General features: G+C 67.4%; 42 protein-coding genes, 1 tRNA gene and 1 pseudogene. 15 read left to right on the top strand and 29 right to left on the bottom strand.

Features of this window, described 5'->3' with window-relative positions:
* Positions 1-38 precede the first annotated feature (38 nt).
* A complete protein-coding gene (locus A5782_RS14125) occupies positions 39-1,169 on the bottom strand; it encodes a hypothetical protein (RefSeq protein WP_067100856.1) in 1,131 nt (376 codons plus the stop codon).
* Entirely contained in the window at positions 1,166-1,618 is a 453-nt protein-coding gene (locus A5782_RS25545) for a DUF2742 domain-containing protein (RefSeq protein ID WP_197694225.1), read from the bottom strand. Before A5782_RS25545 ends, A5782_RS14125 begins: the two co-directional genes overlap by 4 nt.
* Before the next feature lie 402 nt (positions 1,619-2,020).
* Here A5782_RS25545 and A5782_RS14115 point away from each other — a divergent pair, with 402 nt between their 5' ends.
* Together A5782_RS14115 and A5782_RS14110 are read left to right on the top strand one after the other, a co-directional pair.
* A complete protein-coding gene (locus A5782_RS14115) occupies positions 2,021-2,584 on the top strand; it encodes a helix-turn-helix domain-containing protein (protein ID WP_067100853.1) in 564 nt (187 codons plus the stop codon).
* On the top strand, positions 2,577-3,755 hold the full coding sequence (locus A5782_RS14110) for a tyrosine-type recombinase/integrase (RefSeq protein ID WP_067100850.1): 1,179 nt from the start codon (positions 2,577-2,579) through the stop codon (positions 3,753-3,755). The genes A5782_RS14115 and A5782_RS14110 overlap by 8 nt, the downstream gene beginning before the upstream one ends.
* Before the next feature lie 77 nt (positions 3,756-3,832).
* On the opposite strand, the gene A5782_RS14105 is transcribed toward A5782_RS14110, so the two are convergent.
* Both A5782_RS14105 and A5782_RS14100 read right to left on the bottom strand, forming a co-directional pair.
* Positions 3,833-3,908, bottom strand: a tRNA-Thr gene (locus A5782_RS14105).
* Positions 3,909-3,967: 59 nt separating this feature from the next.
* The gene (locus tag A5782_RS14100; RefSeq protein WP_067100847.1) at positions 3,968-5,185 is read right to left on the bottom strand and encodes a DNA polymerase III subunit delta'; all 1,218 of its coding nucleotides are present in this window, start codon (positions 5,183-5,185) and stop codon (positions 3,968-3,970) included.
* Positions 5,186-5,339: 154 nt separating this feature from the next.
* Here A5782_RS14100 and A5782_RS14095 point away from each other — a divergent pair, with 154 nt between their 5' ends.
* Positions 5,340-6,968, top strand: a complete 1,629-nt coding sequence (locus A5782_RS14095) for an adenylate/guanylate cyclase domain-containing protein (RefSeq protein WP_067100844.1) — start codon at positions 5,340-5,342, stop codon at positions 6,966-6,968.
* A gap of 14 nt (positions 6,969-6,982) precedes the next feature.
* Here A5782_RS14095 and topA read toward each other — a convergent pair whose 3' ends face one another.
* The 3 genes from topA to cspA form a co-directional block, all read right to left on the bottom strand.
* Positions 6,983-9,805, bottom strand: coding sequence for a type I DNA topoisomerase (gene topA / locus A5782_RS14090; RefSeq protein WP_067100842.1), 2,823 nt, complete (start codon positions 9,803-9,805; stop codon positions 6,983-6,985).
* Positions 9,806-10,019: 214 nt separating this feature from the next.
* The gene (locus A5782_RS14085; RefSeq protein WP_067100838.1) at positions 10,020-10,619 is read right to left on the bottom strand and encodes a hypothetical protein; all 600 of its coding nucleotides are present in this window, start codon (positions 10,617-10,619) and stop codon (positions 10,020-10,022) included.
* Positions 10,620-10,786: 167 nt separating this feature from the next.
* Positions 10,787-10,990, bottom strand: coding sequence for a cold shock protein CspA (cspA, locus tag A5782_RS14080; protein WP_007166602.1), 204 nt, complete (start codon positions 10,988-10,990; stop codon positions 10,787-10,789).
* A 295-nt stretch (positions 10,991-11,285) separates the two neighbouring features.
* On the opposite strand from cspA, the gene A5782_RS14075 reads away from it, so the two are divergent.
* On the top strand, positions 11,286-13,625 hold the full coding sequence (locus A5782_RS14075; protein ID WP_067100835.1) for a DEAD/DEAH box helicase: 2,340 nt from the start codon (positions 11,286-11,288) through the stop codon (positions 13,623-13,625).
* Between the two features lie 202 nt (positions 13,626-13,827).
* A complete protein-coding gene (locus tag A5782_RS14070; protein ID WP_067100830.1) occupies positions 13,828-14,865 on the top strand; it encodes a PAS domain-containing protein in 1,038 nt (345 codons plus the stop codon).
* On the opposite strand, the gene A5782_RS14065 is transcribed toward A5782_RS14070, so the two are convergent.
* From A5782_RS14065 to ssd, 7 genes and pseudogenes are all read right to left on the bottom strand, one after another.
* Positions 14,862-15,236, bottom strand: a complete 375-nt coding sequence (locus A5782_RS14065) for an Rv3654c family TadE-like protein (protein WP_082942923.1) — start codon at positions 15,234-15,236, stop codon at positions 14,862-14,864. The two genes, A5782_RS14070 and A5782_RS14065, sit on opposite strands and share 4 nt — an antisense overlap.
* Positions 15,205-15,486 (bottom strand): annotated as a pseudogene (locus A5782_RS14060) (TadE family type IV pilus minor pilin); the annotation flags it as partial. The pseudogene A5782_RS14060 and the gene A5782_RS14065, both read right to left, overlap by 32 nt.
* Before the next feature lie 26 nt (positions 15,487-15,512).
* Positions 15,513-15,713, bottom strand: a complete 201-nt coding sequence (locus A5782_RS14055) for a DUF4244 domain-containing protein (RefSeq protein WP_067100827.1) — start codon at positions 15,711-15,713, stop codon at positions 15,513-15,515.
* A gap of 18 nt (positions 15,714-15,731) precedes the next feature.
* On the bottom strand, positions 15,732-16,301 hold the full coding sequence (locus A5782_RS14050; protein WP_067100866.1) for a type II secretion system F family protein: 570 nt from the start codon (positions 16,299-16,301) through the stop codon (positions 15,732-15,734).
* A gap of 26 nt (positions 16,302-16,327) precedes the next feature.
* Positions 16,328-17,125, bottom strand: a complete 798-nt coding sequence (locus tag A5782_RS14045) for a type II secretion system F family protein (RefSeq protein WP_067100822.1) — start codon at positions 17,123-17,125, stop codon at positions 16,328-16,330.
* Complete coding sequence (locus A5782_RS14040; protein WP_067100819.1) at positions 17,122-18,297, bottom strand: TadA family conjugal transfer-associated ATPase; 1,176 nt, start codon at positions 18,295-18,297, stop codon at positions 17,122-17,124. The genes A5782_RS14045 and A5782_RS14040 overlap by 4 nt, the downstream gene beginning before the upstream one ends.
* Positions 18,294-19,358 (bottom strand): septum site-determining protein Ssd, encoded by a 1,065-nt coding sequence (ssd, locus tag A5782_RS14035; protein WP_156623942.1) that lies wholly within the window; start codon positions 19,356-19,358, stop codon positions 18,294-18,296. Before ssd ends, A5782_RS14040 begins: the two co-directional genes overlap by 4 nt.
* Positions 19,359-19,846: 488 nt before the next feature.
* Between ssd and A5782_RS14030 the strand changes: the two genes are divergently transcribed.
* On the top strand, positions 19,847-20,704 hold the full coding sequence (locus A5782_RS14030; RefSeq protein WP_067100863.1) for an HAD-IB family hydrolase: 858 nt from the start codon (positions 19,847-19,849) through the stop codon (positions 20,702-20,704).
* 461 nt (positions 20,705-21,165) lie between these two features.
* Here the strand turns inward: A5782_RS14030 and A5782_RS14025 are convergent, their stop codons facing one another.
* Genes A5782_RS14025 through A5782_RS14005 form a run of 5 tightly spaced genes read right to left on the bottom strand, consistent with a single transcriptional unit; the run spans position 21,166 to position 26,971 of the window.
* Complete coding sequence (locus A5782_RS14025; RefSeq protein WP_067100812.1) at positions 21,166-21,924, bottom strand: oxidoreductase; 759 nt, start codon at positions 21,922-21,924, stop codon at positions 21,166-21,168.
* Positions 21,925-21,950: 26 nt separating this feature from the next.
* Positions 21,951-23,561 carry an ABC transporter ATP-binding protein gene (locus A5782_RS14020; protein WP_067100809.1) on the bottom strand — a complete coding sequence of 537 codons (1,611 nt, stop codon included), beginning with the start codon at positions 23,559-23,561 and terminating at the stop codon, positions 21,951-21,953.
* On the bottom strand, positions 23,558-24,421 hold the full coding sequence (locus tag A5782_RS14015) for an ABC transporter permease (protein ID WP_067100806.1): 864 nt from the start codon (positions 24,419-24,421) through the stop codon (positions 23,558-23,560). Before A5782_RS14015 ends, A5782_RS14020 begins: the two co-directional genes overlap by 4 nt.
* On the bottom strand, positions 24,414-25,340 hold the full coding sequence (locus A5782_RS14010; protein ID WP_067100803.1) for an ABC transporter permease: 927 nt from the start codon (positions 25,338-25,340) through the stop codon (positions 24,414-24,416). The genes A5782_RS14015 and A5782_RS14010 overlap by 8 nt, the downstream gene beginning before the upstream one ends.
* Before the next feature lie 2 nt (positions 25,341-25,342).
* Positions 25,343-26,971, bottom strand: a complete 1,629-nt coding sequence (locus A5782_RS14005) for an ABC transporter substrate-binding protein (RefSeq protein WP_197694224.1) — start codon at positions 26,969-26,971, stop codon at positions 25,343-25,345.
* A gap of 83 nt (positions 26,972-27,054) precedes the next feature.
* Here A5782_RS14005 and A5782_RS14000 point away from each other — a divergent pair, with 83 nt between their 5' ends.
* The gene (locus A5782_RS14000; protein WP_156623941.1) at positions 27,055-27,846 is read left to right on the top strand and encodes a hypothetical protein; all 792 of its coding nucleotides are present in this window, start codon (positions 27,055-27,057) and stop codon (positions 27,844-27,846) included.
* A gap of 6 nt (positions 27,847-27,852) precedes the next feature.
* On the opposite strand, the gene A5782_RS13995 is transcribed toward A5782_RS14000, so the two are convergent.
* Complete coding sequence (locus tag A5782_RS13995) at positions 27,853-28,395, bottom strand: DUF4232 domain-containing protein (RefSeq protein ID WP_082942922.1); 543 nt, start codon at positions 28,393-28,395, stop codon at positions 27,853-27,855.
* A 154-nt stretch (positions 28,396-28,549) separates the two neighbouring features.
* On the opposite strand from A5782_RS13995, the gene acs reads away from it, so the two are divergent.
* Positions 28,550-30,502, top strand: a complete 1,953-nt coding sequence (gene acs, locus A5782_RS13990; RefSeq protein ID WP_067100789.1) for an acetate--CoA ligase — start codon at positions 28,550-28,552, stop codon at positions 30,500-30,502.
* Between the two features lie 10 nt (positions 30,503-30,512).
* On the opposite strand, the gene A5782_RS13985 is transcribed toward acs, so the two are convergent.
* Positions 30,513-31,211: a S1 family peptidase gene (locus tag A5782_RS13985; protein ID WP_156623940.1), complete on the bottom strand. Its 699-nt coding sequence runs from the start codon at positions 31,209-31,211 to the stop codon at positions 30,513-30,515.
* A gap of 250 nt (positions 31,212-31,461) precedes the next feature.
* On the opposite strand from A5782_RS13985, the gene A5782_RS13980 reads away from it, so the two are divergent.
* Together A5782_RS13980 and A5782_RS13975 are read left to right on the top strand one after the other, a co-directional pair.
* Positions 31,462-32,004 carry a phage holin family protein gene (locus A5782_RS13980; protein ID WP_067100783.1) on the top strand — a complete coding sequence of 181 codons (543 nt, stop codon included), beginning with the start codon at positions 31,462-31,464 and terminating at the stop codon, positions 32,002-32,004.
* Positions 32,005-32,976 carry an alpha/beta fold hydrolase gene (locus tag A5782_RS13975; protein ID WP_067100778.1) on the top strand — a complete coding sequence of 324 codons (972 nt, stop codon included), beginning with the start codon at positions 32,005-32,007 and terminating at the stop codon, positions 32,974-32,976. It abuts the gene before it with no gap.
* Between the two features lie 10 nt (positions 32,977-32,986).
* Here the strand turns inward: A5782_RS13975 and marP are convergent, their stop codons facing one another.
* From marP to nth, 4 genes are read right to left on the bottom strand one after another with little or no spacing between them, the layout of a single operon-like run.
* On the bottom strand, positions 32,987-34,180 hold the full coding sequence (gene marP / locus A5782_RS13970; protein ID WP_156623939.1) for an acid resistance serine protease MarP: 1,194 nt from the start codon (positions 34,178-34,180) through the stop codon (positions 32,987-32,989).
* An 11-nt stretch (positions 34,181-34,191) separates the two neighbouring features.
* Positions 34,192-35,010: a CoA pyrophosphatase gene (locus A5782_RS13965; protein ID WP_067100772.1), complete on the bottom strand. Its 819-nt coding sequence runs from the start codon at positions 35,008-35,010 to the stop codon at positions 34,192-34,194.
* Positions 35,011-35,039: 29 nt separating this feature from the next.
* Positions 35,040-35,708: a TlpA disulfide reductase family protein gene (locus A5782_RS13960; protein WP_067100768.1), complete on the bottom strand. Its 669-nt coding sequence runs from the start codon at positions 35,706-35,708 to the stop codon at positions 35,040-35,042.
* A 32-nt stretch (positions 35,709-35,740) separates the two neighbouring features.
* Positions 35,741-36,421 carry an endonuclease III gene (nth, locus tag A5782_RS13955; protein WP_067100764.1) on the bottom strand — a complete coding sequence of 227 codons (681 nt, stop codon included), beginning with the start codon at positions 36,419-36,421 and terminating at the stop codon, positions 35,741-35,743.
* A gap of 173 nt (positions 36,422-36,594) precedes the next feature.
* On the opposite strand from nth, the gene A5782_RS13950 reads away from it, so the two are divergent.
* Complete coding sequence (locus A5782_RS13950) at positions 36,595-36,990, top strand: hypothetical protein (protein ID WP_231986681.1); 396 nt, start codon at positions 36,595-36,597, stop codon at positions 36,988-36,990.
* A 104-nt stretch (positions 36,991-37,094) separates the two neighbouring features.
* Positions 37,095-37,769, top strand: coding sequence for a cAMP-activated global transcriptional regulator CRP (gene crp, locus A5782_RS13945; protein ID WP_036465140.1), 675 nt, complete (start codon positions 37,095-37,097; stop codon positions 37,767-37,769).
* Positions 37,770-37,878: 109 nt separating this feature from the next.
* On the opposite strand, the gene A5782_RS13940 is transcribed toward crp, so the two are convergent.
* The 3 genes from A5782_RS13940 to A5782_RS26195 are packed head-to-tail and all read right to left on the bottom strand — an operon-like array spanning position 37,879 to position 39,318.
* Positions 37,879-38,682 (bottom strand): MBL fold metallo-hydrolase, encoded by an 804-nt coding sequence (locus tag A5782_RS13940; RefSeq protein WP_067100757.1) that lies wholly within the window; start codon positions 38,680-38,682, stop codon positions 37,879-37,881.
* Positions 38,683-38,687: 5 nt separating this feature from the next.
* Complete coding sequence (locus A5782_RS13935) at positions 38,688-39,143, bottom strand: RidA family protein (RefSeq protein ID WP_067100752.1); 456 nt, start codon at positions 39,141-39,143, stop codon at positions 38,688-38,690.
* Positions 39,144-39,156: 13 nt separating this feature from the next.
* The gene (locus A5782_RS26195) at positions 39,157-39,318 is read right to left on the bottom strand and encodes a DUF4177 domain-containing protein (protein WP_156623938.1); all 162 of its coding nucleotides are present in this window, start codon (positions 39,316-39,318) and stop codon (positions 39,157-39,159) included.
* Between the two features lie 70 nt (positions 39,319-39,388).
* Between A5782_RS26195 and A5782_RS13930 the strand changes: the two genes are divergently transcribed.
* Together A5782_RS13930 and A5782_RS13925 are read left to right on the top strand one after the other, a co-directional pair.
* Positions 39,389-40,408 carry an ArsA-related P-loop ATPase gene (locus tag A5782_RS13930; RefSeq protein ID WP_067100748.1) on the top strand — a complete coding sequence of 340 codons (1,020 nt, stop codon included), beginning with the start codon at positions 39,389-39,391 and terminating at the stop codon, positions 40,406-40,408.
* Positions 40,405-41,562, top strand: a complete 1,158-nt coding sequence (locus A5782_RS13925; protein WP_067100744.1) for an ArsA family ATPase — start codon at positions 40,405-40,407, stop codon at positions 41,560-41,562. Before A5782_RS13930 ends, A5782_RS13925 begins: the two co-directional genes overlap by 4 nt.
* A 179-nt stretch (positions 41,563-41,741) precedes the next feature.
* On the opposite strand, the gene A5782_RS13920 is transcribed toward A5782_RS13925, so the two are convergent.
* Positions 41,742-42,092, bottom strand: a complete 351-nt coding sequence (locus A5782_RS13920) for a WhiB family transcriptional regulator (protein ID WP_067100741.1) — start codon at positions 42,090-42,092, stop codon at positions 41,742-41,744.
* 352 nt (positions 42,093-42,444) lie between these two features.
* On the opposite strand from A5782_RS13920, the gene ponA2 reads away from it, so the two are divergent.
* The coding region (gene ponA2, locus A5782_RS13915) for a transglycosylase/D,D-transpeptidase PonA2 (protein ID WP_067100737.1) at positions 42,445-44,447 on the top strand (2,003 nt) is incomplete at its 3' end.

Raw genomic sequence — 44,447 nt, 5'->3', positions numbered from 1 at the left:
AGATGTGTATACAAGGCAGGGGGCACGGTGGGGCACGGTCATGACGGCTGGCCCTCGTCCTCAACGTCTTCGAACGGCTTGAGGAGCTTATGGGGCGTCGAATTGCTCACGTGGCCCTCGGCAATCAGATGCGACAGCGCGATGCGGATCGTGTCCGTCTTGCCCTGCACGACATCGCAGATGACCCGCTGGGCCAGCCCAGCGGGATGCCGGGCAAGTGTCTCGGAGATGCGGGCCATGACCCGCGTGGGCCGCTTGGACGGGTCGCTGTTGGGCATGATGATCGCCGCCTCGGTGTGGCCCTCGGCCAAGGTGCTGTCCAGCACCAGGTCGGCGAACCAGTGCAATCCGGTGGCGTTCGGCAGCGCATGTTTGCGGAGCTGACCGGGCCGATCCTTAGCGATCCGGATGGTCGAGACACCCTGGATGCCAACGCCGAACGGGCGACGGTTCTCCAGAATGTATGCAGCGCCGTCGAGACCGTTCAGCTTGTGCACCGCTCCAATCGAGTAGCGGCCGCGCGTCTCCGACGCCTTCGTCACATGGTCCAGGCTGACGGTCGCTGCACCCCACTGAGCGAGGCGGCGCGGCAACATACGGCCGAACGTGGCGGCGTCCCGATTGTCCAGCGGGTCAAGGCCGTGCATCACCATGGCCTCGGTTACCCCGTCGATGACCCCCAGAGTGGGCCTGTACTCGGACATGAGGCCATCGACATCCGTCTTGTTGGTCGGCACGGTCATGGGCGACTCGGGCCGAATGTAGTGGAAATAACGGCGGATTCGGTCGGGGCTGCCGCCGAGCGCAAGCAGGCGACCTACAACAGGACCGCGGTCGTCCTCGAAATCGAAGTAGGCGACGTGGTTGTCGTGGACGATCTCATGCAGCGCAGCGGTCAGCAAAAACCAGCTCTTCCCGCCTTCGGATTCACTGGCCACGGTGTGCTGCTTGTAGCGATAGAACAGCCCCACACCGTCGGGGCTCCGCTGGCCCACCGTCGGCTCCGGGGGCTTCCACGTGCCGTCCAAGACGTCACTCAGGTCGGTAGGCTGCCAGGTCCGCTGCGTTTCATCGTGGGCGACGCTGTGACCGTTGTGCCGACCCGGTTCATCGGGCTCCGGCGGCAGCGGAGCACCATCCCAGTCGATCGCGGTCTCCGGGAACGTCATGACGCCACCCGCTTGGCTTCAAGGTGTGCGGCGCGGAAACTGCTGCGAGCAAATGACTCTCGTGCGATCTGGCGCCAATCAGCGGCGGCCGATACGGCGCGTGTCGCTTCATCCAGCGCCGCCTGGGCCGCCTCGACGCGTGCCGTATGGTGCGGCGAGTCCAACACGCATGCGAGAATCTTCGCGGGATCGTCGTCGTCTAAGGCCACCCACGCTGCGGTGCCGGGCGGATGCAGATCCTCTGCAGCGATACCGGCCTCAGCCAGCAACTTCTGGCCGAACTCCCACACCGGCCAAAAAGTCCGCTGAGATGACGAAATACGCTGGTGTGCAGTATATTTACAAGCACGGTCGTGGAATGCGGTCGTATGTGGTGTGGTTTGCGGTTGGATGGGCCGGTTCTGTTTTTCACGCTCGGAGCCGGCCATCCCCGTATCGGGATGGCTCACCAAAATCTCTTCCTGATTTGGCCCCGGTGCGTGGTCGGGGTTGTCGGTTTAGTTGTTGTACAACGGTTTCGGGTGGCTTAGTCGCTCATTGCCCCCGCGAACTCAGGGTGTATCGCTCGGCCGCTAGCCGCCTCTAGGTTGGCCTTGAACTTTGCGATCTGTCCATCGGTTGAAAACCGGCGTCGACCGATAGTGACCGAACCCAGCTGCCCGGACGCCCAGAGTTGGAATACCGAAGACCGTCCGATGCCGCCTAGCTGCTCGGCGGTTGCTTTCCAGTCGTGCACGTTCTCGCTCCTGCCTGTATGTGCCCAACTACGACATTTCTACCCTCATCACGTCGCTGATGAGAACAGTAGATTATGTGCTTGCGGCCGTCAAGGTGTGGGCTAGTATGTCGGTGTGCAGAACATTGGCGAAGATTGGCACCGGGCCACTGCGGAGCGGATCGGCAAGGCCGTTCTGAAGTATCGTCGGGATGCTGGACTGACAGCACAACAACTCGCTGAACGCTGCAAGCAGCTCGGTGTTCCGATCCACCGGACAACCATCACCAAGATCGAAAAAGGCAGAAATCGGTTCGACGTCGGCGAGCTGTTGATTCTTGCTGCAGCGCTTGAGGTTCCGCCACTGGTGTTGCTCTACCCCGAATTGCCTGACGGTGACGTTGAGCTGATCCCCGATCGCCCTGGCAGCAGCTGGGATGCGTACCGATGGGCGACCGGCGAAGCTCCGGCGTTCACCAATCCTGGCGCTCGACCATCCAAAGGCGCCGAGTTGCTGGCCGCTGCCCGCAGCCGTGCAGACCTGATTGCGACCCTCCCTACCACACAGCTGATTGCCGCCGCTGAACGCGACGAGGCGTCCAAAGCTGCTCTGAAAAGTTATGAAGCGAGCACTCGTGACAAGATCGACCGGCTCCGTGCACTGATCCGCGACTACGGCGGCGTGATCAAAGATGCCTAGGCAGCGCCTTGAGCCCGGCGAGCATGGACGAATCACCGAATGGTCTAGCGCTGGTAGGCATTTCGCGGCGACCTACGTGCGCGATGCCGACGGCAAGCGTCGGCGTGTTGAGCGGTCTAGCGAGAAGTCGACCGAGGCCGCCCGGCTGATTCTTCAGCGGCACTTGGCGAATCGACGCGCACCGCTGTCGGGTCAGCTGGTGACGGACAAGACGACGTTGGCAGAGCTGTTCGAGATCTGGCTCAGCGCGAAAGTGATCGAGGACGGTCTCAAGCCCCAGACTGTCGGCCAGTACCGACAGGCGTGGGCTAAGCACGGCGCACCCTACGTCGGTGCACTACGTATAACCGAACTACCAACGTCGCGCGCCAACGCCCACATCCAGGCCGTCGCTGCCGGCACGCCCGCGCAGGCCAAGTACATCCGCATCATCCTGCGCGGAATGTTCGGGCTCGCCGTCCGGTTCGATGTACTCGCGGTGAATCCGATCCGCGAGACGAAGACCCCGAAAAAGCGCCGACCGCCAGCACGGGCGATGACGCCGTCCGAGTTCGATCAGGTGCGCGCGGCCATCAAAGCGTACGTAGAGCGTCTAAATTACGGCGGACCGCAGCCGGGCCGCCTGCTGGCCCCCTTCATCGAGGTGCTGCAGGCAACTGGCGCGCGGCCGAACGAGGTCCTCGCGCTGAGATGGTCCGATGTTGATCTCCTGGCGGATCCGCCAACGGTCACCATCTCGGGCACCTTGATCGACCACCAGAGGGTCGCCGGTAAGCCGCTGCACCGCCAGGAAGCACGCAAGGCCGACGCCCCGACCCACACCGTTGTGCTCCCAAAGTTCGGCATCGAGGCGCTCACCACGCTGCTCAGCGAGACTGGACCTGAAGGCCCGGTATTCGCCAATCGCAATGGCGGCTGGATGTCGTTGGCCAACATGCGGCGCTCGTTGCGCGCGGCGCTCCCCGAGGAGCTGCGCTGGGTGGTTCCGAAGGTTTGTAGGAGCACAGTGGCCTCGGTGGTGCGCGACGATCACGGCCCGGCTCTGGCACAGCAACAGCTCAGCCATGCTCAACTGGCGACCACCGAAGCGCACTACTTGCAACGCCAGACCCGCGGGCCCGATGTGCGGAAGACGCTGGACAACTTCGCGGCGGGGGAATGTGTCGGATGAAAGTATCAGGAAAGTATCAAGTGGACCGGAATCTGATGACGCCTGCGCCGCGGTTTAAGCGCGTTTCCGCTGGTACTTGGAGCCGCCTGGGGGAATCGAACCCCCGACCTATTCATTACGAGTGAATCGCTCTACCGACTGAGCTAAGGCGGCATACCCGCACGCCGGGCGGCACGAGTCTACGGCAGGCGGGCAGCCCCGCCCAAGTTGGATTACTCGCGCAGTTCCTGGCCGATGGTGGCGACCATGGCGTCGACGGCGAATTTGGGCTTGACGTTGATCGCCAGCGCCTCGCGGCACGCGAGCACCGCTTCGATGCAGCGCAGCAGCCGTGCCGGTGGGGCATGGGCGGCCAGCGCCGCGACCCGCTCGGCCATATCCGGATGGTTGGCCCGCACCGTTCCGGCTCCCCTTTCCAGTGCGGAGGCCATCAGCGCATCCCGGAAATAAGTTGCCAGGTCGATCAGCGCCCGGTCCAGGGCATCACGCGAGGCCCGGGTCTGACGCGACTTCTGCCGTCGCTCAAGGTCCTTCATCGCCCCGGCCGCGCCGCGCATCGCGCCCGCGGTGCCCTTGCCGGTGCCGCCGGCGCCCAGGGCCGTACGCAGCTCTTCGGTCTCGGCCTCGGCGCGGTCCGCCGTCAGCACGAGGGCTTCGGCTTCGGCCGCGGCCACCAGCTCTTCGGCGGCGGCGTAGGCCCGAGACGGGGTCGCGGCGTCGCGCACCAGCGTCAGCGACCGCTCGCGGCGCGCCCGGGCCTCGGGGTCGGTGGCCAGCCGTCGCGCCCGGCCCACATGACCACCGCTGACCGACGCCGCCCAGCTCGCCGCGTCAGGGGTCAGGCCGTCGCGGTCGACCAGCACGTGCGCGATCGCCTCGGTCGACGGCGTCACCAGCGCCACATGCCGGCACCGGGAACGCAACGTGATGGCGATGTCCTCGGGATCGACGGACGGCGCGCACAGCAGGAACACCGTCGACGGCGGCGGTTCCTCGACCACCTTCAGCAGGGCATTGGCGGCCCCCTCGGTCAACCGATCGGCATCTTCGATCACCACGATCTGCCGGCGCCCGGTGGCCGGGCGCCGCGACGCGATCTGCACGATCGCGCGCATCTCGTCGACGCCGATGGACAGGCCCTCGGGAATCACCCTCCGCACATCGGCATGGGTTCCTGCCATGGTCGTCGTGCACGCGTGGCAGCGTCCGCAACCGGGATCCCCGTCGGACGTGCACTGCAGTGCGGCAGCGAAGCACAGCGCCGCGACCGAGCGGCCCGAACCCGGCGGACCGGTGATCAGCCACGCGTGTGTCATAGTCCCGGCGCCCGCCCCGCTGTGGCCGGAGTCACCACGAGCGGCATTGGCGGCGGCCAGCAGCTCGGCCGTCACCGCGTCCTGGCCTACCAGCCGCGTAAACACCCCGGACATCACCGGTAACAGTAGTGGCGGTGCCGACAGATACCGAACGGCCACCGTACCGCGACCGTTCCGTTATCTTCGGCGTCGTCGAGGCGCCCCGAAAGACCTGGGGAGATCGTTATTAAGTTTCCGGGAGGTCACCGCCGACCGATACGGTGGGTTGGTGACAACGGCGGCGGCACTACCGGGGCGGATCAGCGGATTCGTCCGCTGGGTGATGCGCACGCCGTGGCCGCTGTTCTCGCTCAGCATGCTGCAGGCCGACATCATCGGTGCCCTGTTCGTGCTCGGCTTCCTGCGCTACGCCCTACCGCCCGAGGACCGCATCCAGCTGCAAGACCTGCCGGTGCTGAATGTGACGATTTTCGCCACCGCACTGGTCGTCGTGTTCCTCACCGGTCTGGCCGTGACACTGCGGCTGCTGATGCCCGTGTTCCGGTGGCAGCGCCGCGACAACATGCTCGCCGAGGCAGACCCCGCCGCCACCGAACTGGCCCGCAGCCGCGCGCTGCGAATGCCGTTCTATCGCACCCTGATCAGCATCGTGGCCTGGTGCATCGGCAGCGTGGTGTTCATCATCGCCAGCTGGTCGGTGGCCCGATTCGCCGCGCCCGTGGTGGCGGTGTCCACCGGGCTCGGCGCCGCGGCCACCTCGATCATCGGCTACCTGCAGTCCGAGCGGGTGCTGCGGCCCGTGGCGGTGGCGGCCCTGCGCAGCGGGGTGCCGGAGAACGTCAAGGCGCCCGGCGTCATCCTGCGGCAGATCCTGACCTGGATGCTGTCCACTGCCGTGCCGGTGCTGGCGATCGTGCTGGCGGTGGTGGCCGACAAGACCTCGCTGCTGCATGCCACGCCGGAGAAGTTGTTCACCCCCATCCTGTTGCTGGCGGTGGCGGCGCTGGGCATCGGCCTGGTCAGCACGCTGCTGGTGGCGATGTCGATCGCCGATCCGCTGCGCCAGCTGCGCTGGGCGCTCTCGGAGGTGCAGCGCGGAAACTACAACGCGCACATGCAGATCTACGACGCCAGCGAGCTCGGCCTGCTGCAGGCGGGCTTCAACGACATGGTGCGCGACCTGTCCGAGCGGCAGCGGCTTCGTGACCTGTTCGGCCGCTACGTCGGTGAAGACGTGGCCCGCCGGGCGCTGGAGCGTGGCACCGAACTGGGCGGCCAGGAGCGCGACGTCGCGGTGCTGTTCGTCGACCTGGTCGGCTCCACGCAGCTGGCCTCGACCCGGCCGCCCGCCGAGGTCGTCCACCTGCTCAACGAGTTCTTCCGGGTGGTGGTGGATACCGTTGGCAAGCATGGCGGTTTCGTCAACAAATTCCAGGGCGACGCCGCGCTGGCCATCTTCGGCGCGCCGATCGAACACCCCGACTCGCCCGGCGGAGCACTGGCCGCGGCCCGGGAATTGCACGACGCACTTCTGCCGGTGATCGGTTCGGCGGAGTTCGGCATCGGGGTGTCGTCGGGGCGGGCCATCGCCGGCCACATCGGCGCGCAGGCGCGGTTCGAGTACACGGTGATCGGCGACCCGGTCAACGAGGCCGCCCGGCTGACCGAGCTGGCCAAACTGGAACCCGGCCACGTACTCGCGTCGGCGATCGCGGTCAGCGGGGCGCTGGACGCCGAGGCACTGTGCTGGGATGTCGGCGAGGTGGTCGAGCTGCGCGGCCGCCGGGCACCCACCCAGCTGGCGCGCCCGGTACACCTGGCGGGAACAACCGACTCCGCTCCCACTCGGGCGCGCACCGAGGAGATGTCCGGCGAGACCATCGGCCCGGGCTACTGAGAACCTGAGCCGGGTCAGCTCCGCTTGGCGGCCTTTTTCGCCGCCGCCTTCTTGGCCGGGGCCTTGCGGGTGGCCTTCTTGGCGGGGCGCTTCACCGGCCCGCGGGCCCGGCGATCGGCCAGCAGTTCGGCGGCGCGCTCGTCGGTGATCGAGGCCACGTCGTCGCCCTTGCGCAGGCTGGCATTCGTCTCACCGTCGGTGACGTACGGACCAAACCGGCCGTCCTTGATCACCATCGGCTTGCCCGTCGCGGGGTCGGCGCCCAGCTCACGCAACGGCGGCGCGGCGGCGCCCTGCCTGCCGCGACGTTTGGGCTCGGCGTAGATCTTCAGCGCGTCCTCGAGGGTGATGTCGAACATCTGCTCCTCTGTCGCCAGCGAGCGAGAATCGGTGCCGCGCTTCAGGTATGGACCGTAGCGGCCGTTCTGCGCGGTGATCTCCTCACCGGTAGCGGGGTCGACACCGACCACCCGCGGCAGCGAGAGCAGCCGCAGCGCATCCTCGAGCGTGACGGTCTGCAAGTCCATGGTGCGCAGCAGCGAACCGGTGCGAGGCTTGGGGCCGGTGGGCTTCTTGCCCTTCTTCGCGGGTGCGGCACTGCCGTCATCGTCGGGCGGGGGCTCGGGCAGAACCTCGGAAACGTATGGCCCGTACCGGCCGTCCTTGGCGACGATCTCGTGACCGGTTTCCGGGTCGACCCCCAGCACGCGACCCTCTTGCGGCGTGGCGAACAGCTGCTCGGCCACCTCCAGCGTCAGCTCGTCGGGGGTCAGCGAGTCGTTCAGGTTGGCCCGCTGCGGCTTGGGCTCACCGTCGTCGCCGGTCACCATGCGTTCCAGGTAAGGCCCGTTCTTGCCCACCCGGACGTAGACCGCCCGGCCCTGCTCGTCGTCAAAGAGCCTGATGGAGTTGACTTCTCGAGCGTCGATGCCTTCCAGGTTGACGCCGACGAGTTTCTTCAGTCCGCCGGAGCGGGCCACCGAGTCGGCCACCCCGTGCTCGCCGCCGAAGTAGAAGTTGTTGAGCCAGTCGGTGCGGCGCTCCTGGCCCGACGCGATCGCGTCGAGCTCGTCTTCCATCGCGGCGGTGAAGTCGTAGTCGACGAGGCGACCGAAATGCTGTTCCAGCAAACCGGTTACGGCGAACGCCACCCAGGAGGGCACCAGCGCGCTGCCCTTCTTGTGCACGTAGCCGCGGTCCTGGATGGTCTTGATGATCGACGAGTACGTCGACGGGCGGCCGATGCCCAGCTCTTCGAGCGCCTTGACCAGCGATGCCTCGGTGTAGCGCGCCGGGGGGTTGGTGGCGTGGCCGTCGGGAGTGAGTTCGATGGCGTCCAGCCGCTGGCCCTGCGTCAACTGCGGGAGCCGGCTCTCGGCGTCGTCGGCCTCGCCGCCGGCCAATTCGTCCACGGTTTCCACGTAAGCCTTCAGGAAGCCCGCGAAGGTGATGGTGCGTCCGCTGGCCGAGAACACGACCTCTCTTGGGGTCTGCGCCCCCCGTGATTGGCCGTTGATCCGCAGGCTCAGGGTGGTGCCGCGGGCGTCGGCCATCTGCGAGGCCACCGTGCGCTGCCAGATCAGCTCGTAGATGCGGAATTCGTCGCCGTCGAGTTCGCGGCGCACCGCGTCCGGGGTCGCGAAGGTCTCACCCGCGGGGCGGATCGCCTCGTGGGCCTCCTGGGCGTTCTTCACCTTGCGGGTGTACTGGCGCGGCGACGGGGACACGTATTCCGCGCCGTAGAGTTGGCGGGCCTGCGTGCGCGCAGCGTTGATGGCCGACTCCGACAGCGTGGTGGAGTCGGTACGCATATAGGTGATGTAGCCGTTTTCGTAGAGCCGTTGAGCGATGCTCATCGTGCGCTCGGAGGAGAAGCGCAGCTTGCGGCCGGCTTCCTGCTGCAGCGTCGAGGTCATGAACGGCGCGTAGGGGCGCCGGGTGTAGGGCTTCTCCTCCACCGACGCGACGCTGAGCTGGGCCCCACGCAGGCCCGCGGCCAGCTCGGTCGCCTGCGCTTCGTTCAGCACGGTTACCTCGTCGGCCTTGCGCAGCTGACCTAACGAGTCGAAGTCGCGTCCCGCCGCCACGCGCAGGCCGTCGACACTGGTCAAGCGGGCGGTGAAGGTGGGCGGTGAGGCCTGCGGGTCGGACACGCTCGCGTCCAGCTGGGCCACGATGTCCCAGTAGGACGCGCTGCGAAACGCCATGCGGTCGCGTTCGCGCTGCACGATGATCCGGGTGGCCACCGATTGGACCCGGCCCGCCGACAGTTTGGGCGCGACCTTCTTCCACAGCACGGGGCTGACCTCGTAGCCGTACAGCCGGTCCAGGATGCGCCGGGTTTCCTGCGCGTCGACCAAGTCGATGTCCAGGTCGCGGGGGTTTTCGGCGGCCTCAAGGATGGCCGGCTCGGTGATCTCGTGGAACACCATCCGCTTGACCGGAATGTTCGGCTTGAGGGTTTCCAGCAGATGCCAGGCGATGGCTTCGCCTTCGCGGTCACCATCCGTGGCCAGATAGAGCTCGTCCACTTCTTTGAGCAGGCCCTTGAGTTCGGTGACCGTGCTCTTCTTCTCGGGGCTGATGATGTACAGCGGTTCGAAGTCCGCGTCGACGTTGACCCCGAGGCGGGCCCAGGGCTCCGACTTGTATTTCGCCGGCACATCGGCGGCGGCCCGGGGCAGGTCGCGGATGTGGCCGCGCGAGGATTCGACGATGTACCTGGAGCCCAGGTAGCCGGCCAGTTTGCGCGCCTTGGTGGGCGACTCGACAATCACGAGTCGCCGGCGGCTGCCATTCCCGCCGCTGCTGGTGTCCTTCAGTTTCGGGTCAGCCAACTGCCCTTACGCTCCATCCATGATTGGTCCCCCCTGCGAGACCACCTGCAGGAAGAATGACAGGTCGGCATCGAAAATTCCGGTGAAATTCAGGTACGCGACCGTTCCTTCGCCCTGCGGCACCTGACAATTTCGCACCCTTGGGCGCGCCTGCGCAAACTGACATTCGCGAAAACGCCGAAAAGCCGGCGCAGTTCGGGGCGCAATCTCCCCGCTAAACTCGCGGCCACCGCGAGGACGCCTCGGGGCCGTCGGGCGGCTCTCCCACATTCTCTACCAGGCGCGATAGCCTGCGGCGTCCGCTGATCCGCAGCGCCGGCCGACCACCACGGGTGCCGATCAGGGTGGGGGCAATCCCGACGCGCATCAAGGCCGACGCCAGCGGCGAGTGCGTGTCCGGCGCGTGGGGGTCCAATGCCAACAGGTAATGCTCGCCCTCCGGGTTTCCGGCCGCCAGCGTCCACGCCCGCAACTCACGCGGCCCGGGCAGCCAGCGCGGCGGCACGGTCTTGACCGCACCGCGCGTCCATTCGGTGGCCAGCGTGCTCAACGAGGGGTCCACCGCCGTGCGCACCAACGGGGTGTCCTCGTCCGTCCGGCTGATTTCGGCGACCAGACCTGCCTCTCGGATCATCTCGGCGAGCGCCGAGGCTCGCCAGGACTGATCCACGACCACTGACAGCCGAGCACCCGCAACGTGATTCTCACCGGTAGCACCGACGGTAACGATCTGCCCGGACGCCGCCAGCACCCCGGAAAGATCGGCAACCGCAGGCGGCACCGACTCCGCTGTGAAGAAGGAAAGCTGGCTCACGCCACCGACAGTAGGCCAGGGGACCCATCCGCGTCTCGAAGCAATCGGCGCGGCGGCCCGGGCCGGGCGGGATGCATATACCTGGTTGCGCCAGCGAGATAGGAAACCCCCCGGCTGAACCCGCTGGGCGGGTCTGCGCGGGGGGATCCGTTCAGGTCTGCTCTTGTCTAGACGGAGCGGACTCCGGTGGCCTGGGGGCCCTTAGGGCTGTGGCCGATCTCGAACTCGACCTTCTGGTTTTCTTCGAGGGTGCGGAAGCCCGAACCCTGGATCTCCGTGTAGTGGACAAACACATCCGCGGAACCATCTTCGGGGGCAATGAACCCGAACCCCTTCTCCGCATTGAACCACTTCACAGTTCCCTGTGGCATCTCTCGATCTTTCCTTTTCTTCTGGGTGCGGGGCATCGCTTTTCGATGCCCCGGGCCGGGTACGACCGCCATACCTCGCTGAGTCGCCGGAACTTCACCCGACCGATTAACCTCGCAGGAACCGCGGCCGCAACGTCGATCCTGCGAAAGTGTGACACGAACACAGAAGCTGCGACCGCAAATAGTCAACCATGTTCATCGCGTCGGCGACAGACTTGTGTCTGCCACCGATTCGAAGGCCAATGCGAGGGCTAATCCTTGGCCAATTTCACAATCGGATCCCGGAGGGAGTGAGATGGCGAGTTTCGGCAGTGACCTGCTCGCCGCCGCACTCGCCGGAACCGCGTTGGACGAGCATCCGCTGCGTCATGTCGCCGAACTGCCACCGCGCAGCGGCCGGCCGCACGCCTGGCCGGCCTGGGCCGAGTCCGACGTGGTCAGCGCGTTCGCCGACCGCGGGATCAAATCGCCGTGGTCACATCAGTTCGCGGCCGCGGACCTGGCGTACGCGGGCCGTCACGTGGTGCTCAGCACGGGTACCGCGTCGGGCAAGTCACTGGCCTATCAGCTTCCGGTCCTCAACGCATTGGCGACCGACCCGCGGGCGCGGGTGCTCTACCTGTCGCCGACCAAAGCGCTGGGCCACGACCAATTGCGCGCCGCGCACGCACTGACCGCGGCGATTCCCCGGCTGCGTGACGTCGCGCCCACCGCCTACGACGGCGACAGCCCAGGCGAGGTCCGACGCTTCGCGCGGGAACGTTCGCGGTGGTTGTTCTCCAATCCCGACATGATCCATTTGTCGATATTGCGCAATCACGCCCGCTGGGGTGTCCTGTTGCGCGGTCTGCGATTCGTGGTGGTCGACGAATGTCATTATTACCGTGGGGTTTTCGGCTCCAACGTGGCGATGGTGCTGCGCCGCCTACTGCGGCTGTGCGCGCGCTATTCGTCGTCGCCGACGGTGATCTTCGCCAGCGCGACAACGGATTCACCGGGCGCGACGGCCGCCGAACTCATCGGGCTTCCGGTTGAGGAGGTCACCGAGGACGGCTCGCCCCAGGGCGCCCGGACCGTGGTGTTGTGGGAACCCGCGCTGCGCGCCGACCTGACCGGCGAGAACGGCGCGCCGGTGCGTCGCTCCGCCGGTGCTGAGGCGGCGCGGGTCATGGCCGACCTGATCGCCGAGGGCGCTCAGACGCTGACGTTCGTGCGGTCGCGCCGCGCCGCGGAATTGACCGCGCTCGGCGCCCAGGCGAGGTTGGGCGACATCGCTCCTGAGCTGTCCCGGACGGTGGCGTCGTACCGGGCCGGTTACCTCGCCGAGGACCGCACCGCGCTGGAGCGTGCGCTGGCCGAGGGCCGGTTGCGCGGCCTGGCCACCACCAATGCGCTCGAGTTGGGGGTGGACATCGCCGGACTGGATGCGGTGGTGCTCGCCGGTTTCCCCGGCACGGTCGCCTCGTTCTGGCAGCAGGCCGGCCGGTCCGGGCGACGCGGTCAGGGCGCGCTGGTGGTGCTGATCGCCCGTGACGATCCGCTGGATACGTATTTGGTGCACAACCCCGCCGCACTGTTGGACAAGCCGGTCGAGCGGGTCGTGATCGATCCGGCCAACCCCTACATCCTGGGTCCGCAGCTGCTGTGCGCGGCAACCGAACTACCCCTGGACGAGGCCGAGGTGCGCGCCCTCGGCGCGACCGAGGTGGCTGACGGCCTGGTCGATGACGGGCTGCTGCGGCGGCGCACCGGAAAGTACTTTCCGGTGCCGGGCCTGGAACCGCATGCCGCGGTGGACATCCGGGGCTCAGCGGGCGGCCAGATCGTCATCGTGGAGGCTGAGACCGGAAGGTTGCTGGGCAGCGCCGGCGCCGGTCAGGCGCCGGCTTCGGTCCATCCCGGCGCGGTGTATCTGCATCAGGGCGAGAGCTACGTGGTGGACTCGCTGGACGCCGGGGAAGGCATCGCGTTCGTTCACGCCGAGGACCCCGGTTACGCGACCTTCGCGCGCGAGATCACCGATATCACCGTCACCGGTACCGGCGAGCGGTTGACGTTCGGGCCGGTCACGCTGGGTCTGGTGCCGGTCCGGGTCACACATCAGGTGGTGGGGTATCTGCGCCGCCGGCTCTCCGGGGAGGTGATCGACTTCATCGAACTGGACATGCCCGAACACACCTTGGCCACCACGGCGGTGATGTACACCATCACCGAAGATGCGTTGCAGCGCAAGGGTATTGAGGCGACCCGGATCCCGGGAGCATTGCATGCCGCCGAACATGCGGCGATCGGACTGCTGCCGCTGGTAGCCAGTTGCGACCGCGGGGACATCGGCGGTCTGTCCACCGCCGTCGGGCCCGACCCGCTCGGGCTGCCCAGCGTCTTCGTGTACGACGGCTATCCGGGCGGCGCCGGATTCGCCGAACGGGGCTATCGTCAGGCCCGCACCTGGCTGGGTGCGACAGCCGCCGCCATCGAGGCGTGCGAGTGCCCCAGGGGTTGCCCGTCGTGCGTGCAGTCCCCCAAGTGCGGCAACGGCAACGACCCGCTTGATAAAGCGGGCGCGGTGCTGGTGCTGAGGCTGGTCCTCACAGAGTTGGCGCAGGGGCCACGGGAGAGCAATCCCGGCGGATGACGACCGACCCTAGGGGGTCGACCCGCTGGATTTGTGTTGTGAAGCCCAGGCCAAGAACGCATTTCCTGCTGCCCAAGGAATGGCGGCGTGCTGTCGCACCGGACCGGAAACGATGAGGCGTGCGCCAGTACCAAGGCCCCGACGGGCCCGCCCGTCCACCCGCACTCCCATCGATCGATCTGCTCACCGTAAAATCGTCCGCATGGCCCACGACTGGTTGCTCGTGGAGACACTCGGGGGGGAACCCACCGTTGTGGCGCAGGGCCGCCAACTCAAAAATCTCGTCCCTATCACCACATTCCTGCGCCGCAGTCCCTATCTCGCCGCGGTTCGCACCGCGATCGCCGAGTCGGTGCAGACCGCCCAGGCCTTGACCAGCATCACTCCCAAGCGAGACCGCATCATTCGCACCGAACCGGTGGTGATGTCCGACGGATTCATTCACGGCGTGCACGTCTGGACCGGCCCCGCCGACGCCGAACCGCCCGAGCGGCCGACCCCGGGACCACTGAAGTGGGATCTGACTCTCGGCGTGGCCACCGACACCCGCGAATCGCTGATCAACAGCGGCAAGAATCCCGAGGTCGAAGTAACCTTCGGCAGGGCTTTCGCCGAGGACCTCCCGTCGCGTGAACTCAACCCGAACGAAACCAAGGTGCTGGCCATGGCCGTCAAAGCCAGACCTGACCAAACACTGTGCAGCACTTGGGATCTCACCGACTGGCGGGGAGAGTCGATCCGGATAGGTTTTGTCGCGCGCACGGTTCTGGAACCGGGAGCTGATGGCCGGGAGCACTTGGTGGCGCGGGCGATCAACTGGCAATCCGAACTGAAGGGTCCGGAGGTGTCGACCGATGATCTGGCGCAACGAATCCTCAGCGGTCTCGCTCAGGCCGGGGTGCACCGCGCGCTCATCGACCTCAACACCTGGTCCCTGCTGAAATGGCTCGACGAGCCCTGCACTTTTTACGATTGGCGCAGCGGCGAGACGGGCAAACCCCGGGTCCACCCTGACGACCAGGACTCGATGTCCACCATGACAAGGGAATTCAGTGGGGGCGCCACCAGCCGGGTGTTGCGGATGCCCGGCAACGACGGGGAGTGGGTGCCGGTGCATGTCACCGTCAACCGGGTGGAACTGGAACCGGATACGTACGCGGGACTGGTTTCCCTGCGCTTGCCCACCGATGACGAACTGGCCACCGCGGGATTGTCGCCCGACCCCGGCGCCGCGCCCTAGTCGAATTCCCCGGTCACCGGCCCCGCCCGTGCGGCGGCGCTCGCCACGCCGCCATAGGCGACCGCCACCCGCGCCGTGACGACGACATCGAGACCCTCGACCACACAGCGGATGTCGTCGACCCGCATCCGGCGGGACACACCCGCGGCACTGGCGCAGGCAGCATCCGGCCCGGAGCTCAGTCGGGCCGCGGCGGCCAACGCGGCCAGATCGGCCACCGCCTGCGCTCGGTGGCGTGCCACCACCGCCGAGCCCAGGTACGCGCCGGCTCCGGTCACCGTCAGAAGCACCATGATCATCCAGGTCGCGACCAGAGTGGCCGAGCCCCCATCATCGCGACGGCTCGGCGGCCGAGACCGCTTTAGCGGCAATGTCGATGGTGGGCAACAACTTCGAATGCGCGACGACGGTGGCCACCAGGAACCCCCCGTCGCGGTGCAGATCGACTCGCGCACCGGCGGGCGCGACCCGGCGCGCGGCGGCCACGGCGGAGCGCTCGTCACCGCGAGCCGCCAGCCGGGCGGCTTCACGGGCCGCGTCGACGCAGCGCACCTGCATCGATACCGCGGTGACACCGGCCAGGCACAGCACCAACACCACAACCAGCGAGGCGATGCCCAGGGCCGCCTCAACGGTGCTGGCACCGGCTACACCTTGGTGTTGAGCGCACGACCGATGATGTTGGTCAGCGCCGAGACGATGGAATCTCCGGTGACGACCGTGTACAACACCGCGCCAAACGCGGCCGCCGCGATGGTTCCGATGGCGTACTCGACCGTTGACATGCCCGACTCGTCGGCGGCCAGCACGGCGAGACGTGCGGAGAACTCGCGAAACATGTTGATCATCAATGACTTCCTCTCTTTTCACAGCAGGCCCGACTGCAGCACATCACCGGCCAAACCGGCCACCACCGGCACGATGCCCAGGCAGACGAACGCCGGCAGGAAGCACAGACCGAGCGGTCCGGCGATCAGTACGCCGGCCCGCTCGGCGGCCGCGGTCGCCGCGTGCCCGGCGTCGTGGCGAGACTCCGCAGCCAACGCCGCGACGCCACCAGCCAGCGCCGCGCCCGAGGATGCCGAACGCCGGGCCAACCGCAACAACGCATCGATCTGCGGGTCGGCAGAGTGCCGCGAACCGGACGGAATGGACCATGCGACTGCGGGATCGGCACCAAGCGCGAGCAGGTCGGCGGAGCGGCGCAGCACCCTGGCCAGATCCGGCGGCGCGGACGGCGCGGCGGCCGCTGCGGCGGTCGACACGGCCATGCCCGCCCCCAGGCACACGGCCAGCACATCCAGACAGGAGGCGACCGCCAGCGGGTCCGGGCCGCGCGCCGACGCCGGGTGGCTCCCGCTCAGCCGGCGGCCGCGCACCGGCGTCCCGGCGCGGCTTCGCACCAGCGACGGACCGGGACCGATCCACAGCGCCATCGCCAGCAGCGCTGCCGCCGGCGCGCTCACGAGGCCACCTGATCGGCGATGCGATCGCACCACAGCAGACCGACGCAGGCCAGCGTTGAGCCGATGAGCAACAACCACCCGCCCGCCTGCCCGCTCAGCAAGAAGCCCAGCGGCCGGGCTCCGATCAGCTGTCCCAGCAGCACGCCGAGCACCGGCAGCGCGGCCAGTATCGTCGCGGTTGCACGCGCGCCGGCCATACTCGAGGACACTCGGTCCGAGAACCGTTGCCGCTCAGCGATATCGCGCTGGGCGGCGCGCATCAGTGTGGCTATTCCCAACCCGTTGTCGCTGGCCAGCCGCCAGCACAGCGCGAGGCGCTCCCAATGCGCGGGCAGCACCGAGGAGCGGCCGGCCGCGGCCAGGCCGGCCGAGACGTCGGCACCCAGGCGGGCCCGCGCCGCCACCGAACGCAGCGACACCGCGACCGCCCCGGCGGTGTCGTCGGCGGCGACGCAGAACGCGCGCACCGGATGCGAGCCGGCCCGCAATTCGCCGACAAGCACCTCGAGCGCGGTGTGCAGCGCGTGACCCTCGGCTGTGGCATGCCGGATGCGCCGGCGGCGCCGATAACGCAGACCCGCGGTCGCCCCCACGACCGCGATGCACAGGACGGTTGTCAGCGGCAGCACGATAGCGGCGGCGCAGCCGATACCGGCAGTGGCGCAGGCCGCCCCACGCAGCCCGACCGCCGGGAGTCGGAGGTGCCGTGACGCCGACAGTCGTCGTCGCGGCGAAGGCCGGACGACGATGAGCGCGAGCGACAACAGCAGCGCGCCGGCCAGCGGACCGTTCACGCCGGCATCCGGCTGTGCAGCAAGGCCTGCAGCTGCGGGGCGGCGTCCGTCATCCCCCGATCAGCATGCCAAACGGTGACCGCCCGCACCTGCCCGTGATCACGTTGCAGCGCAGCGATTTCGCTGAGTCGACGCCGGCCGGCGCGGTCGCGCTCGACATGCAGCAGCACCTGCACGGCGGCGGCGAGTTGGCTGTGCAGTGCGGCACGATCGAGACCGCCGAGCGCGCCCAATGCCTCCAGGCGAGCGGGCACCTCACCGGGATTGTTGGCGTGCACGGTGCCCGCTCCGCCGTCGTGGCCGGTGTTCAGCGCGGCCAGCAGATCCACCACTTCGGCGCCCCTTACCTCGCCGACCACGATGCGGTCGGGCCGCATCCGCAACGCCTGCCGGACCAACTGGCGTACCGGAACCTCGCCGACGCCTTCGATATTGGCGCAGCGCGCGACCAGCTTCACCAGATGCGGGTGCCGCGGCGCCAGCTCGGCGGCATCCTCGACGCAGACGATCCGTTCGGCCGGCGGTACGGCGCCCAGCATCGCGGCCAGCAATGTTGTCTTGCCGGCGCCGGTGCCGCCGCTGACCAGGAACGCCAACCGGGCGTCGATGATGTCGGTGACCAGCGCGGCGGCCGCCGGCTCGATCGCCCCGGCGGCGATCAGGGCCGCCAAATCCTGGCTGGCGGGCCGCAGGACACGCAGCGACAAGCAGGTGCCCGCGGCCGCCACCGGCGGCAACACCGCGTGCAGTCGCACCGCGAACCCGGCGGCGCCGATACCGGTCAGCTCGCCGTCCACCCAGGGCTGCGCGTCGTCCAGCCGGCGGCCGGCGGCCAGCGCCAGCCGCTGTGCCAACCGGCGGACCGCCGCCTCGTCGGGGAAACGAATGTCGGTGCGCCGCAGGCCGGTGCCGTCGTCAACCCACACCGCATCCGGTGCGGTGACCAAGACGTCGGTCGTCCCGTCCGCGCAGAGCAGCGGATCGAGGATGCCGGCACCGGTGAGCTCGGTCTGCAGCACCCGGAGATTGGCCAGCACCTCGGTGTCACCGAGCATCCCACCGGACTCCGCCCGGATCGCGGCGGCCACCACCGAAGCTGCCGGCGGGGCCCCCAGCGGACCGGCCTCGCCGGCCAGTCGCTCGCGGACACGTTCGATCAGCGAACCGCTCACGCCGCCTTGCCGTTCTGTGCCGCCCGCCGGCGCGCCCCGGCGGGTGGCAGCACGTCGAGCACCCGGCGGGCCGCCACCGCGAGCGCCGAGCGTCGGCCTAACCGCAGGTCGCCCCGGTCGACCTGTTCGGCCAGTTGCGGCTGGGCTTTGATCGCCGCCAGCAACGGCAGGCCGGCGATATCGGCGATCTCGGCCGCCCGCAATCCTCCCGGCGACGGTCCCCGCACCACCAAGCCGACATTGGGATTGATGGATGCCAGGACCGGCGCCAGTGCGCCGGTCGCCGCGCACGCGCGCACGTCACAACGGCTGACCACGACGACCAGGTCGGCCGCGCTCAGCGCGGCTTGAGTCGCGTCGGTCAAACGACGGGGGAGGTCGCAGATGACGCTGACCGCGCCGCGCCGGCCGGCGTCGATGATGGCGTGCACCGGCCCGGCGTCCAGCTCGTAGCCGCGACGCGTGCCGGACAGCACGCTGACCCCGCGGTGCCGTGGCAGCGCATCGCGGACGGCCGACCAGTTGAGCCGCCCGCCCTGCAACGCAAGGTCCGGCCAGCGCAACCCTGGAATAGTTTCGCCGCCCAGCAACAAATCAAGACCGCCACCCCACGGGTCGAGGTCCACCAACAAAGCATCCGCGGCGGCCCGGGCCACGGCGACCGCAAGCAAGGACGCGCCGGCTCCGCCGCAGCCTCCGATGACGGCGACCGCATGGCCACGCGTCCCGTCGTCGCGCGACGAGTCGGCGGCTTCGGCGAGTGCGCCGACCAAGTCCGCTTCTTGCTCGGGCAGCCGCAACACGTTCCCGGCGCCGACCCCGACGGCAGCCGCCCACGTCTCCGTCTGGGGTTCGGCCACGGTCAGTACGGTCACGTGATCGCGACGCGGTAGCCCCCATCGCCCGCAGCGAAGCGCGGCCCGCGCGTCCAGCACGACGGCTGCGGCCGCCGCCCAACTCTTGCGGCTGACCGGAGACCCGTCACCGGCATGCACCACTCGAACACCGGCGGCGGCTGCCACCCGGTCCAACTCGGCGCGCAGGTCGGGCTCCGCCAACACCGCCAACACACCCGCGGAAGCCGCCGCATCAACTCCGGAGGTGCTCGCCATCCGACCACTGTGCGGGGCCGCGACGTTGGCACACCAGTCCCAAATGCGGATTTGTGGATAGAGACGCGAGTGTGCACAAACACGTCGCGGGGCACGCCGCCAGCGACGACGGACATGCTTCCCGCAACGCACCCAGAGCCGTGCCTGGCGCCGCGAAGCGAGGAAAACTGACCCCAGAAAGGGGACGACCCCCGCCAGGGGGGGAGGAGGCGAGGGTCGTCGTGCATCAGCCCCGGGGGGTCGGGCTGATACACCCTCGGCTCAGGCCGAGTAATGCTTACTATACACATGACAAGCCGGAGTAACGCAAGAGATCATCTTCGGAAAAAACAGCTTGAGCCGCGTAAACACTCCGCCGTTCGCGCCCCGAACCCCCTGATCGGCCATTTCCGGTGCGGGATCGCGCCCTCGCGGGACCGCCGACCTATGCTGGGTCGGTGACCGTCTTCGACCCCACCGCGGAGCAGTCAGCCCCGGAGCATTCAGCGGCAACCACCGCTTCCCACGCCCGCACGGCGGCCTTCTTCGACCTGGACAAGACGATCATCGCCAAGTCCAGCACCCTCGCGTTCAGCAAACCGTTTTTCAACCAGGGCCTGCTCAACCGCCGCGCCGTGCTCAAGTCCAGCTACGCGCAGTTCATCTATCTGCTCTCCGGTGCCGATCATGACCAGATGGATCGGATGCGCGCCCACATGACGAATATGTGCACCGGCTGGGACGTCGAACAGGTCAAGTCGATCGTCAACGAGACACTGCACGACATCGTGACGCCGCTGGTGTTCGCCGAAGCCGCCGACCTGATCGCAGCCCACAAGTTGTGCGGGCGTGACGTGGTGGTGGTGTCGGCCTCCGGGGAGGAAATCGTCGCGCCCATCGCCCGGGCCCTGGGCGCCACCCATGCGATGGCAACCCGGATGGTCGTCGAGGACGGTCGGTACACCGGCGAGATCGCGTTCTACTGCTACGGCGAAGGCAAGGTGCAAGCTATCCGCGAGCTGGCCGCCCGCGAGGGCTACCCGCTGGAACACTGCTACGCCTACTCCGACTCGATCACCGACCTGCCGATGCTCGAGTCCGTCGGCCACCCCAGCGTTGTCAATCCCGACCGCGGATTGCGCAGGGAAGCCGTGGAACGCGGTTGGCCCGTGATCTCGTTCTCCCGGCCGGTGTCCTTGCGCGACCGCATCCCCGCGCCCTCCGGTGCCGCGATCGCCACGACGGCCGCGGTGGGCATCAGTGCGCTGGCCGCCGGCGCGGTCACGTATTCGTTGTTGCGCCGCTACGCGTTCTGAGCCCTTCGCCCCAACAGCAAACCTTTTGAACGCGAAATCCAAAACGACTTTGGCCATCTTGCGAAATTGGCTCTTGCTGCGCTAGGGGTCTAGTAGTACAAAGGAACCACGGAAGCCCGGTGAGGCCTAGGTCGAGCCGGAAGAGAAGGTTCGTCCTCCCGACCCGGGCCCCCAGCACGGTGCTCGGCACCCACGCGGAGTCATAGCCGCGAAAATGGCAGAAGTGTTGCGGGCCTGCGAAATTGCGAAGATGCGGAAGGTGTCGACGGCCCTTTGGGTGGGGCTGCAACCATAAGCGTCGTGAGATCGCCGAGGCCAACCCACGCAACCCCAGAGATGCACGCTTGGTAACCGAGTCCCGTGCTAGCGGGCGGCGGACCGAACCTTCGGAACGTCGCCCGCTCTGCATTGTGCGGACGCTTTCCCGGTGACGTTCTCCCGGCCCGTAGCTACCGATCCAGCTATCTGTTCGACATCGAGTCGGCGATCGACACAGCCTCTTGCGCACCGGCTTTCATCGCCCGGCAACACAGCACCAGCCAGTCCCGGACACCGTCGGGCGTACCGTCGGCGAATCTTTGTGCCGCCTCGCGATACGCCGCGGGTTGACGCATCCAACTGACCTCGGGCACACCCAGTCCGTGTGGGTCCAGCCCGCTGGCGATGGTCACCAATCTGGACACCGCGCGTGCCACCACACCGTCAGAGCTGCCGAATGGCTTCAGCGTCAGCAGTTCGCCGTGGGCGACGGCGGCGAGCACCGGCGCCGGCACCTGGGTGCGTCCGTTCACCAAGCCCGCCAACAACTCCAGTCGCGGCCCCACGCCGGCATCGGCACGCGGGCGACCCAACCGCTCGTCGTCGACCTGTTCGGCCGCGGCCAGCACGTGCAGGCGGGCCAGCGCCTGCAACGGTGCCCGTCGCCAGATGGCGACGACGGCGCCTTCGCCGCCCTCGAGCGCCTGGGCCACCCGAAGCGCCCCCGCGAACACCGGATCACTGATCTGCCCGGCATCGGCGAGATCCTCCAGCCGAACCGGGCCGCCGTCCAGGACCGACGACGCGCGCGCCGCCCGCAGCGCGGCCTCGGCGGCGGTCACGGGCCAGCCCCGCAGGTTGGCGCGGTGGCGGTGGGCACGACCCAGTGCGTCGCGGGCGCGGTCACTGGCCTCGGCGACGCCGGGCAGTTCCATCAGGGGGGCCAGCGGATCAGCTGTCACAACCTCACAACCTATCCTCGTCGGATTCAGCGCACGTGTGGGATGGCGTCCAGCAACTGTCGGGTGTATTCGTGCTTGGGGTCGCTGAACAGTTCCTCGGTCGGCGCCTGCTCCACCACCCGGCCCGCCCGCATCACCAGGACGTCGTCGGCGATCTGGCGGATCACCGCCAGATCATGGCTGATGAACAGGTAGGCCAGGCCCAGTTCGGCCTGCAGTTCGGCCAGCAGGTCGAGTATCTGGGCCTGCACCAAAACGTCGAGCGCCGACACCGCCTCGTCGCACACCAGCACCTCGGGCCGCAACGCCAACGCTCGGGCGATCGCCACCCGTTGCCGTTGCCCGCCCGAGAGCTCGCGCGGCAACCGGTCCAGCACCGACGACGGCAGGGCCACCCGGTCGACGAGGTCGTGCACCGCTCGCTCGCGTCGCCTGCGGTCACCGACGCGGTGAATGCGCAGCGGTTCCTCGATGGCGCGAAAGACCGAATACATGGGATCCAGGCTGCTGTAAGGGTTTTGGAACACAGGCTGCACCCGACGACGGAAAGCCAGTTGCTTGTCCCGGCGCATCGCGTCGTCGATCCGGGTGCCGCCGAAATCCACCGTGCCCGAGGTGGGCGGCAAGAGTCCGAGCACCATCCGCGCCACCGTCGATTTCCCCGATCCCGATTCTCCGGCGATCGCCAGTGTGCCAGCGCGGCGCAGCCGAAACGACACCGCGTCGACGGCGCGGAATTCGGTGCGCCGCCACGGCGCACCGTGGGTTTCCCGATAGATCTTGGTGAGCTCGGAGGCGATAAGAATATCGTCAGACACCTCGGCGCGAGGGTGGGCCCGCGCGCGGCTTCGGACCGTCAGCGCCGGCGCCGCGGCCACCAACCGCCGGGTGTACTCGTGTTGAGGGCTTCGTAGGATCGCCTGTGCTGCACCGGATTCCACCACTACCCCGTGATGGACGACGACCACCGACTCGGCCCGTTCGGCGGCCAGCGCCAGATCGTGAGTGATCAGCAGCAGCGCCGTGCCGAGTTCGCGGGTGAGCCGCTGGAGATGGTCGAGTACCTGCCGCTGCACCGTGACGTCCAGGGCGGACGTCGGCTCATCGGCGATCAGCAACCGCGGCCGGCCCGCGAGCCCGATCGCGATCAGCGCACGTTGGCACATGCCGCCCGACAATTGGTGCGGGTACTTACCAGCCTGCTTCGCCGGATTCGGCATGCCGGCCTGGGCGAGCAACTCTTCGGCCCGTCGCCGGGCCTGACGGCCATCGGTGTTGGCCCGCAACGCTTCCCGGATCTGAAAGCCGACGTTCCAGACGGGGTTGAGGTTGGTCATCGGGTCTTGTGGCACGTAGCCGATGCCACGACCTCTGATCGACCGCAGCAGCCGGCGATCCGCCGAGGTGATGTCGAGCCCGTCAAATATGATGCGGCCAGCCGTGATTCGGCCTCCCGGGGGTAGCAGCCCGAGGATCGCGGCGGCCGTGGTGGATTTTCCGGATCCCGACTCGCCGACCACGGCGACGGTCTGGCCGCGTTGGACGCTCAGATCCACTCCGGCCACCGCGGGGGCGTGGTCGCCGAACCTGACTTCCAGGCCCTCGACCGTCAACAGTGGCGATGCCGCGGTACTCATGCGCGCCTGGCCCGCGAAGCCGGATCGAGGGCGTCGCGCAGCGCGTCGCCCATCATCATGAACGCCAGCACCGTCATCGCCAGTGCACCGGCGGGATAGAACAGGATCGGCGATCCGGCCCGCAGCCGCGTCTGGTCGAGGTTGATGTCGCCACCCCAGGACACCACGGAAGACGGCAGTCCGACACCGAGGTAGGACAACGTGGCCTCGGTGACGATGAAGGCCCCTAACGCGATCGTGGACATCGCAATCACCGGTCCCACCGCGTTGGGCAACACGTGTCGTAGCAGCGTTTGAAACCCGCTCATCCCCAACGCTTTAGCTGCTAGCACATAGTCGGTGCCACGCACCTCCAGCACCGCGCCACGAGCGATCCGGGCTATCTGCGGCCAGCCGAACAGAGCCAGGATGGCGATCACCGTCCACACCGACCGATGGTGCAGGACCTGCATGAGCACGATCGCGGCCAGCAGCAGCGGCAGACCGAAGAACACGTCGGTGAGCCGGGAGACCAGCGCGTCGATCCAACCGCCGTAGAAGCCGGCGAACGCACCCAACACACCGCCGACGAGAAACACCAGCAGCGTCGCGCCCAACCCGACCGTCACCGACGCCCGGGCCCCGTAGATGGTGCGCGCGTAGATGTCATGGCCCTGCAGGTCCGTGCCGAACCAGTGCGCCCCCGAAGGACTCCGCAAGCTTTGGCTGGGATCGGCATAACTGGGATCGGCGTGGGTGAACAACGCGGGAAACAGTGCGACGAGAAGAATGAGGACGATTAGCGCGGCGGCAGCGACGAACTTCGGACGGCGGTGCAGCTTTCGCCAGGTTTCATCCCAAAAGCCGGAGTGCTCAGCCATAGCGGATCCTCGGGTCCAGGGCCGCGTAGAGCAGGTCCACCATCAGGTTGGCGATCAGATAGATCAGCACCAGCACGGTCACGATCGAGACCACCGTGGGAGCCTCTTGCCTGGTGACGGCTTGATAGAGCACACCGCCGACGCCGTGGATGTTGAAAATACCTTCGGTCACGATGGCCCCGCCCATCAGCGCTCCCAGGTCCGCTCCCAGGAAGGTCACCACCGGGATCAGCGAGTTGCGCAGGATGTGGACCGTCACCACCCGCGGGCGTGACAATCCCTTGGCGGTGGCGGTGCGCACGTAGTCGGCGTGCGCGTTGGCGGCCACCGCCGATCGAGTCAACCGGACGATGTAGGCGAATGAGACTGAGCCCAAGACGATTCCGGGAAGCAGCAGACGCGCGAATGTCGCCCGTTCACCGACGGTGACCGGCGCGATGCCCAGCTTGACCCCGAACAGGAATTGGGCCAGAAAGCCCAGCACGAAGATCGGGATCGCGATGATGATCAGTCCGGCGATCAGCACCGTGGCATCGAAGAGTCCGCCCTGGCGCAACCCGGAAATCACACCGAAACCGATGCCCAGCACCGCCTCGACGGCCAGGGCAATCAACGCGAGCCGGATCGTGACCGGAAACGCATGTGCCAGAACGGCACTGACCGGCAACCCGGAATAGGCGCGGCCCAGGTCGCCGTGTGCGACGCCGCCCAGGTAGCGCAGGTACTGCAGAATGAAGGGATCATCGAGGTGGTAACGCGCGCGCAGCGCGGCGGCTACGGCCGGAGTCAGCGGCCGATCCCCGGCGATGGCGGCCAGCGGGTCGCCGGGCAGCAGGAAGACCATGCCGTAGATCAGCAGGGTGGCGCTCAGGAAAACGGGAACCATGACGGCGATCCGGCGCGCGATGTACCAACCCATTCTCAAGCCTTGACGATGTTCTCGTAGTCGGGCAGTCCGTTCCAGGTGAGCTTGACGGCGCTGACCTCCGGCGACCACCCGACCACGGCGATGTAGTACCACAGTGGGACGGCGGGCATGTCGTGCAACAGGATTCGTTGAGCGACGTTGACCAGCACGTCGGCCTGCGCCAGGTCGGGAGCCGCCTCGGCGGCGGCCAGGCCGGCGTCGAACTCGCGGCTGGAATATCCGACGTCATTGGACCCCGCACCGGTGGCGTACAACGGAGCGAGGAACTCGATCATCGACGGGTAGTCGCCCATCCAGCCGGCCCGGAACGCGGTGTCGATGGTGCGGTTGGTGATCTGGGTGCGAAACCCGGCGAAGGTGGGCTGCGGCGCACCGACGGCATCGATGTCCAGCACGTTCTTGATGCTGTTGGCCACCGCGTCCACCCACTCCTGATGGCCGCTGTCGGCGTTGTAGGCGATGGCGTACCGCCCGCTCCACGGCGAGATCGCGTTGGCCTGGGCCCAGAGTTGTCGGGCCCGTTCGGGGTTGAAGTCCAGCGCGTCGCTGCCGGCGATGTTGGGGTTGAATCCCGGCAATGAGCTGGCGGTGAAGTCGCGGGCCGGGCTGCGGGTGTTGTTGAAGATCTGCTGACAGATCTGCGGACGGTTGATGGCCGCCGACAACGCCAATCGGCGCAGTCGCCCTTCCTCACCTCCGAAGTGCGGCAGCCGCAGCGGCGTATCGAGCGATTGACTGACGGCGACGGGTCCGCTGGCGGCATTGCCGCCCAGGTCGCGCTGGTAGATCGTCAACGCGCTGGACGGGATCGTGTCCAGCACATCGAGGTTGCCCGAGAGCAGGTCGGCGTAGGCGGTGTCCAGGTTGGCGTAGAACTCGAACCGTAGCCCTTTGTTGCGGGGTTTGCGATTTCCGTGGTAATCGGGGTTGGGCCGCAAGTCAATTCGGACATTGTGCTCCCACGCGGGCCCGTCCGGACCGTTGGCGAGTTTGTACGGGCCGTTGCCGATCGGGTGCTGCCCGAAAGCGCTCATGTCCCGAAATGCCGCTTGCGGCAAGGGGTAGAACGCGCTGTGCCCTAGTCGCAATATGAAGTCGATGGTGGGCGCCTTCAGCCGGACGGTGAACTCCAGATCGTTGACCACCCGCAGCCCCGACATAGTGGTGGCCGCCGGCTTGCCGTCGGCGGCCAGCCCGGCCACGGCATCGAAACCGTCGATCGGACTGAAGAAGCTTTGCTGCAGTTGGGCATTGGTGCTCAGCGCCCCGTAGTTCCAGGCGTCGACGAAGGAATGGGCCGTCACCGCCGAGCCGTCGGTGAATGTCCAGCCGGGTTTGAGGATGATCCGGTAGTTGACATTGTCGGGGGTGTCGACGGACTGGGCGACCTCCGGCGAGGGGTTTCCGACGGCGTCGTAGGACATCAGTCCCGCGAAGAGTCGATCGAGGATCCTGCCGCCTTGGCTGTCGTTGGTGCCGGTGGGGATCAGGGGGTTCGGCGGTTCCCCGCCGTTGACCACCACCAGATCCGGGCTGAGGGCACCGCCACCGCAACCGGCCACCGGGGCAACCGTCAGCATCGCGACGGCAACCGAGGCCAGCAAGGCCAACGGGGTCCGCATCCGACGCATGACAACCGACCCTAGGGCCTGAAGCCGTGCGGCGGTGAAGTGCCCGGTGCGGCTCGCCAACGTAGGATCCCGTCGTGGCTGCGCAGTATCTGGCCTCGCATGACTCGGGGGTGCGAGCGGGCTTCTTGATGTTCTCCCTCGGCATCCCCGCAATCGGATTGATCTGCCTGATCGTTGGTTTGGTGGAGCGCTCGCGCAGCCGTAGACGGTCGCCCGCTTACCCGCCGCAGTACCCTCCGGGTTTCCCTACCGGATATCCGTATCCCCCGCCATCGGCGGGCTACCCCGCGGCGCCCTATCCGGCCTATCCGGGTTACGCACCCGGTTATGCGCCGCGGCCGCGAACGCCGAAGTCGGCCACCACGCTCATCACCATCGGCGCCGTGTTGCTTGCCCTGGGCACCTTCGGCAACGCAGCGCGGGGCCTGACCGGGCGCGGAGGCGACTCCTCGCTGCAGGTGGGCGATTGCATCAGCGAAAGCGACTACAAGGCACAGCGTTTCGATGCAACCCCGAGTCGGGGTTGCATCGACCCCGCGGCGACCTATGAACTTGCCTTCAAGGGAGGCGCCTCGGACACCTGCCCCGACGGTAAACGAGAGCACTCCGTCTATGACCGCTTCACCACCGACGCGATGATCCTGTGCTTCGCGGTCAATCTGAAAGAGGACCACTGCTATTTGATGATCAGTGATGGCGACGCGATGACGATAAGGTTGGGTGACTGCGGCAGGTCAAACAGAGTGCAGGTCAAGGTCAATCGGCGCTTCGAAGGCAGCACGGACAGAACCCAGTGCCCACCCGACAGCAAGGGCCTCGGATATCCCGTCCCCGCGCGGGTCTACTGTCTGGTCAGGGCCGACTGACGCCGCTCAGACCGCGGTGATGGGATGCACCTGCAATTCGCAGGCGTCGATGGTGGCCACAACCGTGAGCACGATTTCGGTGTCGGGCGGGTTGACGCGCAGGTCCGTGTAGGTGGGGCACGCGCCACCGCTGCCGTCCACGGCCATCCCCTCCACGATTGCCTGTCCCTGCGCCGAAAGCGACAGCAGCACGGTGGGCGGGACGTCGGCGCCGGGCGGCAGCCCACCCAGGTAGCCGCGCAGCGTGGGCTGAGCGTGAATCAGTGGCCCGCCGGCGCCCGAATCCACCCAGGCGTATCCGGTGAGCGTGCAAGGCTCGGCGCCACCGGCGAGGGTGAACATCAACGTCACCGCGCGATGACCCACCGCGCCTTCTGCCGGGGAGGCGGTCACGGCGACCTGCTCCGACCGGCAGGGCGTGGCTTGGTCGCCGCTCTCCAGCGGCAGGGCCGATGCGGGCCACCCGGGCATGGTGGCCGCCGCGTAAATCGTTGCGGCCGCGGCAAAGCTGCGGATTGGTCGGCGGACGCCCCGCCCATGACCCGGCACAGCGGTGATTATCCGCCATGGGGGCACGCTTTGACCCCGGATTCGCGCACCCGGCTACCACTCGCACAGCTACACCTCACGCGGCTAGGCTCGCAGTCGGCCAAAAAGCTCAGGGCCACTGAAACGGCGCAGTCTCGACACAGGAGAGAACCCAGTGACCGCCACCAATACCGCAGGCCCCTCGTCGTATCCGCCCCCGGCGCAATTCGCCGAGCAGGCCAATGCGGGTGAGGAACTGTACCGCGAGGCCGAGCAGGACCGGCTGGCCTTCTGGGCCGAGCAGGCCAACCGGCTGGCGTGGGCGACGCCGTTCACCGAGGTGCTGGACTGGTCGCAGGCACCGTTCGCCAAGTGGTTCGCCGACGGCAAGCTCAACGTCGCCTATAACTGCGTGGACCGCCACGTGGAGGCGGGGCACGGGGATCGGGTCGCGATCCACTGGGAGGGAGAACCCGTCGGGGACCACCGCAGCCTGACCTACTCCGATCTGCAATCCGAGGTATGCAAGGCCGCGAATGCGCTGACCGATCTCGGTCTGGTCGCCGGCGACCGGGTCGCGATCTACCTGCCGCTGATTCCCGAAGCGGTGATCGCGATGCTGGCCTGCGCGCGGCTGGGTCTGATGCACAGCGTGGTGTTCGCCGGCTTCACCGCCAAGGCGCTGCAGGCCCGGATCGCCGACGCGCAGGCCAAGCTGCTGATCACCAGCGACGGCCAGTTCCGCCGCGGCAAGCCGGCACCGTTGAAGGACGCGGCCGACGAGGCCGTCAAGGACGGCGACAGCCCCGTCGAGCACGTTCTTGTGGTGCGGCGCACCGGAATTGACGTGTCCTGGAACGACGACCGTGACCTGTGGTGGCACGACGTCGTCGATGCCGCGTCCCCCGAGCACACCCCGGAACCCTTCGACGCCGAGCAACCGTTGTTCCTGCTGTACACCTCGGGAACCACCGGCAAGCCCAAGGGCATCGTGCACACCAGCGGCGGCTATCTGACCCATGCCTCCTACACCCACTACTACGTCTTCGACATCAAGGCCGAAACCGACGTCTTCTGGTGCACCGCCGACATCGGCTGGGTTACCGGACACACCTACGGTGTGTACGGTCCCCTGTCCAACGGCGTCACCGAGGTCCTCTACGAAGGCACCCCCGATTCGCCCACCCAGCACCGGCATTTTGAGATCATCGAAAAGCACGGCGTGACAATCTATTACACGGCGCCCACGCTGATTCGCACGTTCATGAAGTGGGGACGCGAGATCCCCGACGCGCACGACCTGTCCAGCCTGAGGCTGCTGGGTTCGGTGGGTGAACCGATCAACCCCGAAGCGTGGCGCTGGTACCGCAGGGTGATCGGGGGCGACCGCCTTCCCATCGTCGACACCTGGTGGCAGACCGAAACGGGTGCCACAATGATCTCCCCGTTGCCCGGAGTCGCTGCGACCAAACCGGGTTCGGCCATGGCGCCGCTGCCGGGCATCTCGGCCAAGATCGTCGACGACCACGGCGATGAGCTGCCACGGGGTGCCGACAAGGGCGAACACGTCACCGGCTACCTGGTGCTCGACCAGCCGTGGCCTTCGATGCTGCGCGGCATTTGGGGCGATCCGGAACGCTACGTCGAGACCTACTGGTCCCGGTTCGCCGAGCAGGGCTGGTACTTCGCCGGCGACAGCGCCTATTACGACGGCGACGGTGCCATCTGGGTGGTGGGCCGCATCGACGACGTCATGAACGTGTCGGGGCACCGGCTGTCCACCGCGGAGGTGGAGTCGGCGCTGGTCGGTCACGCCTCGGTGGCCGAGGCGGCGGTGGTCGGGGCAACCGACGCGACCACCGGCCAGGCCATCTGCGCGTTCGTCGTCCTGCGCGCCGATCACCAAGTGCACGACGGGATCGTCGAGGAGTTGCGCGGCGAGGTGGCCAAGGAGATTTCACCCATCGCCCGCCCGCGCGAGGTTCACGTGGTGCCCGAACTACCGAAGACCCGCAGCGGCAAGATCATGCGCAGGCTGTTGCGCGACATCGCCGAAAACCGCGAATTGGGTGACACCTCGACGCTGCTCGATCCCGGCGTGTTCGACGCGATCAGGGCGGCGACGTAGTCGCTGTGGGTCAGCCCGGCAGCGGGCTGAACCCCGCACCGGGCCGATGTTTGGTGTTGATGTCGGCCAGGACCGCATTGAACGACATCACCACCGCCGGCGTGTGCAGCGGGATGTATTTGATGACGCAGGTCGGCAGGTTGTCGCTGAACGCTCCGTGGATCATTCCGACCAACTGATTGTTGACGGTGACCGGCGCGCCGGAGTCACCCGGCTGACCACAGACCTGCATGAGGATGCTGCCCGGCGTCTGACCCATGCCCCAGGTGACGCCGCACGAATTGCCGGTCGTGCGGCCCTGTTTGCAGGCGATCTCGCCGACGGCGGGGTCCGGACCGATGCCGCTGATCAAGAAGCCGTTGAAGTTGGCCACCGGCGTCACCTTGGCCGGATCGAACTTGATCACCGCGTAGTCGAGGTTGTCGTTACCGCCGACCATGGTGCCCAATACGCCCGCGTTTTCCGCGCCCTCGGCGGTGACCTGTGCGCCCGGGCCGCCGCAGTGCGCGGAAGTGAAACCGATCAGCTCGCCGGCGGCGTCGCCGCCGATGGTGGTCAGGGTGCACATGGTGTCGCCGTTGATGACGATGCCCGCACCACCGCCGATCGGAATCCGGACGTCAGCTGCCGCGGCCCGGGCAAGCGACCCCATCGCGGCCACGAGCAGGGCAACCATCGCCACTGAGAAGCACCGGTGCGCGCTCCGCACAGCCCCACTCCCATCGGTCGGCCGGCCATCGCGACCGGCTTGGCCGAGTGTAATCGGCCGGGATGTGATGTTCGCTCTGGAAAGCGTGTAGGCCCCGCGGCGTCGCCGACCGCCTTCTGTCCGAACCGAACTGGCCTTTTGGCGCTCAAACCTGGGGCGCAGTGCTCGGCTGGCCTCGTCTGGCTTCGCGCCACATGGCAACATAAACCGCGACGACAGCGAGCCGGGTAATGACGAAAGAGGACGGTCTGTGAGCAAAGCCGATGGCAAGAACGGTGTGCCCAGCACCTTGACCACGATTCCGTTGACCGACCCGCATGCCAAACCTGCCGAGCCGTCGATCGGTGACCTGATCAAAGACGCGACCACGCAGGTCTCCACGCTGGTGCGCGCCGAAGTCGAACTGGCGCGCGCCGAAATTACCCGGGACGTCAAAAAAGGGCTCACCGGCAGCGTCTTCTTCATCGCCGCGCTGGTGGTGCTGTTTTACTCCACCTTCTTTTTCTTCTTCTTCATCGCCGAGCTGCTCGACACCTGGCTGTGGCGCTGGGTGGCGTACCTGATCGTGTTCGGGATCATGGTGGTGGTCGGCGCCGTGCTGGCCCTGCTGGGCTTCCTCAAGGTGCGCCGGATCCGGGGACCGCGCCAGACGATCGAATCGGTCCGGGAGACACGCAGCGCGCTCACACCGGGCCACGACAAGGCCCCCGGTGGCGCCAAACAGCTCCCCGAGCCCCGCGGCAAGCACGCGAAGCCCGGAGACGACGCTGCCGCCGATCCATCGGGTTGGTAGATGGCGCCGCCGGATCCGTCGGTAACCCGCATCGAGGGGCCGTGGCGTCATCTCGATGTACACGCCAACGGCATCCGCTTCCACGTCGTCGAGACCCGCAGCGATGCCGACGGCCCGTCGGCTACTGCTCCCCCTACGGCACGCCCACTGGTGATGCTGCTGCACGGTTTCGGATCGTTCTGGTGGTCGTGGCGTCATCAGCTGCGCGGACTGCGGGGGGCGCGAGTGGTCGCCGTCGACCTGCGCGGCTACGGCGGCAGCGATAAGCCGCCCCGCGGCTACGACGGCTGGACGATGGCCGGCGACACGGCCGGACTCATTCGGGCACTGGGGCACTCCTCGGCGACTTTGGTGGGCCACGCCGACGGCGGGCTGGGGTGCTGGGCCACGGCCTTGCTGCATCCGCGGCTGGTGTCGGCGATCGCGCTGATCAGTTCGCCGCACCCGGCGGCGTTACGACGATCCACGTTGACGCGGCGCGACCAGGGTTACGCACTTCTGCCGACGCTGCTGCAATACCAAGTACCGTTGTGGCCCGAGCGCCTGTTGACCCGAGACAACGCCGCCGAGATCGAGCGCCTCGTCCGAAGCCGTAGTTGCGGGAAATGGCTTGCCTCGGAAGACTTTTCCGAAACAATCGGCCATCTGCGGACGGCGATTCAAATCCCGGGGGCCGCACATTGCGCACTGGAATACCAGCGTTGGGCCGTACGCAGCCAGCTGCGCGATGAAGGCAGGCGCTTCATGAGGTCAATGAGCACGCAGCTTCGCGTGCCGCTGTTGCACCTACGCGGTGAAGCGGATCCGTACGTGCTGGCCGACCCGGTCGACCGTACACAGCGCTACGCGCCACAGGGGCGCTACCTATCCATTGCCGGCGCAGGGCATTTCAGCCACGAAGAGGAGCCCGAGGACATCAACAGGCACCTGACGAAGTTCCTCGAACAGGTGCACCTGACGCGAGCGAGGTAAACGCGGCGGCTCAGCCGACGCAGGACCCGGTGCCCACCATCTGGGTGTCACCGATGCGGGCAAGCTGACTGGCCACCTCGTCGGCGGTCAACACGAAGCCGGTGTCGGGATCGTCGACAGCCGCGCCGAACACCACACCGAGCACGTGACCGTCCAGATCGATCAACGGTCCACCCGAATTGCCTTGCTCCACATTGGCTCTGATCGTGTAGACATCACGGGTCACCGGTGCCGGATCCCGATAGATGTCGGGGCCGCTCAGTTTGATCAGCTCGCGAATCCTGGCCGGGGTCGCGGTGAAGTTCCCACCGCCGGGATAACCCAGGACTACCACACTGGCACCGGTTTTCGCGTCGGCCTGGGCGAAAGCCAATGGGGGCGGAGGCAAGTTGGGGACGGCCAGAATCGCGATGTCGACCGCCGGATCGTAGGACACCACGGTGGCGTCGAGGGGATTACCGCTGGCGTAGATCTGAACGCTGTTGGAGCCGGCCACCACGTGCGCATTGGTCATCACCCGATCGGGTGCGATCACGAATCCGCTGCCCTCCAACACTTTCTGGCAGCTGGGGGCCAGGCTGCGCACCTTGACCACACTGGGCGCGGTGGCCTGCACCACCGGGTTGCCGGCCAGCTCGGGATCGGGAGAGGCGACCGGAATGACCGGCGTGCGGCTGAACGGCTCCAGCACCGCCGGCAGACCGGAGGTATTCAGCAGCGCCGAAAGCCGCTTGGGCACCGTCTTGAGCCAGGGCGGCGCTACGTCGTTGACCTGAGCCAACACTCGCGACCCGCGGACCGCGGCGGCCAGTTCCGGCTGGTCCTTGGACTGGGTCAGCGGCGTCGCCAACAACCACGCCGCGGTCAGCACCACGACCAGCTGGACCGCCACCCCGATGACCGAGTCCACCGTTCGGATGGAACGGCTGCGGATCGCGCTGCGGACGGCGCGCCCCAGCACCACACCGGCGACCTCGCCGATGACGACCAGCGCGAGGATCAAGAACAGTGCGGCAAACAATTTGGCCCGCGGCGCGGCGATATGGCTGACCAGGTGGGGCGCCAGCAGCACTCCCGCGATCGCGCCGAGTAGCACTCCCACGAACGACAGCAATGAGCCCAACGCGCCCGAGCGCCAGCCCGAGACCGCCGCGATGAACGCGACGGCCAGGACGGCGACATCCAGCCACTGCGACGGGCTCATCGAATTCAGGTTCATCGGGGGGGCCCGCCCCGCTCGCCGACCAGCGCCATCGCCGCGTCCAACTCCCGCTCGTCGCTGGTGTCCCACGGCTGGGCCCAGCCGGCGACGTCGAGCAGCGCAGAAATCACCTGGCCAGTGAATCCCCAGACCAGCATCTCGTTGAGCAGAAACGCCGGGCCGGCCCACCGACGACCGAGATCGCCGCGGTACACCATCAGTCGGTTGTCCGGGTTGATGAAGGCGCGCACCGGAACTCGCGCGACGATCGCCGTCTCGGCCTCGTTGACGACGGACACCGGACCGGGATCCGGCGAGTAGGCCAGTACCGGGACGACGTGAAACTGCGACGGCGCGATGAACATCTTTTCCATCGTCGCCAGGGGATACAGTCTGCTGACGTCGATGCCGGTTTCCTCGTGAGCCTCGCGCAGCGCGGTGTCCACCGGACCATCGTCGGTGGGATCGGAGGCGCCGCCGGGAAACGCCGCCTGGCCGGCGTGGTGGCGAAGGGTCGACGCCCGCACGGTGACGAGCAGGTCGGCGTCGTCAGGGATACCGCCGTCGGGCGGCCCGGATTCCGGACCGGAGATCAACACCAGCACAGCGGCTTCGCGGCCGGCGCCGCTCAGAGTTGTCAGCGCCGACACGGCCTTGGTGGTGATCATCGCCAGCACGTCGGCCGGCAGGCGGCGCCGGGCCGCATCGGGAATGTCGTCGACGTGGTCGACCAACGGACGCAGCCAGGACGGGCAGGCGTCGGGCCTCAGCGCAACGGTCCCGCGCGCGGGGGCGGGGTCCCCATTCCGCAGGGGCGAACCCCCAGCACTCACGGCCCCTCCAGTCGGTTCAATTTTTCCGCTTATCCCCTGTCGTTGCCGATCGCAGCCGCGATCTCGTCGACAGTGTTGAAAGCTCGTGGCAGCGTCTGGGCAACGCTACCGTCCGGCCGCAGGACCACCGTCGCGGGCATCACATTTACCACCCGCAGCGCGGCCGCGACCCGGCGACGACCGTCCTGCAGGGTCGGCAGGCGCACACCGAGCTCGGCCAGCCGCAGCAAGGCGGCCGTCTCGTTCTCGTCTTGATGCACCGTCACCACCATTACGTCCGAACCGGCCCGACGTTGATACTCGGCCATCGCGGGCAGTTCGGCGGCGCACGGCGCGCACCAATATGCCCAGAAGTTGAGGACCACCCGGCGCCCGGCCACCGCGTGGGCGACGTCGACGACGGAACCGTCGGCGGCACAATCCGCCGTCACACCCCGTAGCGCCTCGGGGCCCGGACCATTTCCGGCGCCGGGGCACGGCGGCAGGCTGGCGCGCTGGCGCGGACCGGATAAGGCTTCGGGCGTATCGGCGTCCCGGTGTTCCCGGTCGGCCACTTGCTGATGGTTCGCGGGCGTGCCCGTCGTGGCGGAATCATCGCGCAGCTGGGCGACCAGCGCGGCGATCAGCGCCACCACCACCGCCAGAATCGCAATGTGCCAGCGAGTCCTCCGGGTGAAGGTCGGCCTCGAAATAGGCATGCAGTCCCTGGGCGCGTCGGTCGCAGACCGGCTTACAGCCCGGCCAAGGCGAGCAGGTGCTCGGTTTCCGGACCCTTCACCAGGGGCGCGGCCAGCGCCGGTTCGGTGGGGCCCAGGCCGAAGGAGGGGCAGTCTTTGGCGACCAGGCAGACGCCGCACGCCGGTTTGCGCGCGTGGCATACCCGGCGGCCGTGGAAGATCACCCGGTGGCTCAACATGGTCCACTCACCGCGTTCGATGAGCTCGCCGACGGAGTGCTCGATTTTGACCGGATCCTCGTCCGCGGTCCAGCGCCACCTGTGCACCAGCCGGGCGAAATGGGTGTCGACGGTGATGCCGGGCACCCCGAAGGCGTTTCCCAGAATGACGTTGGCCGTCTTGCGTCCCACTCCGGGCAGGGTGACCAGTTCGGCCATGGTCGAAGGCACCTCGCCGTCGAACCGTTCGACCAGGGCTTGCCCCAGGCCGATCAGCGAGGACGCCTTGTTACGGAAGAAACCGGTCGGACGGATCAGGGTTTCCAGCTCGGCGCGGTCCGCTTGGGCATAATCCAGCGCCGACGGGTACCGCTTGAACAATGCCGGCGTCGTCAGATTGACCCGTTTATCGGTGCTTTGCGCCGAAAGGATGGTGGCGACGGTCAGTTCCAGCGGCGTCGTGAAGTCCAGCTCGCAGTGCGCGTCCGGAAACGCTTGTGCCAGCGCACGATTCATTCGCCGTGCCCGTCGTACCAAGCCGACTCGGGTCTCTTCCGACCAGCGCCGCGCGTCGACGCCGCCGGGCGGGGCCGGAGTCGATTTCGAACGCCCGGACGACTTTGCCGCTGTCACCTACGACAGAGTACTGATTTCGTGATCTGGCCGAGACCCCGTGTTGATTCAAGGCCATGTTTACTCTTCGTGTGTCGTGGTTGCTGGTGGCCGGTGTTCCGGTGCTGCTGATGCTGGCGGCGCTGGGTCTTGGGCGGCTCGAAGCCGAACTCGCCCCGGACGCCTTGGCAGCGGCCGATGTCGACGAGTTCCTCGAGCGTTCCGGCGGTATGGATATGCACACGCTGGCGTCCGAAGGCATGCCGGAGGCGCTGGAATACCTGCATCGGCGCGAGGTTCAGCAGCTAGCGGCGGCTCCGGCGAACGGGCGCAGCGGCGGGCCGCGTCACGCCGCGCCGTCGTTTGCGGTCGGCTTCGACGACCGCGATGAGATGACATTGCCGACGCGAATACACGGCCATTCGCACGTCAATCCGCAGTTTAGGGCACCTCGACACGCCAATCGTGTGTAGCGTTGGCACGTTGGACACAACGGCGTTCCTCTAGACTCGTCACGCGAGCAAGGGGTTAGCCTGCCCGTATCACATTAATTTTCTGGGAAAGTTGAAGAGGCAACGTGGACGAGATCCTGGCAAGGGCAGGAATCTTCCAAGGGGTTGAACCCGGCGCAGTCACAGCACTGACCAAGCAGCTGCAACCCGTCGACTTCCCCCGTGGACACACGGTCTTCGCCGAGGGGGAACCCGGCGATCGGCTGTACATCATCGTCTCGGGGAAGGTGAAGATCGGTCGCCGTTCGCCCGATGGACGCGAGAACCTGCTGACGATCATGGGCCCTTCCGACATGTTCGGCGAACTGTCGATCTTCGACCCGGGTCCGCGGACGTCCAGCGCCACCACCATCACCGAGGTGCGTGCGGTGTCGATGGACCGCGACGCGCTGCGGGCGTGGATCGCCGATCGTCCCGAGATCGCCGAGCAGCTGCTGCGGGTGTTGGCCCGGCGCCTGCGCCGCACCAACAACAACCTGGCCGACCTCATCTTCACCGACGTACCCGGCCGGGTGGCCAAGCAGCTGCTGCAGCTCGCCCAGCGGTTCGGCACGCAAGAGGGTGGCGCTATGCGGGTCACCCACGACCTGACGCAGGAAGAGATCGCGCAGCTGGTGGGGGCGTCGCGGGAGACGGTGAACAAGGCGCTGGCCGACTTCGCCCACCGCGGCTGGATCCGCCTCGAGGGTAAGAGCGTGCTGATCTCGGATTCCGAGAGGCTGGCGCGCCGAGCGCGGTAGCCGACCACGGGGCGGTAGCTCGACGGCCGCCGGCGCTAGCGCATTCCAGGAGCGCTGTGCGCTCCCCGAGCCGGGACTGGTGGGCCGGTAGCGACCCACGCAAACACAATTACGCCGACGACTCCGCGCGCAGAAAATTCAGCTGCACCTGCACCGACCACTCGGCGGCATCCCAGAGCTTCTCGTCGACATCGACATAGACGTGTTCGACGATCCGCCGGGCGCTGGCATCCTCCCCCAGCTCCCGCAACGCCGAACGCACCTGATCCAATCGCTCCCGCCGGTGCGCAAGGTAGCCCTGCGTGACGCTTTCCAGATCGGTCAGGTCCGGACCGTGTCCCGGCAGCACCGCCCGTCGGCCCAAGCCACGCAGTCGCCGCAGCGATTCCAGGTAGTCCGTCAGGCTGCCGTCCTCCTTGTCGAGGACGGCAGTGCCGCGGCCCAGCACCGTATCGGCGGTTAACACGGCATCGTCGAGCAGGAAGGACAGCGAATCGGCGGTGTGGCCGGGGGTCGCCAGGACCTTGATCCTGAGGCCGGCGGCATCGATGACCTCGCCGTCGGTCAGCTCGCCGCCAAGGCCGCGCAGGAAACCACTGCCCGCCGAGCGCACGGTCGCGCCGGTCAGTTCGACCAGCTTGTCGATGCCATCGGTGTGATCGCTGTGCCGGTGGCTGATCAGGACCAGGGCGATACGGCCCAGCGCGGCGATCCGTGCGATGTGCTCGTCGTCGTCGGGTCCGGGGTCGACGATGACCAACTCGTCGCTGCGCGGGCCGCGCAGCACCCAGGTGTTGGTGCCCTCGAGCGTCAGCAAACCGGGGTTATCGGCCAACAGGACCGAGGCGGTCTCGGTGACCGCCCGCAACTTGGCGTATGCGGGATGGGTCAGCGACTCGGCGGCCTGGGGCACGGACGTCAGCCGACCTCGACGATCAGCTCCACTTCCACCGGCGCATCCAGTGGCAGCTCGGAGACGCCGACCGCCGAACGCGCATGCGCGCCCCGCTCGCCGAACACCTCACCGAGCAGCTCGGAGGCCCCGTTGATGACGCCTGGCTGGCCGTTGAAGCCCGGGGCCGACGCGACGAATCCGACGACCTTCACCACCCGGGTCACCGCGTCGATACCCACCAGCGAGTCGACAGCCGCCAGCGCGTTGAGCGCACAGATCCGCGCCATCGCGTTGCCCTCGTCCGGGCTGACGTCGGCACCGACCTTGCCGGTGGCCAACAGCTTTCCGGCCTGCATCGGGAGCTGGCCCGCGGTGTAGACCAGGTTGCCGGTGCGCACCGCCGGTACATAGGAGGCCAGCGGCGCAACCACCTCCGGAAGCGCGAGCCCGAGCTGCCCGAGCCGGGCCGAAGCACTCATCGGACCCGACGCTTTACTTGGGGCGCTTCAGATACGCGACGTGCTGCTCGCCGGTCGGCCCTTGCAGCACGGACACCAGCTCCCAGCCGTCGGCACCCCACTGGTCGAGGATCTGTTTGGTGGCATGCGTCAGCAGCGGGACCGTGACGTACTCCCATGCGGTCGGTTGGGTCATGCCGCGAGCTTATCGGGCGCACGTGAACCGCTCCGGCCAGCCCACGGGCCGGTCGGGCTAGCATGCGAAGGTGGCAACCACATCGAGCGGCGGACCTGCCGTCGGCTGGCCGGCGCGCTTGACGAAGGCCCGTTTACATTTTGTGACCGGCAAAGGCGGCACGGGCAAGTCGACCATCGCGGCCGCGCTGGCACTGACCCTGGCCGCCGGAGGCCGCAAAGTCCTGCTCGTGGAAGTCGAGGGCCGCCAAGGGATTGCGCAACTCTTCGACGTCCCTCCCCTGCCGTTTCAAGAGGTGAAGATCGCCACCGCCGAGCGCGGCGGTCAGGTCAACGCACTGGCGATCGACATCGAGGCCGCCTTCCTGGAATACCTCGACATGTTCTACAACCTGGGCATTGCCGGCCGTGCGATGCGCCGCATCGGCGCCATCGAGTTCGCCACGACGATCGCGCCCGGTCTGCGTGACGTGCTGCTGACCGGCAAGATCAAAGAGACGGTGATACGGGTCGACAAGAATCGGCTCCCGGTTTATGACGCGATCGTCGTCGACGCCCCGCCGACCGGACGGATCGCGCGCTTCCTCGATGTCACCAAGGCCGTGTCCGATTTGGCCAAGGGCGGTCCGGTGCATTCGCAGGCCGAAGGCGTGGTGAAGTTACTGCACTCCGAGCAGACGGCCATTCACTTAGTCACCCTGTTGGAGGCGTTGCCGGTCCAGGAAACGCTCGAAGCAATCGAGGAGCTTGCCGAGATGCAGCTACCGATCGGCAGTGTGATTGTGAACCGCAACATTCCCTCTTACCTGCAGCCGGCCGATCTGGCGAAGGCCGCCGAGGGAGACGTCGATGCGGACTCGGTGCGGGCCGGATTGGAAAAATCCGGAATCACCTTGAACGACAAGGATTTCGCGGGCCTGCTGACGGAGACCATCGAGCACGCGACGGTCGTCGCTACGCGTGCCGAAATCGCACAACAGCTCGATGCGTTGAAAGTGGCGCGACTGGAACTACCAGCCATTTCCGACGGAGTCGACCTCGGGAGCCTCTACGAGCTGTCGGAATCACTTGCACAGCAGGGAGTTCGATGAGCACCACGCCCAAACGGCTTGATATGGCCGCTATCCTGGCGGACACCACCAATCGTGTGGTGGTGTGCTGCGGCGCGGGTGGGGTGGGCAAGACCACCACCGCGGCCGCGATCGCGCTGCGCGCCGCCGAATACGGGCGCAACGTCTGCGTTTTGACGATCGATCCGGCCAAACGACTGGCCCAAGCGCTCGGAGTCAGCGACCTGGGAAACACGCCGCAGCGAGTCCCGCTGGCGGCGGAGGTTTCCGGCGAGCTGCACGCGATGATGCTCGACATGCGTCGCACCTTCGACGAAATGGTGGTCCAATACTCCGGACCCGGTCGCGCACAAGCGATCCTGGATAACCAATTCTATCAGACCGTCGCCAGTTCACTCGCCGGCACGCAGGAATACATGGCGATGGAGAAGCTGGGCCAGCTGCTGGCCGAGGATCGCTGGGACCTGGTGGTCGTCGATACCCCGCCGTCGCGCAACGCACTGGACTTCCTGGACGCGCCGAAGCGACTGGGCAGCTTCATGGACAGCCGGCTGTGGCGGCTGCTCCTGGCGCCGGGCCGGGGCATCGGACGGTTGGTAACCGGCGCAATGGGTTTGGCGATGAAGGCGATTTCCACCATCCTGGGTTCACAAATGCTCGGCGATGCCGCAGCGTTCGTGCAGTCGCTGGACGCCACCTTCGGCGGCTTCCGCGAAAAGGCCGATCGCACCTACGCGCTGCTGAAAAGGCGTGGGACGCAGTTCGTTGTGGTGTCAGCGGCCGAACCCGACGCGCTGCGCGAGGCGGCCTTCTTCGTCGACCGGCTGTCGCAGGAAGGGATGCCGCTCGCCGGGTTGGTCTTGAACCGCACCCATCCGCCGTTGTGCTCCCTGCCGGTCGAGCGGGCGATCGACGGCAGCGAAATGCTGGACCACGACGCCGATTCCGAAGTGGCCTCGCTGGCCTCGGCGGTGTTGAGGATTCATGCGGACCGCGCGCAGACCGCCAAGCGGGAGATCAGGTTGCTTTCCCGATTCACCGGAGCCAATCCGCACGTGCCGCTCATCGGCGTTCCGTCGCTGCCGTTTGATGTTTCGGATCTGGAGTCGCTGCGCGCGCTCGCCGACCAGATCACTTCGGTCGGTGACGATGCGGGCCGGGCTGCGGCCCGCTGAGGAACCGGCCCATTGGCCGCGTCGGTGACGATGCGGGCCGGGCTGCGGCCCGCTGAGGAACCGGCCCATCTGGCCGCGTCGGTGACGATGCGGGCCGGGCAGCGGCCCGCTGAGTAACCGGGCCGGCCTGCTGTAACAGAATCGTAATGACGAGCAGCCGTCAACGGTGCGGCAAAGCGTCAGCCGACGCTGCGGGTTCGCTTCTTGTCGAAGAAGTCGGCCCAGGAAACGACCTCGGGGTGCTGCTTGAGCAGGGCGCGGCGTTGCCGCTCGGTCATGCCACCCCAGACCCCGAACTCGACCTTGTTGTCCAGCGCGTCTGCCCCGCACTCCTGCATCACCGGGCAATGCCGGCAGATCACTGCCGCTTTACGCTGGGCCGCTCCGCGGACAAACAGTTCGTCGGGATCGGTAGTCCGGCAGAGCGCCCGTGAGACCCAGGCGATCCGTTCTTCGGCATCGACGCTGTGAAGTACCCCTTGTGCGGCCGCAATGTTTGTCCTACGCGCCGCCGACCGTATTGGTGACACGAACTGTTCCCTTCCCTACCGGCCGCCCGTCACGGCCGCCCTCCTCGGGTGCAGATCCCGACCTAGCGATCTACGCCACACCATGTACACCGGTGTTATCTGAATCTCACCGTGTGTCTAAGTTAGGTGGTCAGGTGCCAATTGCGCAACAGTCCGATAACGCTTTTTTTGGGACGAGCGTGCCGTCTCGTGCCAGAAGGCGGGCGAAGAAGTGATCTTGCACACTATGCGGCGCCTCTGACCTGTGACGCAACTGCAAATTCGAGCCCGCCGCACCCGGCCTCGAGATGGCGCAATTTTTGGGTGAACTCGCAGCGTGGCGGCGTGACTGAGGGCCGCTACTGTAGTAGCCATGTCAGACCGCCCCCCGGCCGCGCTCACGATCCTCAAGCTTGCGGGGCTGTGTTTGTTGGCCAGTGTCGTCGCTACGGCGCTGCTGTTCCCCTTCGCCGGCGGAATAGGGCTGGTGTCCAATCGGGCCTCGGAAGTGGTCGCCAACGGGTCGGCTCAGCTTCTCGAGGGCGAGGTGCCGGCCGTGTCGACGATGGTCGACGCCAAAGGCAACACCATCGCCTGGCTGTATTCGCAGCGCCGGTTCGAGGTGCCCAGTGACAAGATCGCCAACACGATGAAGTTGGCGATCGTCTCCATCGAGGACAAGCGGTTCGCCGACCACAATGGGGTGGACTGGAAAGGCACCCTGACCGGGCTGGCGGGCTATGCCCGCGGCGACGTCGACACCCGCGGTGGTTCGACCATCGAGCAGCAGTACATCAAGAACTACCAGCTGCTGGTGACCGCGAAAACCGACGCCGAGAAGCGCGCGGCGGTGGAGACCACCCCGGCCCGCAAGCTGCGCGAGATCCGCATGGCGCTGACGCTGGACAAGACCTTCACCAAGCCCGAGATCCTGACCCGGTATCTGAACCTGGTCTCGTTCGGCAACGGCTCGTTCGGCGTGCAGGACGCCGCCCAGACCTACTTCGGCATCAACGCATCCGACCTGAACTGGCAGCAGGCGGCGCTGCTCGCGGGGATGGTGCAGTCGACCAGCGCGCTCAACCCTTACATCAACCCCGACGGGGCGCTGGCGCGGCGAAACTTGGTGCTGGACACCATGATCGAGAACATTCCGCAGGAGGCCGATGCGCTGCGTGCCGCCAAGGCCACACCGCTGGGCGTCCTGCCCCAGCCCAACGAGTTGCCCCGCGGCTGCATCGCGGCGGGTGATCGGGCCTTCTTCTGCGACTACGTCCAGGAGTACCTCTCCCGGGCCGGGATCAGTAAGGAACAGGTGGCCCGGGGCGGCTACCTAATCAAGACGACGCTGGACCCGGACGTGCAGATCCCGGTCAAGACGGCCATCGACAAGTTCGCCAGCCCGACGCTTCCGGGGATCTCCAGCGTGATGAGCGTGATCCAGCCCGGCAAGACGTCGCACAAGGTGATGGCCATGGCCAGCAACCGCACCTATGGGCTCGACGTCGACGCCGGTCAAACCATGCGCCCGCAACCCTTCTCGCTGGTCGGCGACGGCGCGGGATCGGTCTTCAAGATCTTCACCACGGCCGCGGCCCTGGACATGGGAATGGGCACCAACGCCACCCTCGAGGTGCCAGGCCGGTTCCAGGCGAAGGGCATGGGCAGCGGCGGGGCCAAGGGCTGCCCCAAGGACAACTGGTGTGTGATCAACGCCGGTAACTACCGCGGGTCGATGAACGTGACCGACGCGTTGGCCACCTCGCCCAACACCGCGTTCGCCAAGCTGATCCAACAGGTCGGGGTGACGCGCACGGTGGACATGGCGATCAAACTCGGGCTGCGGTCCTACGCGGATCCGGGCACCGCCCGCGACTACAACCCCGACAGCAACGAGAGCCTGGCCGACTTCGTCAAACGGCAGAACATCGGCTCGTTCACGCTGGGCCCGATCGAGGTGAACGCGCTGGAGCTGTCCAACGTCGCGGCCACCCTCGCCTCGGGCGGCACCTGGTGCCCGCCCAACCCGATCGACAAGCTGGTCGACCGCAAGGGCAACGAGGTCGCGGTGACCACCGAGACCTGCGATCAGGTGGTGCCCGAGGGTCTGGCGAACACCCTGGCCAACGCGATGAGCAAGGACGCCCTGGGCGGTGGCACGGCGGCCGGTTCGGCCAGTGCGGCGGGCTGGGACCTGCCGGTGTCCGGTAAGACGGGCACCACCGAGGCGCACCGCTCGTCGGGCTTCGTGGGGTTCACCAACCACTACGCGGCGGCCAACTACATCTACGACGACTCCCCCAACCCCACCGATCTGTGCTCGTCCCCGCTGCGCCACTGCGGCGAGGGCGACCTGTACGGCGGTAATGAACCGGC

It is taken from the genome of Mycobacterium sp. 852002-40037_SCH5390672, assembly GCF_001665875.1.
Classification (GTDB): Bacteria; Actinomycetota; Actinomycetes; order Mycobacteriales; family Mycobacteriaceae; genus Mycobacterium.
Note: the sequence above shows the minus strand (reverse complement) of the source record. Positions and strands in the feature narration are given on the sequence as shown.

What these genes read in the sequence shown, in the direction of transcription:
- A5782_RS14125 (WP_067100856.1), bottom strand. Translation starts at nt 1,169, where the DNA reads ATGACGTTCCCGGAGACCGCGATCGACTGGGATGGTGCTCCGCTGCCG.
- A5782_RS14110 (WP_067100850.1), top strand. Translation starts at nt 2,577, where the DNA reads ATGCCTAGGCAGCGCCTTGAGCCCGGCGAGCATGGACGAATCACCGAA.
- A5782_RS14100 (WP_067100847.1), bottom strand. Translation starts at nt 5,185, where the DNA reads ATGTCCGGGGTGTTTACGCGGCTGGTAGGCCAGGACGCGGTGACGGCC.
- cspA (WP_007166602.1), bottom strand. Translation starts at nt 10,990, where the DNA reads ATGCCACAGGGAACTGTGAAGTGGTTCAATGCGGAGAAGGGGTTCGGG.
- A5782_RS14075 (WP_067100835.1), top strand. Translation starts at nt 11,286, where the DNA reads ATGGCGAGTTTCGGCAGTGACCTGCTCGCCGCCGCACTCGCCGGAACC.
- A5782_RS14070 (WP_067100830.1), top strand. Translation starts at nt 13,828, where the DNA reads ATGGCCCACGACTGGTTGCTCGTGGAGACACTCGGGGGGGAACCCACC.
- A5782_RS14055 (WP_067100827.1), bottom strand. Translation starts at nt 15,713, where the DNA reads ATGATCAACATGTTTCGCGAGTTCTCCGCACGTCTCGCCGTGCTGGCC.
- A5782_RS14050 (WP_067100866.1), bottom strand. Translation starts at nt 16,301, where the DNA reads ATGGCGCTGTGGATCGGTCCCGGTCCGTCGCTGGTGCGAAGCCGCGCC.
- A5782_RS14020 (WP_067100809.1), bottom strand. Translation starts at nt 23,561, where the DNA reads ATGAGTACCGCGGCATCGCCACTGTTGACGGTCGAGGGCCTGGAAGTC.
- A5782_RS14015 (WP_067100806.1), bottom strand. Translation starts at nt 24,421, where the DNA reads ATGGCTGAGCACTCCGGCTTTTGGGATGAAACCTGGCGAAAGCTGCAC.
- A5782_RS14010 (WP_067100803.1), bottom strand. Translation starts at nt 25,340, where the DNA reads ATGGGTTGGTACATCGCGCGCCGGATCGCCGTCATGGTTCCCGTTTTC.
- A5782_RS14005 (WP_197694224.1), bottom strand. Translation starts at nt 26,971, where the DNA reads ATGCGGACCCCGTTGGCCTTGCTGGCCTCGGTTGCCGTCGCGATGCTG.
- A5782_RS13975 (WP_067100778.1), top strand. Translation starts at nt 32,005, where the DNA reads ATGGCGCCGCCGGATCCGTCGGTAACCCGCATCGAGGGGCCGTGGCGT.
- marP (WP_156623939.1), bottom strand. Translation starts at nt 34,180, where the DNA reads ATGAGCCCGTCGCAGTGGCTGGATGTCGCCGTCCTGGCCGTCGCGTTC.
- A5782_RS13960 (WP_067100768.1), bottom strand. Translation starts at nt 35,708, where the DNA reads ATGCCTATTTCGAGGCCGACCTTCACCCGGAGGACTCGCTGGCACATT.
- nth (WP_067100764.1), bottom strand. Translation starts at nt 36,421, where the DNA reads ATGAATCGTGCGCTGGCACAAGCGTTTCCGGACGCGCACTGCGAGCTG.
- A5782_RS13950 (WP_231986681.1), top strand. Translation starts at nt 36,595, where the DNA reads ATGTTTACTCTTCGTGTGTCGTGGTTGCTGGTGGCCGGTGTTCCGGTG.
- A5782_RS13935 (WP_067100752.1), bottom strand. Translation starts at nt 39,143, where the DNA reads ATGAGTGCTTCGGCCCGGCTCGGGCAGCTCGGGCTCGCGCTTCCGGAG.
- A5782_RS26195 (WP_156623938.1), bottom strand. Translation starts at nt 39,318, where the DNA reads ATGACCCAACCGACCGCATGGGAGTACGTCACGGTCCCGCTGCTGACG.
- A5782_RS13925 (WP_067100744.1), top strand. Translation starts at nt 40,405, where the DNA reads ATGAGCACCACGCCCAAACGGCTTGATATGGCCGCTATCCTGGCGGAC.